At 65.9% G+C, this 55378-nt stretch carries 58 protein-coding genes and 1 pseudogene (2 of these 59 running past the window's edge); 26 read left to right on the plus strand and 33 right to left on the minus strand.

The features are described 5' to 3' along the window. A protein-coding gene (locus AB4Z42_RS25810) for a YidH family protein (protein WP_442012084.1) crosses the window boundary here: on the plus strand, positions 1-72 show its 3' portion. 276 nt of this gene lie to the left of the window's left edge; 72 of the gene's 348 nt are visible here — the last part of the coding sequence; its start codon lies off the left edge, out of view; it ends in the stop codon at positions 70-72. A 13-nt stretch (positions 73-85) separates the two neighbouring features. Next, entirely contained in the window at positions 86-379 is a 294-nt protein-coding gene (locus AB4Z42_RS25815; protein ID WP_442012085.1) for a DUF202 domain-containing protein, read from the plus strand. On the opposite strand, the gene AB4Z42_RS25820 is transcribed toward AB4Z42_RS25815, so the two are convergent. Both AB4Z42_RS25820 and AB4Z42_RS25825 read right to left on the minus strand, forming a co-directional pair. Continuing rightward, a complete protein-coding gene (locus AB4Z42_RS25820) occupies positions 376-1281 on the minus strand; it encodes an SDR family NAD(P)-dependent oxidoreductase (RefSeq protein ID WP_442012086.1) in 906 nt (301 codons plus the stop codon). The genes AB4Z42_RS25815 and AB4Z42_RS25820 overlap by 4 nt on opposite strands. After that, complete coding sequence (locus AB4Z42_RS25825; RefSeq protein WP_442012087.1) at positions 1278-1895, minus strand: TetR/AcrR family transcriptional regulator; 618 nt, start codon at positions 1893-1895, stop codon at positions 1278-1280. The genes AB4Z42_RS25820 and AB4Z42_RS25825 overlap by 4 nt, the downstream gene beginning before the upstream one ends. 105 nt (positions 1896-2000) lie before the next feature. On the opposite strand from AB4Z42_RS25825, the gene lysA reads away from it, so the two are divergent. The 3 genes from lysA to AB4Z42_RS25840 all read left to right on the plus strand — a co-directional run bounded on the left by lysA (position 2001) and on the right by AB4Z42_RS25840 (position 5919). After that, complete coding sequence (gene lysA, locus AB4Z42_RS25830; RefSeq protein WP_442012088.1) at positions 2001-3272, plus strand: diaminopimelate decarboxylase; 1272 nt, start codon at positions 2001-2003, stop codon at positions 3270-3272. A 19-nt stretch (positions 3273-3291) separates the two neighbouring features. Continuing rightward, positions 3292-5424 carry a 4-alpha-glucanotransferase gene (gene malQ / locus AB4Z42_RS25835; RefSeq protein WP_442012089.1) on the plus strand — a complete coding sequence of 711 codons (2133 nt, stop codon included), beginning with the start codon at positions 3292-3294 and terminating at the stop codon, positions 5422-5424. A gap of 78 nt (positions 5425-5502) precedes the next feature. Beyond that, on the plus strand, positions 5503-5919 hold the full coding sequence (locus tag AB4Z42_RS25840) for a hypothetical protein (RefSeq protein ID WP_442012090.1): 417 nt from the start codon (positions 5503-5505) through the stop codon (positions 5917-5919). 7 nt (positions 5920-5926) lie between these two features. Here AB4Z42_RS25840 and AB4Z42_RS25845 read toward each other — a convergent pair whose 3' ends face one another. Then, positions 5927-6361 (minus strand): SRPBCC family protein, encoded by a 435-nt coding sequence (locus tag AB4Z42_RS25845; protein ID WP_442012091.1) that lies wholly within the window; start codon positions 6359-6361, stop codon positions 5927-5929. Positions 6362-6416: 55 nt separating this feature from the next. Continuing rightward, a complete protein-coding gene (locus tag AB4Z42_RS25850; protein ID WP_442012092.1) occupies positions 6417-7262 on the minus strand; it encodes a lysophospholipid acyltransferase family protein in 846 nt (281 codons plus the stop codon). A gap of 96 nt (positions 7263-7358) precedes the next feature. Between AB4Z42_RS25850 and AB4Z42_RS25855 the strand changes: the two genes are divergently transcribed. The 4 genes and pseudogenes from AB4Z42_RS25855 to AB4Z42_RS25870 all read left to right on the plus strand — a co-directional run. Next, positions 7359-8285 (plus strand): metal-dependent hydrolase, encoded by a 927-nt coding sequence (locus AB4Z42_RS25855; protein WP_442012093.1) that lies wholly within the window; start codon positions 7359-7361, stop codon positions 8283-8285. A gap of 107 nt (positions 8286-8392) precedes the next feature. Then, positions 8393-9400, plus strand: a complete 1008-nt coding sequence (locus AB4Z42_RS25860) for a PDR/VanB family oxidoreductase (RefSeq protein ID WP_442012157.1) — start codon at positions 8393-8395, stop codon at positions 9398-9400. A gap of 22 nt (positions 9401-9422) precedes the next feature. Then, entirely contained in the window at positions 9423-10862 is a 1440-nt protein-coding gene (locus AB4Z42_RS25865; protein ID WP_442012094.1) for a serine/threonine-protein kinase, read from the plus strand. Then, a pseudogene (locus AB4Z42_RS25870) lies at positions 10859-11203 on the plus strand (nuclear transport factor 2 family protein); the annotation flags it as partial. The gene AB4Z42_RS25865 and the pseudogene AB4Z42_RS25870, both read left to right, overlap by 4 nt. Positions 11204-11279: 76 nt before the next feature. Here the strand turns inward: AB4Z42_RS25870 and AB4Z42_RS25875 are convergent. The 3 genes from AB4Z42_RS25875 to AB4Z42_RS25885 are packed head-to-tail and all read right to left on the minus strand — an operon-like array spanning position 11280 to position 13335. Continuing rightward, entirely contained in the window at positions 11280-11765 is a 486-nt protein-coding gene (locus AB4Z42_RS25875) for an NUDIX domain-containing protein (protein ID WP_442012095.1), read from the minus strand. A gap of 26 nt (positions 11766-11791) precedes the next feature. Continuing rightward, entirely contained in the window at positions 11792-11983 is a 192-nt protein-coding gene (locus AB4Z42_RS25880; RefSeq protein ID WP_442012096.1) for a hypothetical protein, read from the minus strand. A gap of 32 nt (positions 11984-12015) precedes the next feature. After that, positions 12016-13335: an NAD(P)/FAD-dependent oxidoreductase gene (locus tag AB4Z42_RS25885; RefSeq protein WP_442012097.1), complete on the minus strand. Its 1320-nt coding sequence runs from the start codon at positions 13333-13335 to the stop codon at positions 12016-12018. Positions 13336-13467: 132 nt separating this feature from the next. Between AB4Z42_RS25885 and AB4Z42_RS25890 the strand changes: the two genes are divergently transcribed. The 3 genes from AB4Z42_RS25890 to AB4Z42_RS25900 are packed head-to-tail and all read left to right on the plus strand — an operon-like array spanning position 13468 to position 16036. Beyond that, on the plus strand, positions 13468-14274 hold the full coding sequence (locus tag AB4Z42_RS25890; RefSeq protein ID WP_442012098.1) for a hypothetical protein: 807 nt from the start codon (positions 13468-13470) through the stop codon (positions 14272-14274). Between the two features lie 34 nt (positions 14275-14308). Further along, the gene (locus AB4Z42_RS25895) at positions 14309-15256 is read left to right on the plus strand and encodes an ankyrin repeat domain-containing protein (RefSeq protein ID WP_442012099.1); all 948 of its coding nucleotides are present in this window, start codon (positions 14309-14311) and stop codon (positions 15254-15256) included. 9 nt (positions 15257-15265) lie between these two features. Beyond that, positions 15266-16036, plus strand: coding sequence for an SGNH/GDSL hydrolase family protein (locus AB4Z42_RS25900; RefSeq protein ID WP_442012100.1), 771 nt, complete (start codon positions 15266-15268; stop codon positions 16034-16036). On the opposite strand, the gene AB4Z42_RS25905 is transcribed toward AB4Z42_RS25900, so the two are convergent. The 3 genes from AB4Z42_RS25905 to AB4Z42_RS25915 form a co-directional block, all read right to left on the minus strand. Continuing rightward, positions 16037-16609, minus strand: a complete 573-nt coding sequence (locus tag AB4Z42_RS25905; RefSeq protein WP_442012101.1) for a hypothetical protein — start codon at positions 16607-16609, stop codon at positions 16037-16039. Between the two features lie 61 nt (positions 16610-16670). Continuing rightward, positions 16671-16844: a hypothetical protein gene (locus AB4Z42_RS25910; protein WP_442012102.1), complete on the minus strand. Its 174-nt coding sequence runs from the start codon at positions 16842-16844 to the stop codon at positions 16671-16673. Between the two features lie 43 nt (positions 16845-16887). Then, the gene (locus AB4Z42_RS25915) at positions 16888-17703 is read right to left on the minus strand and encodes a nuclear transport factor 2 family protein (RefSeq protein WP_442012103.1); all 816 of its coding nucleotides are present in this window, start codon (positions 17701-17703) and stop codon (positions 16888-16890) included. A gap of 105 nt (positions 17704-17808) precedes the next feature. On the opposite strand from AB4Z42_RS25915, the gene AB4Z42_RS25920 reads away from it, so the two are divergent. Beyond that, positions 17809-18207 (plus strand): hypothetical protein, encoded by a 399-nt coding sequence (locus tag AB4Z42_RS25920; RefSeq protein ID WP_442012104.1) that lies wholly within the window; start codon positions 17809-17811, stop codon positions 18205-18207. Here AB4Z42_RS25920 and AB4Z42_RS25925 read toward each other — a convergent pair. Then, the gene (locus tag AB4Z42_RS25925; protein ID WP_442012105.1) at positions 18204-18647 is read right to left on the minus strand and encodes an SRPBCC family protein; all 444 of its coding nucleotides are present in this window, start codon (positions 18645-18647) and stop codon (positions 18204-18206) included. The two genes, AB4Z42_RS25920 and AB4Z42_RS25925, sit on opposite strands and share 4 nt — an antisense overlap. Before the next feature lie 139 nt (positions 18648-18786). Here AB4Z42_RS25925 and AB4Z42_RS25930 point away from each other — a divergent pair, with 139 nt between their 5' ends. Then, a complete protein-coding gene (locus AB4Z42_RS25930) occupies positions 18787-19929 on the plus strand; it encodes an aromatic ring-hydroxylating oxygenase subunit alpha (RefSeq protein WP_442012106.1) in 1143 nt (380 codons plus the stop codon). A 223-nt stretch (positions 19930-20152) separates the two neighbouring features. Here AB4Z42_RS25930 and AB4Z42_RS25935 read toward each other — a convergent pair whose 3' ends face one another. Beyond that, the gene (locus tag AB4Z42_RS25935) at positions 20153-21481 is read right to left on the minus strand and encodes a lipocalin-like domain-containing protein (protein ID WP_442012107.1); all 1329 of its coding nucleotides are present in this window, start codon (positions 21479-21481) and stop codon (positions 20153-20155) included. A gap of 74 nt (positions 21482-21555) precedes the next feature. Between AB4Z42_RS25935 and AB4Z42_RS25940 the strand changes: the two genes are divergently transcribed. Beyond that, positions 21556-23013, plus strand: coding sequence for an aldehyde dehydrogenase (locus AB4Z42_RS25940; protein ID WP_442012108.1), 1458 nt, complete (start codon positions 21556-21558; stop codon positions 23011-23013). 86 nt (positions 23014-23099) lie between these two features. Here the strand turns inward: AB4Z42_RS25940 and AB4Z42_RS25945 are convergent, their stop codons facing one another. Beyond that, the gene (locus AB4Z42_RS25945; RefSeq protein WP_442012109.1) at positions 23100-23591 is read right to left on the minus strand and encodes a MarR family winged helix-turn-helix transcriptional regulator; all 492 of its coding nucleotides are present in this window, start codon (positions 23589-23591) and stop codon (positions 23100-23102) included. A gap of 135 nt (positions 23592-23726) precedes the next feature. On the opposite strand from AB4Z42_RS25945, the gene AB4Z42_RS25950 reads away from it, so the two are divergent. After that, positions 23727-24671: an NADP-dependent oxidoreductase gene (locus tag AB4Z42_RS25950; protein WP_442012110.1), complete on the plus strand. Its 945-nt coding sequence runs from the start codon at positions 23727-23729 to the stop codon at positions 24669-24671. Positions 24672-24679: 8 nt separating this feature from the next. Here the strand turns inward: AB4Z42_RS25950 and AB4Z42_RS25955 are convergent, their stop codons facing one another. Genes AB4Z42_RS25955 through AB4Z42_RS25975 form a run of 5 tightly spaced genes read right to left on the minus strand, consistent with a single transcriptional unit; the run spans position 24680 to position 28815 of the window. Beyond that, on the minus strand, positions 24680-25123 hold the full coding sequence (locus tag AB4Z42_RS25955; RefSeq protein WP_442012111.1) for a MaoC/PaaZ C-terminal domain-containing protein: 444 nt from the start codon (positions 25121-25123) through the stop codon (positions 24680-24682). Beyond that, positions 25120-25650 (minus strand): FAS1-like dehydratase domain-containing protein, encoded by a 531-nt coding sequence (locus AB4Z42_RS25960; protein WP_442012112.1) that lies wholly within the window; start codon positions 25648-25650, stop codon positions 25120-25122. Before AB4Z42_RS25960 ends, AB4Z42_RS25955 begins: the two co-directional genes overlap by 4 nt. Then, a complete protein-coding gene (locus AB4Z42_RS25965) occupies positions 25647-26060 on the minus strand; it encodes a nuclear transport factor 2 family protein (protein ID WP_442012113.1) in 414 nt (137 codons plus the stop codon). Before AB4Z42_RS25965 ends, AB4Z42_RS25960 begins: the two co-directional genes overlap by 4 nt. Before the next feature lie 8 nt (positions 26061-26068). Then, positions 26069-27682: an AMP-binding protein gene (locus AB4Z42_RS25970; protein ID WP_442012114.1), complete on the minus strand. Its 1614-nt coding sequence runs from the start codon at positions 27680-27682 to the stop codon at positions 26069-26071. Further along, on the minus strand, positions 27682-28815 hold the full coding sequence (locus tag AB4Z42_RS25975) for an aromatic ring-hydroxylating oxygenase subunit alpha (protein ID WP_442012115.1): 1134 nt from the start codon (positions 28813-28815) through the stop codon (positions 27682-27684). The genes AB4Z42_RS25970 and AB4Z42_RS25975 overlap by 1 nt, the downstream gene beginning before the upstream one ends. A gap of 107 nt (positions 28816-28922) precedes the next feature. Between AB4Z42_RS25975 and AB4Z42_RS25980 the strand changes: the two genes are divergently transcribed. Next, entirely contained in the window at positions 28923-30161 is a 1239-nt protein-coding gene (locus AB4Z42_RS25980; RefSeq protein ID WP_442012116.1) for a cytochrome P450, read from the plus strand. A 1-nt stretch (position 30162) separates the two neighbouring features. Here AB4Z42_RS25980 and AB4Z42_RS25985 read toward each other — a convergent pair whose 3' ends face one another. Continuing rightward, positions 30163-32451: a CaiB/BaiF CoA transferase family protein gene (locus AB4Z42_RS25985; RefSeq protein WP_442012117.1), complete on the minus strand. Its 2289-nt coding sequence runs from the start codon at positions 32449-32451 to the stop codon at positions 30163-30165. Positions 32452-32567: 116 nt separating this feature from the next. On the opposite strand from AB4Z42_RS25985, the gene AB4Z42_RS25990 reads away from it, so the two are divergent. Both AB4Z42_RS25990 and AB4Z42_RS25995 read left to right on the plus strand, forming a co-directional pair. Continuing rightward, positions 32568-33377, plus strand: coding sequence for a FadR/GntR family transcriptional regulator (locus tag AB4Z42_RS25990; protein ID WP_442012118.1), 810 nt, complete (start codon positions 32568-32570; stop codon positions 33375-33377). A 10-nt stretch (positions 33378-33387) separates the two neighbouring features. Beyond that, complete coding sequence (locus AB4Z42_RS25995) at positions 33388-34101, plus strand: SDR family oxidoreductase (protein WP_442012119.1); 714 nt, start codon at positions 33388-33390, stop codon at positions 34099-34101. Between the two features lies 1 nt (position 34102). Here AB4Z42_RS25995 and AB4Z42_RS26000 read toward each other — a convergent pair whose 3' ends face one another. Genes AB4Z42_RS26000 through AB4Z42_RS26015 form a run of 4 tightly spaced genes read right to left on the minus strand, consistent with a single transcriptional unit; the run spans position 34103 to position 37086 of the window. Then, positions 34103-34531 (minus strand): hypothetical protein, encoded by a 429-nt coding sequence (locus AB4Z42_RS26000; RefSeq protein ID WP_442012120.1) that lies wholly within the window; start codon positions 34529-34531, stop codon positions 34103-34105. Then, the gene (locus AB4Z42_RS26005) at positions 34515-35684 is read right to left on the minus strand and encodes an amidohydrolase family protein (RefSeq protein ID WP_442012121.1); all 1170 of its coding nucleotides are present in this window, start codon (positions 35682-35684) and stop codon (positions 34515-34517) included. Before AB4Z42_RS26005 ends, AB4Z42_RS26000 begins: the two co-directional genes overlap by 17 nt. Then, positions 35681-36733, minus strand: coding sequence for an amidohydrolase family protein (locus AB4Z42_RS26010; protein ID WP_442012122.1), 1053 nt, complete (start codon positions 36731-36733; stop codon positions 35681-35683). Before AB4Z42_RS26010 ends, AB4Z42_RS26005 begins: the two co-directional genes overlap by 4 nt. Then, a complete protein-coding gene (locus AB4Z42_RS26015) occupies positions 36730-37086 on the minus strand; it encodes a Rieske (2Fe-2S) protein (protein WP_442012123.1) in 357 nt (118 codons plus the stop codon). Before AB4Z42_RS26015 ends, AB4Z42_RS26010 begins: the two co-directional genes overlap by 4 nt. Positions 37087-37172: 86 nt before the next feature. Here AB4Z42_RS26015 and AB4Z42_RS26020 point away from each other — a divergent pair, with 86 nt between their 5' ends. Continuing rightward, positions 37173-38381, plus strand: a complete 1209-nt coding sequence (locus tag AB4Z42_RS26020) for a cytochrome P450 (protein WP_442012124.1) — start codon at positions 37173-37175, stop codon at positions 38379-38381. Beyond that, on the plus strand, positions 38378-39535 hold the full coding sequence (locus tag AB4Z42_RS26025) for a Zn-dependent alcohol dehydrogenase (protein ID WP_442012125.1): 1158 nt from the start codon (positions 38378-38380) through the stop codon (positions 39533-39535). The genes AB4Z42_RS26020 and AB4Z42_RS26025 overlap by 4 nt, the downstream gene beginning before the upstream one ends. A 4-nt stretch (positions 39536-39539) precedes the next feature. Here the strand turns inward: AB4Z42_RS26025 and AB4Z42_RS26030 are convergent, their stop codons facing one another. From AB4Z42_RS26030 to AB4Z42_RS26060, 7 genes are read right to left on the minus strand one after another with little or no spacing between them, the layout of a single operon-like run. Next, positions 39540-41075, minus strand: coding sequence for an acyl-CoA synthetase (locus tag AB4Z42_RS26030; RefSeq protein WP_442012126.1), 1536 nt, complete (start codon positions 41073-41075; stop codon positions 39540-39542). Positions 41076-41084: 9 nt separating this feature from the next. Further along, entirely contained in the window at positions 41085-41948 is an 864-nt protein-coding gene (locus AB4Z42_RS26035; RefSeq protein ID WP_442012127.1) for an enoyl-CoA hydratase-related protein, read from the minus strand. 13 nt (positions 41949-41961) lie between these two features. Continuing rightward, positions 41962-42198 (minus strand): biotin/lipoyl-containing protein, encoded by a 237-nt coding sequence (locus tag AB4Z42_RS26040; RefSeq protein WP_442012128.1) that lies wholly within the window; start codon positions 42196-42198, stop codon positions 41962-41964. Further along, positions 42191-43189 carry an alpha-ketoacid dehydrogenase subunit beta gene (locus AB4Z42_RS26045; protein ID WP_442012129.1) on the minus strand — a complete coding sequence of 333 codons (999 nt, stop codon included), beginning with the start codon at positions 43187-43189 and terminating at the stop codon, positions 42191-42193. Before AB4Z42_RS26045 ends, AB4Z42_RS26040 begins: the two co-directional genes overlap by 8 nt. An 11-nt stretch (positions 43190-43200) precedes the next feature. Continuing rightward, on the minus strand, positions 43201-44139 hold the full coding sequence (locus tag AB4Z42_RS26050) for a thiamine pyrophosphate-dependent dehydrogenase E1 component subunit alpha (protein ID WP_442012158.1): 939 nt from the start codon (positions 44137-44139) through the stop codon (positions 43201-43203). A 38-nt stretch (positions 44140-44177) separates the two neighbouring features. Beyond that, on the minus strand, positions 44178-44498 hold the full coding sequence (locus AB4Z42_RS26055) for a hypothetical protein (protein ID WP_442012130.1): 321 nt from the start codon (positions 44496-44498) through the stop codon (positions 44178-44180). A 13-nt stretch (positions 44499-44511) separates the two neighbouring features. Further along, the gene (locus tag AB4Z42_RS26060) at positions 44512-45378 is read right to left on the minus strand and encodes a mycofactocin-coupled SDR family oxidoreductase (RefSeq protein ID WP_442012131.1); all 867 of its coding nucleotides are present in this window, start codon (positions 45376-45378) and stop codon (positions 44512-44514) included. 158 nt (positions 45379-45536) lie between these two features. Here AB4Z42_RS26060 and AB4Z42_RS26065 point away from each other — a divergent pair, with 158 nt between their 5' ends. From AB4Z42_RS26065 to AB4Z42_RS26080, 4 genes are read left to right on the plus strand one after another with little or no spacing between them, the layout of a single operon-like run. After that, entirely contained in the window at positions 45537-46694 is a 1158-nt protein-coding gene (locus tag AB4Z42_RS26065) for an acyl-CoA dehydrogenase family protein (protein ID WP_442012132.1), read from the plus strand. Next, entirely contained in the window at positions 46691-47764 is a 1074-nt protein-coding gene (locus AB4Z42_RS26070; RefSeq protein WP_442012133.1) for an acyl-CoA dehydrogenase family protein, read from the plus strand. The genes AB4Z42_RS26065 and AB4Z42_RS26070 overlap by 4 nt, the downstream gene beginning before the upstream one ends. Next, positions 47761-48981: a CaiB/BaiF CoA transferase family protein gene (locus tag AB4Z42_RS26075; protein ID WP_442012134.1), complete on the plus strand. Its 1221-nt coding sequence runs from the start codon at positions 47761-47763 to the stop codon at positions 48979-48981. The genes AB4Z42_RS26070 and AB4Z42_RS26075 overlap by 4 nt, the downstream gene beginning before the upstream one ends. Positions 48982-48990: 9 nt before the next feature. Continuing rightward, positions 48991-49827 carry an enoyl-CoA hydratase-related protein gene (locus tag AB4Z42_RS26080; protein WP_442012135.1) on the plus strand — a complete coding sequence of 279 codons (837 nt, stop codon included), beginning with the start codon at positions 48991-48993 and terminating at the stop codon, positions 49825-49827. On the opposite strand, the gene AB4Z42_RS26085 is transcribed toward AB4Z42_RS26080, so the two are convergent. From AB4Z42_RS26085 to AB4Z42_RS26095, 3 genes are all read right to left on the minus strand, one after another. Further along, on the minus strand, positions 49828-51489 hold the full coding sequence (locus tag AB4Z42_RS26085) for an FAD-binding protein (RefSeq protein WP_442012136.1): 1662 nt from the start codon (positions 51487-51489) through the stop codon (positions 49828-49830). Beyond that, positions 51483-52844 carry an aromatic ring-hydroxylating oxygenase subunit alpha gene (locus AB4Z42_RS26090; protein WP_442012137.1) on the minus strand — a complete coding sequence of 454 codons (1362 nt, stop codon included), beginning with the start codon at positions 52842-52844 and terminating at the stop codon, positions 51483-51485. The genes AB4Z42_RS26085 and AB4Z42_RS26090 overlap by 7 nt, the downstream gene beginning before the upstream one ends. A gap of 93 nt (positions 52845-52937) precedes the next feature. Next, the gene (locus AB4Z42_RS26095; RefSeq protein WP_442012138.1) at positions 52938-54002 is read right to left on the minus strand and encodes an amidohydrolase family protein; all 1065 of its coding nucleotides are present in this window, start codon (positions 54000-54002) and stop codon (positions 52938-52940) included. Between the two features lie 23 nt (positions 54003-54025). Here AB4Z42_RS26095 and fadD1 point away from each other — a divergent pair, with 23 nt between their 5' ends. Further along, positions 54026-55378 carry the 5' portion of a fatty-acid--CoA ligase FadD1 gene (gene fadD1, locus AB4Z42_RS26100; protein WP_442012139.1) on the plus strand. The gene runs 225 nt beyond the window's last position, so only the first 1353 of its 1578 coding nucleotides appear in the window; its start codon is at positions 54026-54028; its stop codon lies off the right edge, out of view.

Raw genomic sequence — 55378 nt, forward strand, 5'->3', positions numbered from 1 at the left:
CCGGTTCTGCTGGGTGGCGCCATCGTCGTACTGACCGTCGCGTTGATCGTCGTGATCTCGGTCCAGCCGTAGCCGGGCCACCACCATGACTCAACGACCGGAAAAGCCGGGACTGCAGGCGGAGCGGACCCAACTGTCTTGGGAACGAAGCGCTTTCAGCTTTCTGGTGGCGGGAGCGCTCCCGCTGCTGGGCCGGGGACCACTGAGCGAAGGCCGCATGGTGTTGCCGGTCGTCGGGGCTGTGCTGGCGATGCTGGTCGTCTGGCTCGGGCGGCGGCGGGCACGCCGCATCACGTCCGAACCCGGAGTCGAAGTCGCCTTGATCGGCTGGGCCACCGCGGGTTTCGCGGTACTCATCGTGGTGATCGTGCTGCTCTAGGTGGCCTGCATCGCGAGGTATTCGCTCGTGTCCCACAGATCGAGCGCCATCTCACGGTCATAGGAGTCGGCCGACGATCGGATCGGCCGCTGACCTTCGAAGTACTCGCCGGTGACGCCGTCGAACTCGGGATCGCCCGCCAGCGCCGCGAGGCGCGCACCGGATGCCTTGGTGCTGTTGACGTTCGGAAGAACGCGTAGCAGCGGAAACACGTACCGCCATGCGAACCGCCCGATCGGCGAGTAGTCGCGGGCGAGCCCGGAACCCGGCATCAGCCCGGGGTCGAAGGCGTTGACGGTGACGCCGCCGCTCCCCTGGCCCAACCGGCGGTCGAGCTCGTAGACGAAGAGCACATTGCACAGCTTCGACGTGGTGTACCGGCGGCGACCCTCGGCGGAATCGGCCGCGGACGCGAGATCGGCGGCGCGCGTGTACTGCGGTGACGGCATGCCCGTGAACTTCGCCGGGTCGTGGGTGCCGCTGCTGACCACGACGATGCGTGCCGGATGGGCGAGGTCGGCGAGCAGGTCCTGCACCAACGCGAAGTGCCCGAGGTGGTTGACGCCGAACGTCATCTCCACGCCGTCGGCCGTCCGCTCGGTGCCCGACACCACCTGAACGCCGGCATTGCAGACGATCGTGCGCAGCGGCGGAAGTCCGCGGCCGCGGAAGTTCTCGGCGAAGCGCCGGACCGACCTCAGTGATGCGAGGTCCATCTCGATAACCGTGCACCGGTCGGGATACCCGATCTGCTGCACCGCCTCGGCGCCGCGGCCCGTATCGCGAACGGCGAGAACGCTATGCCAGGACGGGTCGCTCGCCAGCAGCGCGCGGGCGCACTCCAGTCCGAGTCCGGCGCTGGCACCGGTGATGATCGCTGTCTTCTTCGGTGCCGCGGTCATTTCTCCTCCAAGAGAATCGGGATCAGTGCGGTGATCGTCTGGTACAGGCGCCGGTACATGCGTGCGACGTCGGTGGTGTCGGGTTCGAGATGTTCGGCCAGGAAGATGCCGTCCGACAGCGCGACAGCGACCGCAGCGAGTTCGGCGACGACGCGCTGGGCCGTCGGCGCTGCGACGCCGGCGGGCAACAGCTGGCCGATCGCGTCGCGGAAATCGGCGATCGCCCTGTCGCGGACTCGGCGCACCACCTCGGCGACCCCGGGATCGTCGCTGCGCTCCAACGACAGGAGCAGGAACAGCCGCAGGAAGTCGGGGTGCTGCGCCTGCTGTTTCGCGACTTCGGCCAGTCGGGCCTCGACGCCGGCCTGAGCCGCGATCGCCGCGAAGAAGCGCTGCGCGCCCCGTTCCATGACCGCCGCGAGCACGCCGTCCTTCGAGCCGAAATGCCAGTAGATCGAACTCGCAGGCAGGCCACATGCCTTACGGATGTCGCTGATCGACGTCGCCGCATACCCGCGGGTGCCCATCAGCTTCTCCGTTGCGTCCAGGATCAGCTCGCGGGATTGTTCGCCCTGCTGCTGCTTCTTCGTCGGGATTCGTTCTGTATCGATCATTACAGACAGATAGTATCACTGCCACAACCGTGCCGCCACTGCGAGATTTCGCGGACTTTGACGCAGTGTGTTCGCACTCGCGCGTGCGGTGGCAGGCTGAGGATCGTGCTGGACACCGCGCAGGCGGAAGAACTGATCGGCCTCTTCCCGCCGGGCACCCGAACCGACAGTGACGGAACGCTCACGGTCGGCGGTTGCCGGCTCGACGATGTGGCCGAGCAGTTCGGCACCCCCGCGATCGTCGTCTCCGAAGAGGCACTGCGGCAACGCGCCCGCGACTACCTGGCGGCTTTCCGCAGTCGCTGGCCGCGCTGCGATGTGGCATTCGCATCGAAGTCGTTCCCCTGCACCGCCGTTCAGCGGGTCATGGTCGAAGAAGGACTCCACCTCGACGTCGCGGGCGGCGGCGAGATCCTGACGGCCATCAAGGCGGGCGCGGATCCTGCGCGTCTTGTGTTGCACGGAAACGCCAAGTCCGACGAGGAACTCGAACTCGCCGTCGACCGTGGTGTCGGCCTTGTCGTCGTCGACAACTTCGACGACATCGACCGGCTCGAGCGCATCGTTCCCGCGGGCCGTCAGCAGCCGTGCCTGGTCCGGGTCATCCCCGGCGTAAAAGCCGCCACCCACGCGTCGCAGGCGACGGGGCACACGGGGTCGAAGTTCGGCCTGATGCCCGACGACGCCCGGACCGCGATCACGCGGATCGACCGCAGCGCCAAGATGCGGCTCGACGGCGTGCACACCCACGTCGGGTCGCAGCTGCTCAACGTCGAACAACTTGCGCAGGCGGTCGAGCCCATCGCCAAGCTCGGCACCTTCGAGGTCTACGACCTCGGCGGGGGTCTCGGCGTGCGCTACACCTATGACGAGCACCCACCGACCCTCGACGAGTACGCCGACGTGATGGTGGCTCAGGCCAGGGCGCTGCTGCCCGACGGTAGCCGCATCATCGTCGAGCCCGGCCGCAGCATGGTCGCCGCCAGCGCGTGCACGTTGTACCGCGTCATGACCCTCAAACGCGGTGTCGTCACCCATGTCGCGGTCGACGGCGGAATGGGCGACAACCTCGAGGTGTCACTCACCGGCCAGCGGTTCGAGGCGACGATCGTCGACCGGGTGGGCGGCGGCGAAACCGTCAGCGTCGTGGGTCGGCACTGCGAATCCGGCGACCAGCTCGTCGACGGTGTCGCGCTGCGCGATCCGGCTGTCGGCGATCTGCTCGCGGTGCCCGTCACCGGGGCCTATTGCTACACGATGTCCAACCAGTACAACGGCGCGCGCCGCGTTCCGGTGGTGTTCGCCCGCGACGGCACCGCTCGCCTGGTGGTCCGCCGAGACACATGGGATGACCTTCTGATGCGTGATATCGACTGACGACGGGCACTATGGTGCCATGACCGATCTCCCAGAGTCGCTCGTCGAGTTGGCGCGACGCTATGGCGTCGCAACGGAATACGACGATTGGACCGGACGACGCATCACCGTCGGTGAATCCACCCTGACCGGCGTGCTCGATGCGCTCGGTGTGTCGGCGATCACCGAAGACGGGCGCAGCGCGGCATTGACAGCGCACGATCGAGACTACTGGTCCCGGTCACTGCCGCCGTTGATCGTGGGACGCTCCGGGGCGACGTCGCCGTTCTGGGTGCACGTCACACACGGCGACTCGGTGCGGTTGTGGATCCGACTGGAGGACGGGTCGGTCCGGACCGGTCTACGTCAGCTCGAAAACAACCGGGGCCCTTATGATCTCGACGGCCGACTGATCGGCGAAGCCAGCTTCGAATTGCCCGCCGATGTACCACTGGGATATCACGAACTACATCTCCAGCTGGGGTCGTCCGACATCAGCTCGCCCATCGTCGTCTCCCCCGCGTCGCTGGAGCCGCCGAAAGGCCGCTCGTGGGGTCTGGCCACGCAGTTGTACAGTGTCCGCTCGGAAAAGTCCTGGGGCATCGGCGATTTGACGGATCTGACCGATCTGGCCGTGTGGTCGGCGGCTCAGCACGACGCGGGCTTCATCCTGGTCAATCCGCTGCATGCGGCCGCGCCCACCGCACCGATGGAGCCGTCGCCGTACCTGCCCACCTCACGACGATTCGTCAACCCGATGTACCTGCGGGTGGAAGCGATTCCCGAATTCGCCTACGTCGGCAACCGTGGGCGCATCCGCAAGTCCCGCGAGATCGCGCAGTCGCGCGCCAAGAAGTCGCGCCTCATCGACCGGGACGCCGTCTGGAAGTACAAACGATCCGCGCTGGAGGTGGTGTACCGCGTCGAGCGATCGGCGGGCCGAACGCTGGCCTATGACGCCTACCGCGAACGGCAGGGCCGCAGCCTGGACGACTTCGCGATCTGGTGTGCGCTGGCCGAGAAGCACGGTTCGGACTGGCATGACTGGCCGGAAGATCTACGTCATCCCGAAAGCGCGGCTGTCGCCGAATTCGCGGCCGACCACAGCGACGCGGTCGACTTTCACCGATGGCTTCAGTGGCAGCTCGACGATCAGCTCACCGCGGCACAGGCGAGTGCGCTCGCCGCGGGCATGGGGCTGGGAATCATGCATGACCTCGCCGTCGGGGTCGACCCGAACGGTGCCGACGCGTGGGCGTTGCAGGATGTGCTGGCACTCGGCGTCACCGCGGGCGCACCGCCTGACGAGTTCAATCAGCTGGGCCAGGACTGGTCGCAGCCACCGTGGCGGCCCGACGAACTCGCCAACCAGGCGTACGAACCGTTTCGCGCACTCGTCCACACGCTGCTCCGCCATGCGGGCGGGGTTCGCATCGACCACATCATCGGGCTGTTCCGGTTCTGGTGGATTCCGAAGGGATCCCCGCCGACCGACGGCACCTATGTGCGCTACGACCACGAAGCGATGCTCGGGATCGTGGCGCTCGAGGCGCACCGCGCAGGGGCCGTCGTCGTCGGCGAGGATCTGGGCACCGTCGAACCCTGGGTGCGCGACTACCTGCGCGAACGCGGCCTGTTCGGCACGTCGATCCTGTGGTTCGAATTCGATCGGGACGGTGACGGCGGACCGCTGCCCGCCGAGCGCTGGCGTGAGTACTGTCTGTCGTCGGTGACGACCCATGATCTTCCGCCGACTCCCGGCTATCTGGCGGGCGAGCACGTCCGCCTGCGCGACGAGCTCGGGCTGCTGACCCGGTCGGCTGAGGAGGAACTGGCCGCCGATCGTCGCCAGCAGACGGCCTGGCTCGACGAATTGCGTCGCGTCGGGTTGTTGCGCGGCGACCTGGACGAAACCGGTGTCGACGACGTCGTGAGGGCGCTGTATCAATATCTGGGCCGCACGCGGTCGCGGCTGCTGGCACTGTCGCTGGCCGACGCCGTCGGTGACCTCCGGACTCAAAATCAGCCGGGCACCACAGACGAATATCCGAACTGGCGAGTGCCGCTCGCGAGTCCGGACGGAAAGAAAATGCTGCTCGAAGCGGTTTTCACCGATCCGCGCGCCGCCGCATTGGCCAAGGTCATGCGGGTCGCGGTGAACGCGCCGGTGTAACGCTTCGGCGCTTTCCTCCGGTTTCACAATCGGCACGTCTGCGATATGTTCGCAACCGCATCGATCTAGGGAGATCACGTGAAGAAGCTCGTTGTGCTGAGCGGGGGGCTCGTGGCTGTCGGTTCCTTCGCGCTCGTGGGCGCGGGGATCGCCATATCCCAGCCGGGCGGCGGCGCCAACTACGCGAACGTCGTCGGCGAGCCGTACAACAAGGCCCTGTCGATCCTGAAGTCCCAGGGCTACAAAGGATACTTCGGCGGCTCGTTCGGCAGCGTTCTGAGCCAGAACAATTGCCTGGTCAACAGCCAGAAGCAGACGTCGGAGGGCAAAATCCTGCTGATGCTGGACTGCACCCAGGCCGCCGCCGATGCGCTCCAGGAAATGGGCCCGTCGGCAGGCCCGAGGGTCGGCGGTAACGGTGTGACGACCGTGACCCCGACGCCTGTGGTGCCCATCCAGGGCGCGCCCGGCGCCGGCACCCCGCCTCCGGGGTAAGCCGGGTCTAGCTCTCGACCATTCGGCGCAGGTTCTTCAGCGTCTCGCCCATAGTCCTGCCCACCTGCCCCGCGGCCACCCGGTCCGCGATCAATCCGAGCAGGTTGCCAGCAGATTCGTAGGAAAGCCGGAAGGTGACCTTGGTGCGGCCGTCATCGGTCTCGCGCAATCGGAAACGTCCGCGCTGCGAGACGCCGGTGAGGCCGACCCACGATAGTTCGCGCGGCGGATCGAACTCGACGATCTCGATGTCGCCGCCGATGGGCACCGACCCGACCTTCCAGTGCACGGTATAGCGGGCGCCGAGGCCGGCCGGGCCGTCGTCGGCCGTCTCCCACCGCTCGAGGCTCGCCATGAACTCGGGGTAGCAATCGGGACTGCTGACCACCTTCCACACCGCTTCGCGGTCGGCGTCGACGACGCACTGCCGTTGGACCCGCATCAGTACCGTCTCCTCTTCCCGCGGGCGTCCCCGGCCCTTCGGGCGTGGGCCCCCATCAGCCGAGCACCGGGAATCGACGTTCCGCCGCAAGCCGGTCGACGCCGGCCTGCAGGCTGGCCTCCACTTTCTCGTGCACGACGTCGTCGTCGCTGACGGCGATGTCCTCGGCGTCGATCGGATCCTGCACTTCGATCGCGATCTTCGTCGGCAGCGGCAGTCGCGGCACCATGTCGCTGACGGTCAGACCCCACGGTGGCGCCAGCAGAATGGGCACGCTCTTCAGCCGCGCCATCTTGTCGACCATCAGCAGCTTGGCCAGCCACTGGCCGCGGTCCAGGAAGAGCGCCGCCTCCTGCCCACCGACGCTGGCGATCGGCACGATGGGCACACCGGCTTCGCGCGCCAGCTTGACGTAGCCTTTGCGGCCGCCGAAGTCGACCTTGTTGCCTTCCCAGGACGGCCGGAACACTTCGTAGTCACCGCCCGGGTACACCAGCAGCGCTGCACCGGATTCCAGTGCGAGCCTGGCGTTGTCGGGGTTGGCGGCGACGGTGCCGAACTTGCGCAGCGAGCCGAGTCCGGGCATCGACACGACGAGGTTGTGCGCGAGTTGGTAGAACGGCCGCTCGACACCGAAGTAGGAACTGAACGCCAGGGTGAAGACGAACGTGTCCGGCGGAAGGTTGCCGCCGCTGTGATTGCCGACGAGCAGCACGGGCCCGTCTTTGGGAATCCGGTCGAGGCCGCGCACGTCGGCGCGGAAGTACAGCGACGCCAACAGCCACAGACCGGGCAACTGCTCCCGGATGTAGTCGGCGTCGCGCTGATCCAGGTCAGCTTTTGGCACACGGGAGGCGACCTGATGACGGGTCCAATTCACAATGTCGCCAAACCCCGCCATGCCGGACGTATTGACGTAGCCCCGCTACCTGAAACCTCCGTTCCCACCTACTGGCCGTAAACTTCGAAAATCGGCTAATTCAACAGAAGGACCGCAATGACTGGACTGCCGGCTCGGCCGGCGGCGCTGCGACCACGCCGTTTCGACCACGAGATCGACCCGGGCCCGGTACAGATCCAGGCCCGCAAGGTGCACTTCGACGTCTCCGACGTGCCGCTGCACTGGATTCCGGACCACCCGGTGGCCTCCAATGTGATCAGCTTTCTCAATTTGATCCTGCCCGCGGCCGAGCGGTGGTTCGTCGCCACGTACAACGAGGCGCTGCCGTTGGTGAAGGACCCGAAGCTGGCCGAGGACATGCGGGGCTTCATCGGGCAGGAAGGTGCGCACGCCGAGGTACATGAGCGGCTGCTACACGAATTCCTGGAGCAACGGAGCGTCGATCCAACACCGATGCTGGAGCAGATGGATTACGTCTTCACCAAGGTGCTGGCGCCGTCGACCTCGGATGACCCAAAGAAGCGGATGAATCACCTATGTGACCGGCTCTGGTTCATCGCGGCAATCGAGCATTACACCGCCGTAATGGGGGATTTCGCCCTGAACTGCACCTGGGACGACTACGCCGCCGATCCGACGATGGCCGACGTGTTCCGCTGGCACGGCAGCGAGGAGGTAGAACACCGCAGCGTCGCCCACGACGTCGCCGTCTATTTCCACAACAGCTACGTCGATCGGATCGGCGCCATGGTGATGGCGATGATAGGCATCTATTCGTTCTTCACTCGCGGGGCGGCGTTCCTCATGAAAGTCGATCCGAACGTTGACATCGGCTGGTGGAAGATGCAGCGTCTGCGCGCCCGAGACTCCAAGCTCGGCCTGTTGCCCAAGTACCGCAAGCTCTTCGGCTCCAACACGCTGGCGTACTTCAAGCCCGGCTTCACTCCCGACCAGATGGGGTCGACGGCCCAGGCGGTCGCCTATCTCGCCCGGTCCCCCGCCGCTCGCGCGGCGCATCTTTGATGGCGCGTCGCGACCGATTCCGGGACGTGCCTCCGAGCCTGTCGGGTCGGTCCCGCCACGACGTCTTCGTGAGCCTGATCGACGGAGTCGTCACCGGGGTGTGGCGGATGACCGGGAACATCCGGAACCTGTCGCCCCCATCCGAACCGGACAACACCATCGCGTTGACCGTGACGGACCGCGACGTCGTCGCCCACGATCAGGACGTCATCGCGCTGACGTTGGTCGCGACCGACGGCGGGCGTCTCCCCCGCTGGCATCCCGGCGCCCACATCGATGTGCTTCTGCCGAGTGGACGGCTCCGCCAGTACTCCCTGTGCGGAGATCCCGCTTTGTCCGACGTCTATCGCATTGCGGTGCGCAGGATTCCCGACGGCGGTGGCGGCTCCATCGAGGTGCACGACGTTCTCGATGTCGGTGCGACCGCGACGACACAGGGTCCGCGCAACGCGTTCCCGCTGACCGTCCCCGGCTACGGTTCGCCGACGCGTCGGTTCCGTTTCATCGCGGGCGGCATCGGGATCACCCCGATCCTGCCCATGCTCGCCCTGGCCACACGTCTGGGCGTCGACTGGTCGATGGTCAATGCCGGACGCACCCGAGACAGCCTGCCATTCCTCGACGAGGTCGCACGGTTCGGCCGGCGGGTGCGCATTCACACCGACGACGAGGACGGCCTGCCGACCGCGCGCGATCTGCTCGGCGACTGTCCGGACGGCACCGCGGTCTACGCGTGCGGACCCGCACCCATGCTCACGGCGATCCGGTCGGAACTGGCCGGCCGTGACGAGGTCGAACTGCACTTCGAACGGTTCGCCGCGCCGCCCGTCGTGGACGGTGAGGAGTTCACCGTCACGGTCGCGTCAACCGGGCAACAGATCCACGTCGGCGCCGACGAGACCCTGCTCGCGGCGCTGAACCGCAATGGGGTCGCTGCGCCGTACTCGTGCAGGCAGGGCTTCTGCGGGACGTGCAGAACGCGGGTGCTCGGTGTTGTTGGAGGGGACGTCGACCACCGAGACACGCTGCTCACCGACCCCGAGCACGAGAACTCGATGATGCTGATCTGCATATCTCGTGCCGCCGAGGGATCGCGTCTCACTCTCGACCTATAGCGCCATCTCGTACTATTCGCCCATGCCGTTGGCCGATGGTGCGACATTCGCGGGGTACACCATCGTGCGAAAACTAGGCGCAGGCGGCATGGGTGAGGTGTACCTCGCTCAGCACCCACGGCTTCCCCGCCGCGACGCACTCAAGGTGCTGCCCGCCTCGGTGTCCTCGGACGCCGAGTACCGCGAACGTTTCGAACGCGAGGCCGACATCGCCGCGACGCTGTGGCATCCGCACATCGTGGGCGTGCACGACCGCGGCGACTTCGACGGCCAGCTGTGGATCTCGATGGACTACGTCGAGGGCACCGACGCGTCTCAACTGCTGCGCGACAGCTACCCCGACGGCATGCCAAAAAACGAGGTCGCCGAGATCATCTCCGCGGTAGCCGATGCGTTGGACTACGCGCACCAGCGCAACCTCTTGCACCGCGACGTGAAACCCGCGAACATCCTGCTCGCCTTTCCCGAGTCCGGCGATCAACGGATTCTTTTGGCGGACTTCGGAATCGCCCGCTGGGTGAATGACATCAGCGGCCTGACGGCCACCAACATGACGGTCGGCACGGTGTCCTACGCCGCACCCGAACAGCTGATGGGCGAGCGCCTCGACGGTCGCGCCGATCAATATGCATTGGCGGCCACGGCTTTTCATCTACTGACCGGCAGACCACCGTTCATGCATTCGAACCCGGCCGTGGTGATCAGCCAGCACCTTTCGGCCGCGCCGCCTGCGATCGGCGAGCAGCGCCCGGAGCTGGCGGCGCTCGATCCGGTTCTCGCCAAAGCCTTGGCGAAGGCCCCGACAGACCGGTTCGAGCGGTGTGCAGATTTCGCGCGAGCCCTCTCGCACCAGCTCGGATCGGAGCCTTCCGGCGATGACCGCACCACCCTCGCCACGGCGGCGCGCAAGAAGCCGCAACAGTCGTTGATGCGCGCAGGCGTCATCGTCCCCGCGATCCTGGCGGTGCTGCTTGTGGCCGCGATCGCGGTGGCCCTGTTCGAGACGCGGCGCGCCGACGACGACCGCCCCGCCGCCGCCCCGACCACGACATCGTCCCCGGCCACCCGGCCGACGTTCACGCCGCTGCCCCCACCGCCCGAACCGCCGCCCTCCCCGCCACCGGCGACGACGACGGCAGCCCCCACGACCACCGCCACGACGACATCGGCGGCGCCCGCGACCGTCGTGATCGGCGCGAACTGCTCGCCGGTCGGCAGCACGGGCACGACATCCGACGGCTCCACCGCGTACTGCTCCACCCTGCAGACCACCGGCAACTCGATCTGGTCGCTGAACGAGGGCGACATCCCCAGCCCCACGGTCACCACCGAGGCGACCGAGGAACCACTGCCTGCGGCCGAGGAGCCCCCAGTGCTGGTGTGCATGCAACAAACGGGGCAGAGCCGCCGCGAATGCCGCAGGGACATCCGGGAAAGCAACGGCTTACCTGTGCTGCCATGAGCCTGCGTACCTCCGATCGGCTGGCGCTCACCGATCTGGTGCATCTCTACGCGTCGGCCGTCGACGACCGGCGGTTCGACAATGTGATCGAATTGTTCACGCAGACAGCCGAACTGCGACTGCCGGATCCGCCCCGGTCACTGGAGCCGGTGCTCACGCACCATGGCCACGACGGTGTCCGGTCCGCGATGGCGGCCGTGGCCGCGGTGACCCGAACAGAGCACGCCATCGTCGGCGAGGTGTATGCCCCCGGCGAGCGCGCCGACTACGCGCTGGGCAGGATCACCTGTATCGCGCATCACTGGACGCTCGCCGACGGTCAAATCACCGACCTGGTATGGCATCTGCGCTACGACGACGAGTACATGCGGACGCCTGCCGGCTGGCGAATCCACGGTCGCGCACTGACCATCAACGCTATCGAGACCCACCCGGTGCGTCGTCTGCGAGCGCCGACGTCAGACGGTCGAGAAGCGGCCGCTGGCCTTTCAGCAGCTTCGACCGAGCAGCAGCCACGGAAAACCAACCCACGCGGTCGATTTCGGGAAACTCCCTGAACTTCCCCGATCCCCTGGGCCACTCCAGCTCGAAGGTGTTGGAGAACGTGCCGTCGAGATCTAGGTCGCCACGAACGGCGAACGCGGTGATCACTTTGCCGCTGGGTTGTTTCACCGGGTCGAAGTCGATGCGGGCACCCTCGGGCGCCTTCTTGCCGAGTTCCTCCTCGAACTCGCGCTGTGCGACCGCCCACGGATCCTCGCCCTCGGTGTACTCCCCCTTGGGTATCGACCACGCGCCGTCGTCCTTGCGCGCCCAGAACGGCCCGCCGGGATGGCCGATCAGCACTTCGAGTTCACCGTCGACGACGCGGTACAGCAGCAGACCCGCACTGAGTTTGGGCACCGCGTCAGCCTATTCGGGGGAGAACGTCAATACTTGCGGTCGCCCTCGCTGCTGTCGAAGAACGCCCAGTCGCCGTCATCGGACTTGACCTCCATTCGCCATCCGAGTTCCGGGTCGGCCTTCTGGTCGACGAACCACGCATGCGCGTCGCCAGCGCTCTCGATGTCCTTGGTGTCGACAACGTCACCTTCGGGGTTCAGCACACGGTATGTAGCCATACCGTCTACGTTCCCGCTGCCGGCGATTCCAATCAGTCCGCTTTGGGCATGGGGATGCCTTCGGCGGTGGAGAACCGCGCGTCCTCCTGCGTCGACAACCCGAACGAGACGACCGACCGGTCGAAGAACACGTCGGTCAGGTATGCCAGGGACACCGCCCACCTGTTCACGAATCGGGGGATCGCATAGATGTGGTAGGCACGCGTGACGACCTTGGCCGGGAAACCGGACAACTGAACGTTGAGCGGGTTGGCGACCGCGTTTCGCGGCCCCAGGTCGACCACCAGACCCATGTTGCGGTGCTTGTATGCCTTCGCCTTGCCGTAGCCAAGGCTCGCTGCGACGTTGCGGGCCAACATCTTTCCCTGCCGGGTGGCGTGCTGCGCAGTGGGTGGGGTGATCTTGCCCGGCTGCGTCACATCCGGCACCGCCGCCGCATCCCCCGCACCGAACACGTCGGGGTATCCGGGAACCTGGAGCTCGGTGGTCACCTTGAGGCGACCCCGCTCGGTGGGCAGACCGAGCTTCTCGATGAGCGGCGCGCCGGTGACTCCGGTAACCCATGCGACGGTGTGCGTGCGGATCAGCGAGTCATCGCTGAGCACAACGTGTTCGGGGTGGACCTCGGCCAGCGTGACGCCGAGCCGCACGTCTACGCCACGCGCTTTGAGCACGCGCTGCGCCGCGGCGCCCAGCTTCTCGCCCACTTCGGGCATCACCTGCTCGGCCAGGTCCAGGAGCACGAACGTGACCTCGGAGGGGTCGAAGCCGATCTGCTTGGCCGCGGAATCGGCGAGCGCCCGAAGCTGCACCGCCAACTCGGTGCCCGAGTACGACGCGCCGACCACCACGATCGTGCGCCGCGCGGCGGCCCGGCCGGCATCGTCGTCGACGTCGGCCAGTTCGAGTTGTTCGAGCACATGGTCACGTAGGTACAGCGCCTCGGCGGTCGACTTGAGGCCCCTGGCGTGCTCTGCGAGTCCCGGGATGTCGAACAGCCGGGTGACCGAACCCGGGGTCAACACCAGCCGGTCCCACGGCACGCTACGGACGCGCGCTTCGGGGTCGGTGTACGTCACCGTCTTGCCGTCGAAGTCGACTTCGTCCACTCTGCCGCGGATGGCCTGCACACCACGCAGGGCATTGGCGAGCGGAATCGCGACGAACCGCGCGTCCACCAGGCCGCCGGCGACGTCGGGCAGCAGCGGCGTGTACAGCATGTAGTCGACCGGCGAGATGATCGAGATATCGACCGACTCCCCGGCTTTCGAGTGCTTGCGCATTTTCCGCGCCAGCTGACGGGCACATTCGAAGCCGGTGAACCCGCTGCCGACGACCACCACAGACGTCATCGATTCCACCTTACGGAAGGCCGGCCCGCGGCCCGGTCGGCGGGCCGAGCGCGGTGGGGCACCCCAGACGCTGATCATGATTCGCCCGATGTGCGTTTCATTCCGTGGCGCCGATGGCGGATGCTGGAACCCATGACGGGTCCGCTGCGCCGGTTCGATCCGCTCCGGCCGATCGACATGCTGACGTCGCTGTGGACGTCTGCGGCGGTCGGCCCGGTGAGCAGCGGCGCTGCGATGGCCTACCGCACCCTGTTCACGACCGTGCGCAGGCTGGTGGTCGGCCGTCGGCTTGCTATCCGGCTCGACGACGGCACCTTGAACCTGACGATCACGGAGTTCGACTCGACGCTCGACGTACGCGGCCTGTCGGTGGGTCAACTCAACGACGTCCGCATCGCGGCCCGCGATATCCAGTGGGAGGACAAGGCGTTCGATCGTGCGACGGCGGTGCTGCACAACGTGTATATGCGTCCGACCGCGCCGCCCGTGCTGGTGGCCGCTCCGGTGGAACTGACGGTCGAGGTGCCCGCAGCCGCCCTCAGCGAGCTGTTCCGCTGGGCGGCGCCGAGGTTGTCCGGCGAGGTCGGCAGCGACGGGATCGCCCGGCTGCGGATGGCCAGGCGTCCGATGCTCGGACACATCGAGGTCGACGCCCGGCTCGATGGTTCGACGCTGTGGCTGCATCCGCGCGTCCTCGTCGCCCGCCGATCCCGGTGGGCGCTGCCCGTCAAGACGCCGGCATACCGCGTGCGCCTTCCCGACCTGCCCCACGGTCTGCGCCTGACCCGCGTCAGCTTCGCGCCCGATGTCGTGTGCCTGTCGGCATCGGTGTCGGAATGGCAGATGGACATGCCGCGCAAGCGGCTGGAGGACATCCTCGGTCAGCTGAGCGTGGCCGGGGTGCCGCTGAACCTGACGCGGTTGACGCGGCTCCTCTAGCGAGGCTTTGGTCGTTTGGGAGAATGCGTTCCTTGTGACCGAAATCGCTCGATACGAAGAGGGGCCCGTCGAGGTCACCGTTGTGCGCGACGGCGAGGAACTGACGTTCTCATCGGCCTACGAGGATTTCGGCAGAACGGTCACCGAAGAATTCCGGATCCCGGCCGCCGACTTCGTCCTGAAGGGTCCGGGTCCATGGCCGTGGTTCGACCTCGGGAAAAGACGCGACGGGACGCTTCGGGTGCTGGATGCGCTCGGGGCCGGCCGCCCGGACTGGACCGAACCGCTCGCGCCGAACGTGTTGGATCTCTTCGAGCGCGCTCATCGCGGCGACACCCGGGTCATCGAACTGCTGGCGATGGGCGCAGATCCCGACCCCGTCGATCCATGCGGTGCCACACCGTTGTGGTACGCGGTGCGCTCGCTCGCGGCCGGCATCACCGTCGCCCTGATCGAAGAGGATGCCGACGCGGGACGCCGGATCGAATTGTCCGCCCGCGGTGAGAGATTCACCACGATCCTGCATGAGATCGTGCGGCAGGGGCGCACAGTGGCGCTCAACCATGCTCTGGCGCACGGCGTCGATCCCGGCCTCGTCGATTCCGACGGCGCAGGCCCGATCCACGTGATCGAGCACTCCACCGACAACGTCAACCCCGAGATGGTGCGCGCTCTGGTTCGCGCGGGCGCGTCCATCAACGCGCCCCTTCCGAGTGGGACCCAACCGATCGAACTCGCGGCGCGGATGGTCCTGCCCGCCACCGTTGCCGCGATGGTCGAGCTCGGCGCCGACGCCGGTCGCGGTTTGGACTCGCTGATGGCGTGGTGGGCCGTCGGCGCGACGTTCAACGGGTACCGCGCCGGTGAGGTCGCGGGGATGGTCGACGTCCTGCGCGCCGGCGGCGCCGTGGTGTCCGAGCTGCACCGTGAACTCGCGGCGGACGCCGGGGCATCGGAGGTCGAGGCGGCCCTTCGCCGTTAGAGTTCCGGTGTGCCTCGGTACTCCCGTTATGTCGCGATCGGCGATAGCCAAACAGAAGGGCTGTGGGACGGCGACGACTCAACAGGTCTCGTCGGCTTCGCCGATCGCTTCGCCACGATGATCGACTCCCACTATCCGGGCGTGACGTACGCCAATCTGGCCGTGCGCGGCCGGCGGATCAAAGACCTGCTCGACGAGCAGCTGCCCGCAGCGCTGGCGTTGCAGCCGGACCTGATCTCGGTGTGCATCGGGATGAACGATGTGACGCGCCCCGGCCCGTACTTCGGTAGTGCCCTTGCCGAACTCGACGACTTGCACACCCGACTGGCGGCCTCCGGCGCAACCGTGGTGACGACCACCTTCCCGGACATCGCGAAGATCCTCCCCATCGGACGGGTGATCGCCGCGCGCGTCGTGCAGATCAACCACGAAATCAGAAGAGCCGCAGTACGCCACGGCTTTCGCCTCGTCGACCTCTACGACGCGCCGTCGATGACGGCACCGGATACGTGGAGCGCCGACCGGGTGCACGGATCGGCCAAGGGACACCGGTTGTTCGCGGCCGCGGCCGCCGAGGCACTCGGGCTGCCGGGCAGTAACCACGACTGGGCCAAGGTCGACGGCCCCGTGCGGCGTCCTTCGCTGCGGTCGCAGGCGTATTCGCAGGTGCTGTGGACGCAGAACATGCTGATGCCCTGGCTCTGGTATCACGTCCGCGGTAAGTCCAGCGGCGACAACCGCGGCCCTAAACGACCCCGGCTCGAGGGTGTGGCGGCCTAGCTAGTCGACCGACCAGGCCCCGTCGATGCTCTCGGCGACGTCGATGATCTTCGCCTTCTGCGAGGCCGGGCTGTCGATCTCCCCCGCGACGTGAGCCGCGATGAACCGCCTGATCTCGGCGTCGATGCCGCCGAGGATCCGGACCAGCTCGCCCCGCAGCGACCTCGACGTGACGTGGATGGAGATGTCGGACGAGCGCGGTTTCTCGACATCGAGGATCAGCAGCAGCGGTCCGGCGGCACGCGCGGTCGCCCGCAATGTGATCTCACCGAAAACCATGAACTTCGGCTTGTCGATGCGCAGATCGACGACCAGGTCGATCTCCAACGGGATCTTGATGTCGAAGGTGATCATGTCGCCGACGTGGCGGGTGAGTCGGGGGTCCTGAATCCTGACCTTGGCCGTCACCTTGGCGACTTTGCCCGGGCCCTGCGCCATCGGGCCCATCTCGAACTCGTCGCCTGCGATGGCGGCGATCGCGCCGCCGACCCGATCTTCGGTCACGGCGATCTCGAAGAACTGGCGACCGAATTGCTCGTAGGTCATTTCATCGTCGACGGGCATGGTGCTCATACCGTCTCACGTCTGGCCGTCGCAGAGTGTCCAACGCGACCGAATCGAGACAACACCGCTGTTAGCGGCCCTCTTGGCTGCGAGCTTCCGCTCCCGACTCCCCTACGTCGAGCGCATCGTCGGAGGCTGTCTGACCGACGTAGCTGCCGTCGTCGTCCTTTCCCGCACGCGACGCGGCAACGTGATCGTCGTCGTCGACATCGGATTCGGATTTGTTGTCATCGCGCGGGCTCATGGGCTGCCGTTTACCCGCCGACGACGTGCTCAAACAGCCCGGATCACCCCTCTGCCGTGTCCTCTGCGCTTTCCTCGAAGTACCGGATTCTGCGGATGGCGAACGGTTTGGCGCTCACCTCGGCGATGAGCACGTCACGTCGCCCGTCCCGGTCCAATCCCACGACCACGTTGTACCCCGACGCGATCATCTTGCGGGGACGGGCGGTTGCGATGCGCGACAACAACTCTGCGGTACTCAACGCGACGTCGTCGCCGCTCGTCACCCGGGCACCCTTGCCGAGCCAGCGGCGGACTGCGACCTCGTCGCCTGCGTGTGCGTCATCGAGGAACTGGCCGAACTTCCGCTTCCCCTGAGCACCGGTCCCGCGCACACCACCGAGATAGCCGAGCACCCCGACGAAGCCCTGGTTGACGAGCAGGCTCCTCGACAGAGCCAGGCCGGCAGGCAGGCCCCCGACCCCGCCGCGGAGGAATTGCCCGGCCATGGCCGGTAGCTCCCAAAATGCCGACAGCGCAGCGATTTTCAGGGCGCCGTCGCGCTCCTGCATGTCGTAGCGGATGTATACGGGCACGGAGAGGTCGATCGGCCCCATCGTGATGTCGAGTTCGCCGTCGCGGACCACCGTGCAACCGGTGACGACGTCGGCGTCTGGCCGGTAGGTGATGTGGCGCGGTGCGATGAACGTGTCGTAGAACCGCCCGATCGCGCCCACTCCCCGGTGGGGCTGCGAGCCGACCGGATCCTCGACCCGCCCGTCCTCGGTGAACAGACCGACCCACCCGGCCTTGTCGCGTGCGCCTGCCGCCGCCGGTGACCGTTCGGCGGTCGCCAGCACGTCCGAGCGTGTGAAGGCCATAACGATCCCTACCATCCGCATCGCCCCCAGTCGACTACTTCGCCACCTGCAGGCACACTGGGATTACCGCCGTGCACAAGGGCATGTGCGTGAGGAGGAACCGCTATGAGCAGCAACCGGCCTTTCGGGTTCGACCCCGAGGAGTTCGACCGCGTCGTCCGCGAGGCGGGTGAAGGGCTGCGCGACGCGCTGGACGGTGTGGGCAAATTCCTCAACACGTCCGGTGAACGCGCAGGTTGGGTCAATCTCGTCGACGAGTTCACCCGCTATTCGCGGCCGAAACGGGAGCCGGAGACCACCGGCGAGACAGGTGACGGCGTCTGGGCGATCTACACCGTGGACACCGACGGCGGTGCCCACATCGAGCAGGTATATCCGTCGGAACTGGACGCGCTTCGGGCCAACAAGAACAACACCGACGCCACCCGCAAGGTGCGGTTCCTGCCGTATGGCATCGCGGTCAGTGTGCTCGACGCATCCGATTCACCGTCCGAGGACGCCTAGCCACCGAAATGGCGGCGGATGCCCGCCAGCATCGCGATGTGGGCCTTGACCGCCTCGCGCGTGGTGATCGCGTGGAGCAGCCGTGGCGCGTGGATCGTCAGGCGTTCGACGAGCCTGGTTCCGCCGCCGACGGAATCGAATGACACCACGCCGTACAGGCGGACCCGCGGAAACTGACGCGCCTCGGTGGTCACCGGGCCGACTGTCGCGACCCTCAGGTGTGCCGAATAGCTCGTCGGCAGGGTGAACGGACCGAACGGAATTCGGTCTTTCACGCGGTAGCTCTGGCAGTAGCCGTCGGCCAGTTCGGTCCGTTCGTCGGCGCGTACCGAGACCACCAGTGGGTGGACTGTCTTGATGTTGTCGAGGTCGACGTAGAACGCCCGGACATCGTCCGGCGACGCAGGCACGTCTTCGGCCAGCACCCGTTCTGCACGCATGTTCACCTACCGCGCATCTCAGCCCACCCCGCTGCGGACGATACGCGGAGCACCCCGCTCACCAGCGGTTTTTGACATACCGGGGCTATCATCATAAAAATAGGCAAATGGTCACCCCGCTCACGACCCAGGAACAGTGATGGACCGCGACCTCCTCATCGATCTGACGCGCCGCGCGGTGAAGCTCGCGCGGGACAAGACCACCGACCTCATGCCTGCGGAATGCACCGTCGCCGCGGACACGTATACGTCGGCCGAGCGCCACGTCCAGGACACCGCGATGCTGCTGGCGAGCCCGCAATTGGTCGGCTACGTCTCAGAGCTGCCCCGGCCGGGCACGTACTGCACCAAAACCGTGATGGGCCGGTCCATCCTGCTGACCCGTGCCGCCGACGGGGTGGTGCGCGCGTTCGAGAACGTCTGCCTGCACCGCCAGTCGCGCATCACCGACGGCTGCGGCGCCGCGCGCAGGATCGCGTGTCCCTATCACTCCTGGAGCTATGACCTCAGCGGCAACCTGGCCGGGGTCCCCGGCAAGGAGGGCTTCCCTGAAACATTCTCGGGTACACCGCGTTTGACGGAGCTACCGGCTGCCGAGTGTGCGGGGTTTCTGTGGATCTCGCTCGAGCAGGGCGCGACGCTGGACATCCCGACCTTCCTCGGGCCGCTTGCCGACGAACTGGACTCCTGGGGCATCGGACGGTGGGCGCCGCTCGGCGAGAAGGTGCTGGACTGCCCCATCAACTGGAAGCTGGCGATCGACACCTTCGCGGAGAACTACCACTTCGCGACCGTGCACAAGACGACCTTCGCGACGATCGCGCGCAGCAACTGCACGGTTTTCGACTCCTTCGGCCCACACCATCGACTCGTGTTCCCGCTCAACGGAATTCTCGACCTCGAGGATGCTCCCGAGGAACAGTGGGAGCCGCTGCAGGCGATGGTCGTCATCTACGCGTTGTTCCCCAACATCGTCATTTCATGCACCGTCGCCAACGGCGAGTTGTTCCGCGTCTACCCGTCCGATGTGCCGGGCCGCTCGATCACGGTGCACCAGAATTCCACGCCGCTCGACCTGTCCGAGGAGTCCACGGCCGCAGGCGCGGCGGCGGTATTCGACTATGCGCACTCGACGGTGCGGGACGAGGATTACGCGCTCGTCGCCGGTCTACAGGCCAACCTGGAGTCCGGGGTACGCGAGCATCTGGTGTTCGGCCGCAATGAACCCGGCCTTCACCACCGTCACTCGACGTGGACCGAGGCGGTCGAGGCCCGAACCTGACGTCACACGCCAGGCGGGCCAGCTGTGCGGGGTGTTCCTCCTCGTTGCGGTGCCGGTGGGTCGGTACTGCGGTACCCGGCTCCGCGACCGATTCGATCACCGCATACGCACCGTCAGTCATTCGGCTGTCGACGCGGATGGCCTGTCGCGCCCCGTGCGCGGCGGGCAACCATGCGTTGTCGTCCACACACAAGGCGCACAGGCCGCGTCGATGAGCCTGCATTCACTCCTCGGACAACGACAGCACGAGATCGTCGACAAGCTGCGCGGTCCGGGGGTCGGAGGTAGGCATGTCGGTTCTGAGGTGAGCCACTGCCTCATCACGGCGTCCGGAATCGATCAGCTCCCGCAGCGTCGCCACGCGCGTATCACCGACGACGCTCGCGAGGACGTCGACCAACTCCCAGTCCTTGTACAGCGCCAGTGAACGTTCGTAGAACGCGAAGCCGCTGACCGGCTCTCCGTGCAGGGTGCCGCGATAGTGATACGGGCCTTCCATGTACTCCAGCGGCAGGCCGTGAGCCGGCGCGGGCACCAGCGGCTCGCCGGTCAAGTCCAGGTCGAGCGCGCGCGACGTCAGCCGGTGCCGATCGGGTAGGTACCGCGCCGCTGCCGGTGGTCGCGTCAGGGTGCGCACCGATTCGGGCCAGCGCACGTACGTTTCGATGGACACCTCGACATCGTCGGCGAACTCCGGATCGGCGCCGCCCTCCGGCGAGCAGGTCGTTGCGCCCGAGAATGGTTGCAGCGCATTGTGATCGGTTCGGTCGAACTGCCGCCACACGCTCAGATCGACGCCGTTGTCCAGATTGATCGTGCGCCACTCGTGTGCACGCCAGCGGACGTCGCCGCCCGCGCCGCCGCTGTTGGCGATCAGTGGAAACCACTGCCGGTCCACGTGTCCCGCACTGCCGCTGACCGATTCGGACATCGATCCCCACGTGATGGTCCCGGTCATCGTCATCCCGGTCTGCAGGTAGGAATACGTGTCCTTCTGGCCGAAGCACTCGATCTTCCCGTTGTGCGCGTCGGCTCCCAGTGGCACCGGGGCGCGCGACGGTGTGACATGAAGGTCCAGTCGCATCGATTCACCGGCGTGATCGGTGCCCACGAACGTGACGTCGTAGGTATAGGGCACCAGCTCCCCCTGCTCGTCGCGGCAGGTGTGCCACACCGACCTGCCCGCATCGCATGCGTACGTGAGGTCCAGGCAGTCGCCGGCGACCGACATTTTCACCACGGCACCGGGCTGCATGTTTGCGGGCGGCATGTCGTAGTCGGTGTAGGTCCCGTAGGTGCCGGCGTCGAGGTCGAACAGGGCGAACGTGTAGAAGTCGGCGACGATATCGCCGAGTCCCGGCCTGTTCTTGTTGAAGATCGACAGGAACGCGTAGCCGCGCCCGCTCTCCCCGGTCAGCTCGCCGGCCAGAAACCAGGTGTCGGACTCACAGTCCGGGTGGTCGGCCTCGGCTGCCGGGAAATCAAGCGCCGGATCCCCCGGCACCAGCCGGAACGGGTATCGGCGCCAATCGTCTGATTGCGGGTGGTTCACGGGCCCTGCCTTTTTGTCTATGTTTATATTAATAGCAACTTTAGGCTGTGACACGGGGCAGTGGAGGCGACAGCATGAGATCGCTCAATTACGACGAGCTGTACATCGGCGGTCGCTGGCAGGCACCGGCGACGAGCCAACGACTCTCCGTGATTTCCCCGCATACCGAAGAGGCGATCGGCGAGACACCCGAGGCCGCTCCCGAGGACGTCGACAAGGCGGTGGTGGCCGCGAGGAAGGCCTTCGACGAGGGCCCGTGGCCGCGGCTGAGTGTGGGCGAGCGGATGGAGAAGATCGAGAAGCTCGCCGCCATCTACCTCGCCGAGACCGACGCGATCGCCGACCTCATCACGGCGGAGATGGGCTCACCCAAGAGCTTCAGCCGGCTGGGACAGGGCGCAGGCGCCCTCGCCCAGATGCACCTCAACATGGCGACGGCCAAGGACTTTCCATGGGTGGAGCGACGGCCCGGCCTGTTCGGCGATGTTCATCTGCGGCGCGCCCCGGTCGGTGTGGTCGGCGCGATCGTTCCGTGGAACGTGCCGCAGTTCCTGATCATGCCCAAGATGATTCCCGCGCTCATCGCGGGCTGCGCGGTCGTGGTCAAGCCCGCGCCCGAAACCCCCTTGGACGCCATGTGGTTGGCCGAAATGCTGGATGAGATCGACCTGCCGGAAGGCGTCGTGTCGATCGTTCCCGGCGGCAGGGAGACCGGCGAGGCCCTCGTGCGCCATCCCGGCGTCGACAAGATCTCGTTCACCGGATCATCGGCGACGGGCAGGCACATCGCCGCGCTGTGCGGTGAACAGCTCAAGCGGGTCAGCCTCGAGCTCGGCGGCAAGTCGGCCGCGATCATCCTCGACGACGCCGACATCGCGAACACCGTCAAGCATCTGAAGATGGCCAGCCTGATGAACAACGGGCAGGCGTGCGTCGCACAGACCCGCATCCTGGTGAGCGAGCGCAAACACGACGAGGTCGTCGACGCGCTTGCAGAGATGATGACCGGTCTGCAGGTCGGCGACCCGGCCGAAGACGCCACCGATATCGGGCCACTCGTGGCGCAACGCCAGCAGCACCGTGTGCAGGGCTACATCAAGGCAGGTGTCGACGAGGGGGCGCGAATCGTCCTGGGCGGCAATGACAAACCGCGTGACCGCGGCTGGTACGTCCAGCCCACGCTGTTCACCGACGCCACCAACGACATGTCCATCGCCCGCGACGAGATCTTCGGCCCGGTCCTGACCGTGCTGAAGTACACCGACGAAGCCGACGCCGTGCGCATCGCCAACGACACCGACTACGGGCTCGCAGGCTCGGTCTGGACCGCGGACGTCGCGCGCGGCCTCGAGATCGCGGCCGAGGTTCGGACGGGCACCTACGGCATCAACATGTACACCCTCGACACCACCGCACCCTTCGGCGGATTCAAGCAGTCCGGAATCGGGCGTGAGTTCGGTGCCGAGGGGCTCTCGGAGTATGTCGAACTGCAATCCACGGTGAGTGCAAGCAAGCTGCCCGACCTCACCTGACCTTTCGCCCGAGTGTCGGGTCTTGTCACGCTTGGGTCCCGAAAGCCGTGACAAAAGCCAACACTCGACCGTGCGCCTGGGGGTGACTACGTGCCGGGGTGTCGCACGCTCCGCTTGGCAGATCGCGGCGGCAGGGTGCGCATGTGATCGCGAGCGCGGCTCATGATGTCACCGAGAATGCGCACGTCCGCAGCCGAGAGCGTGTCGAAGAGAAGGTCACGCACCACCTGGATGTGGCCGGGCAGAACCTTAGCGAGAAGGGCCCGGCCCGCCGCGGTGATGTCGACGATGATGGCCCGTTGATCGTGCGAACTTGCCGTGCGGGTGATGAGCCCAGCTTTCTCCAGCACACCTGCCTGATGCGTTAAACCGCTGCGGCTGTAGACCACCCCATCAGCGAGGTCGGTCATGGTGAGCCGGCCGTCGGCATCGGCGAGTCGGGCCAAGACTTCGAACTGTACGTAGCTGAGACCACCCTCGGTCTGAAGCTGTTGGCGCACGGCGTATTGCAGCAGACTGACCGCCTCGGTGAGCACGAGGTAGGTGCGCATCTGCTCGGGTTTGAGAGCTTTGGCCACACGTCAGCTTACTGCTTCGATGTCGAAGCAGTGGGGCAGATCACACACCTCCGCCGGGAATTGATTCGAGGTCGAAGCAAGTTGGACCGAGGGTAAATGCTTCGATATCGAAGTACATACCCGAGGAGGAAGACGATGAAGGCTGTGCGATACCACCGGTATGGCGGTAGCGAAGTTCTGCAATACGAGGACGCCCCCCGCCCGGTGCCGGGTCTGTCGCAAGTCCTGGTGAAGGTGGCCGCCACCTCGTTCAATCCCGTGGACGCCGGAATCCGCGGCGGCTACCTGGCGCAGGTGTACCACGTCAGCTTCCCGCACGTCCCCGGCGTCGACGTCGCGGGCACCATCGCCGAAATCGGGGAGGGCGTGACGGGCTGGAATGTCGGAGACGCCGTGGTGGCGTTTCTGCCACTGAACACCGACGGCGCTGCAGCAGAGTTCGCCCTCGTGCCCGCAGAATCGCTGGCCGTTGCACCGACTTCAGTGCCGCTGCCCGATGCCGCGGCCCTGCCGGAGCCCGCGCTGACGGCTTGGCAGGCGCTGTTCGAAATCGCCGGGCTCACGCGTGGGCAGTCGGTTCTGATCAACGGCGCCGCAGGCGCTGTCGGAGGTTACGCCGTCCAATTGGCCAAGCAGGCAGGCGCTGTCGTCACCGCCACCGCCAAGGCGCACGACGCCGAGCGGCTTCGCGGCCTCGGGGCTGAACGCATCGTCGATTACATCGACTACACGCGGTCACCGATCGAGATCGACGGCGCCCCATTCGACGTGGTGCTCAACCTGGTCAGCACCACCGACGATCAGACAGAAGCCCTCATCGGTGTGATCGCCGACGGCGGCTTCCACGTCGGCACCATGGTCTTCGGGCCGCAGAATCCGGACCGCGAAATCCGCACGCAGCGGATCTTCGTGCGCAGCGACGCTGCGCAACTCGCCGAGCTGGTCAGCCTCGTCGACGCCGGACAACTGCGCATTGAGATAGCCGAGCGCCGCCCGCTCGATCAGGCCGCGATTGTGCACGACGACTCCGATGCCGGCCGGCTCCGCGGCAAGACGATCCTCGTTCCCGCCGAGCGGTGACTGCGGACCTAGCTCAGTATTTCGAGGGTGACCTCTGCGGGACAACACAATTCGTCGCGCTGGTTGTAGACGGCGATCTCGAGATCCACGAGCTGCCGCAGCACATCACCCGCCGCGTCGACCCGCTTGCCGACCACGCGGCCGCGGCCGACCATCGAATCCCCGGCATAGAACGAGCCGAGCAGCGAGACCTTACGTCGCACCACCCTGCTGTAGGGCCCGGCCCAGCCGGTCGCGATCCGATCCACGAACCCCGCAGTGTGCATCGTGTTCACGAAAATCGTCGGATGGCCGTGCCGCTGCGCGTAATCGGGATCGAAGTGACCGGGAAAGTAGTCCCACGTCGCCCCCGGGTTCATGATGACGCGTTGGTAGTCGATCGTGTCGATGACTTCGGCGAGCTCGGTGGGTATGGCGATGTCGTCCCACGACAGTCGGCGATAGGACGTCACGATTGCACCCCGGGGGTGAACCGGAACAACGTGTTTCGGTTGATGGCGACCAATGCCCCGTCGGAGCGGTGGAAGTGGTCACGTGTCTCGACGAAGTGTCCGGTTCCCACGCGGGTCGTCTTCTCCGGCGAGACGGAGACGACTTCCTCGACTATGTGCAGATGGTCGCCTTCGAGGATGGTCGCGGGGAACTCGACGTCGTTGGAGGCGTTGATGAACGTCGTTCCCGGCAGCGGCACCCGGATCGCGATAGAAGGGACCGGCGGCTCGGGGGCGGGTAGCCACGGCGGCGGGATCAGCCAGCCCATCAGCAGTGCAGGCGGCGCGAGCAGAGCGCCCCACACCTCGCGGCCGAAGTCAGCGTCCCAGTAGGCGGGGTTGGGATCGCGAACCATCGACGCGAAGTGCTGGATGCGCGCACCGCTCACCGCCGTCCCAGCGTATCTCGGCGCCGTACGGACACCGACCATGCGCAGGGCGTCCTCGTAGGTGCCGAAGGCGAACTCGTACCGGATGCCCTCGCTCACACGGACAGCGCGCTCTCGTGCGGCACATGATCCCACTCGAGTTCGCGGGACGTGAAGTACCAGCCGCCGCGTTCGTAGATGAGCCGGTCGCTGAACGTGCCGGAGGCCTGAAGTTGGTTGTCGCGCAGCAGCAATGCCACACACTTCTGAGTAGCGTCGACCCCGTCGACATTGATCTCGTGGTCGACGGTCACGAGCCGTGTCCCATCACCGCCGTCGAACGCCTTGCGCAGGTCGGTGAAAGACTCCCCTGCCCGCACGTAGGTCGCACCCGCATGCCGGAACGTGGTGATCCAGCCGACGAGGTCACCGGCGGAGTACAGCCGGTTGTGTCTCGCGTCCAGATTGAGGATGGCCGCCCGCCCTGCCAGTCCGTCGAGCACGAACTGCTGTTGGTACGTCAATGACATTTGATCTCCTACCGGCTGAGCACGTAGCCGTGCGCTTCGCGGTCCCAGGCGTCGGCGCCCAGTCCCCTGCTGCGGAGCACGTCCTTGCGGACGCGTCCGATGACGTTCTTCGGAATCTCGTCGAGCGTCTCGAGGTATCTCGGCACACAGAAGTACGGCATGCGGGCCGAGCAGAAATCCAGGAGTTCGGCGAAATCGACTGTCGCACCCTCGTGCAACGTCACCACGACGAGGATGTCGTCCTCGCCGAGGTCACTGGGCAGGCCGACGGCCGCCGCCTCCGACACGGCCGGGTGGCCCATCACGGTCTGTTCGACTTCCACCGAGGACACGTTCTCGCCGCGGCGGCGCAGCGAGTCCTTCGAGCGGTCCACGAAGGTGAGATTCCCGTCGCCGTCCAGCGAGCCGAGGTCCCCGGTTCCGAACCATTCCGGGTGCGGCTCGACATGTAGGCCAGGCGCGCCGTCCGCCCCGGCGGGCACGGCCGTCACATACCCCTCGCTCATTGCATGTGCTGTCCGCGCCCGGCAGGCAATCTCACCGACCATTCCGGTGGGCAGCGGACTGCCCAGTCCGTCAACGATCTGCACATCGAACGCCGGATTGACCTGACCTGAGGTACCCGGCCTACCTTCGTCGGAAACCGCCTTGTAGGCGATCGGGAACGCCTCGGTGAGGCCGTACATCGTCACGATCCGGCACCGGTAGCGCTGCTCGATCTCGCGGTACATGTCCGCGGCGATGGGGGCGGCCGAGATGAAGCGCATACCGAGTTCGGCATCCCGCGAATCAGGCGGCAGGCCCGCGAGCATCGACACCATGGCGCCCGCGCCGGCGAAACCCACTGCACGGCAGTTCCTTATCTCATCCCATACCTCGCCGGGGTGGAATGCGGAGGCCAGCACGCTGGTGCCGCCGAGCAACATCGGCGCCAGCACGGTGGGTGCGGCGCTCAGATGGAACAGCGGCATGGCGGTCCACAGCGTGTCGCCTTGTTCGAGTTCCCAGGAAGCCGCGACGGTCGCCGCGGCGGTGAACAGGTAGTGCCAGGTGGTCGCGACGGCTTTGGACGGCCCCGTCGTGCCGGAGGTGAAGAACAGCGCACCGACCTCATCCGGCCCGACGGGCTCGACGTCGGGCGCGGTGACGGATGCGCTCGTCAGCGCGTCGGTGAGCGAGCTGTCCACAGCGAGTGTGGATCTCAGCGTCGGCACCTCGCGGCCGACCTGGGCCAGTCGGTCCCGCCGTTCGTCGTCGGCGATCACCACCGAAGCCCGGGACAGGTTCAGCGCATGCGCGAGGAACTCACCCTTGCTGGCCCCGTTGACCGCGGCCGACACCGCCCCGATCCGTGCCGCGCCCAGCCAGAAGTACACCCACTCCGGACAGGTTCCGGTGAACAGCGCCACCGTCTCGCCGCGTTTCATCCCGAGATCGGAGAGGATGTGCGCGGCAGCGCACGAGCGGTCTCGCATTTGTGCGAAGGTGACCGGCGTTCCGGCGATCGACATCATCACCTGGTCGCCGTACTGCTCGGCGCGTCGGTCGAGTACCGCAGGGACGCTGAAGCGTTCGACCCCGAACGCCGCCGGGTCTAGCGCCGCAACCCGGCCAGGGGGCATCACGCCCCCGCTGCAGCCGGGTCGGGCTCACCGTCGGCGGTGTAGCCGAAGTCGATCGGAGACGGCTCTTCACCCGGATAGAACCTGTGTGCCCATCTCCGCAAAGCCGCGTAGTCGCGCGCCTCTTCCGGCGCAAGGTTGGGCTTCTCGAGGTACTTCATGTTCTCCCAGGTGAAGAAGTCCTGTTTGATGACTTCCTGCTGCAGCGCAAGGAACTTCGCGGCGCGCCCACCCGGCTTGTCGCCGGTGTCGCCCGGCTCGCGCACCGACGCCTGGGTGTAGAAGTAGTCGGTGTAGTCCTCGTCCACCGGCGTCTGCCCGGTCACCTCGATGGTCGCGACGAGCTCCTTGGGGAACCGCACGATGCCGAGCCCCAGCGAGTAGTTGTCATAGATGATGTTGGCGTCGACCGGACCCTCGGGTGTGAGCCACGTGGCGGGACGGCCGCCGCCGAAGTTCGCCGTCACGGTCGCGTGAAGGTGGTAGCCGTTGGCATCGAACGACGTTGTGTTGGCGGCGCTGTCGGCCTTGTGGACGAATTGCACGTGGTACGGATCGGCCGCGTTCTCGATGATCATCTGCGCGTGCACCTTGACCCGGTTGAGCATCCGCGAGTGCGGATGCAGCGGGTAGTAGTCGTCGGTTTCGAGTTCGGGCAGTACCGGCGGCTCCCAGTACGGGGCGCGGCCATGGCGCTCGTGCCACACGATGATGAAGCCGTACCACTCCTGCGCGGGGTAGGACTTGATCCGCACGTTCTGCTTGCAGCCGATCTTGCTGTACGGGATCAGCGCGTTGGTGCCGTCCCCGCGCCACTCCCAGCCGTGCCAGGGGCAAACGATGTGCTCACCCTCGACGGTGCCGCCGACGGCCATGTTCGCGCCGAGGTGCTGACAGTAGGCGTCGAGCACGTTCACCTTGCCGGACTTGGTGCGGAAGATGACCAGGTCCTCGCCGAAGTAGTGCGCCCGCTTGACCTGACCCGACGCCAGCTCGGAGGCGAACCCGACGATGAACCAGCCCGTCGGAAAGCGGTACGTCGACAGGCTGATCCCGCTCGGGCCGAACTCCCGCTCGGACGGATCGATCTTCGGGTCGTGAACCTCTTCTTGTTGAAAAGACCCTGCCGTCATGCTTTCTCCGTCCGCGCGCGCCATAACCGCAGGTCGTCAAACCTGCCCGTTGCCTATTTTTACTATTTTAGGCATTCTAGGTCAAGACGGCGACGCGAGGAGACCGCATGCCCACGACCACTCCGGTCGATCTGTCGGATTCTGCGTTGTGGCAGAACGGTTTTCCCGACGATCTGTTCGCCCAATGGCGCCGTGAGCTGCCGATCTTCCACCACGAGCTGACCGAAGGTGTCGCCCAGACGGTCAAACGCGACTTCTGGATGACGACCAAGCATCATCACGCGCAGCGCATCCACCGCGACACCGACTCGTTCACCGCGGCGGACGGTCCCCTGATTCAGGGCATCGGGCCCATCGGTGCGTTTCCGAACGTCATCACCATGGATCCGCCCGTGCTCACCAAGCGTCGGCGGGTGATGTCGCACGCGTTCACCCCGAAGGCGATCGGGAAACTCGAGGACGGCATCCGGCGGCGGGCCGCCGCGATGATCGACGGGCTGCTCCAGGCCGGGGGCGGTGACTGGATCGACGACGTCGCCGACGTGCTGCCGATGTCGGTGATCGGCGACATCGTCGGCATCCCCGACGAGGACCGGCCCCACATCTTCGACACCCTCGATCGCATCCTCAAGACCAATGAGGCTGACGACCAGACGAATCCGCAGGAGCACTTCGAGCTGTTCGGGCAGATCTTCACGTATGCGACGGAACTCACCGCCGAGAAGCGGCGCAATCCGACCGACGACATCTGGAGCACGTTGACCACCGCGGTGGTCACCGACGAGACCGGACAGGAGCTGTCCATCCCCGCCAACGAGCTCGAGATCTTCTTCTTCGTGCTCACCCTGGCCGGCAGCGATACGACGAAGAACGCGCTGGCGGGCGGACTTCAGGCGTTCGTCGCCAACCCCGACGAGATCGAGCGCTACCGCAGCGACGAGTCGGTTCGGTCGCGTGCGGTCGAGGAGGTGCTGCGTTGGTCCTCTCCGGTGGCGTTCTGGACCCGCACCGCCAAGGTGGACGTCGAGATGGATGGCATCACCATTCCCGCAGGCGACCGGGTGGTGTCGATGCTGCGCTCGGCCAACCGCGACGAGGACGTCTTCGAAGAGCCGTTCCGGTTCGACATCGGCCGCACCGACAATCCGCACGTGACCTTCGGAGGCGGCGGGCCCCACCACTGCCTCGGCGCCATGCTCGCCAGGGCCGAGATTCGTGCGGCGCTCGACGAACTGCTGTTGCGTGCCGACGACATCCATCTCGGCCCACCGAAAGTCACCCACCCCAACCTGGCGAACAACATGTCGATCTACGACGGGATGTCGATTTCCCTGACTCCCCGCTGAGTCAGAGCCCTTTCGGCCTGGTGCCGATGACACCGTCGGCGGTCAGCCGTTCGAGATCTGCTTCCGCGAGCCCGCACAGCTCGGTCAGCACCTCGCGGTTGTGCTGCCCCAGCGTGGGCGGCGGCCGGCGCAGCCAGGCGTCCACGCCGGCGGGCTTGGCGAACGGCGGACACGGATACAGGCCGGGCCCGGTGCTCGGGTGTGTCAGCGGCTCGAAGAAGCCCCGGTGCACCAGCTGCGGGTTCTCGATCACCACCGACGGCGAAATCACCACGGCCGCGGGCACACCGGCCGCAACCAGCCGCTCGACCACCGCGACGGCATCCTGGGTGGCGAACCATTCTGCGGGGTCACCGTCCTCGCCGCCCATCACCGCCGCCAGAGCGGCCCGTTCGTCGTCGTTACGCGCGGCGACCGCGATCCAGTTGTCGTCGCCCGCACACCGGTAGATGTCCTGCGTGACGCCCGGGTGCCCCTGATTGCCGCGCCGCTCGAGGATCGACCCGAAAACCTCGAATTCCATTGTCTGAACCGCGGTGACGTTCAGCACGCTCTCGATCATCGGCACCTCGACGAGCTGACCGCGACCGGTGCGTTCGGTGAATTCGAGTGCCGCCATGAGTGCGAACGCCGCGTGCGTACCCGCGAGTGGATCGCAGGCGCCGCGCGGAGCCACCGGCAGGCCGTCGGGTAGGCCCGTCACCCAGGCCAGCCCGGCGATCTGTTCCATCGTCGGCGCGAAGCCCACCCGGTCCCGCCACGGACCGGTCAGCCCGAATGCCGGCATGCGGACCATCACGAGGCGTGGGTTGAGTTCGAGCAGTTCGTCGGCTCCGAGCCCGAACTGATCCATCACCCGCGGCGAGAAGTTCTCGATCACCACATCGGCCTGTTCGATCAACTTCTTGACCAGGCCCCTGCCGACATCGGTCTGCAGGTCGAGCGTGACCGAGCGCTTGTTGGTGTTCATGGCGTGGAAGACCCAGCCGTACTCCCACCAGTCGTCGACGTCCTTGCGCATTCCGCCCGAGTAGCGGATTCCGTCCGGCCGCTGGATCGACTCGACCTTGATCACTTCGGCGCCGAACGCCGCCAGCGAGTGCGTCGCCGACGGACCCGCCCAGAAGGCGGTGAAATCGACGACTCGCAGGCCGCTCAGGGGTCGACCGGAGGCCGCCGAATCCGAGGGGGGCCGCCTTGGCTCCCAGAGGGATTCGAGGCCGGCATCGCCGATCCCTGGTGCGGTTCGTATCGGTGACGGCGTGGCAGCCGACATCAGCCACGGTGGGCGCGGTTGACGGAACCCGGCCGGGTTGTTCACGTAGACGCCGCGCTGCTGCAGGTGGTCCATATCGGGGATCGTGGAGCCGTTTCCCAACTGGGCCAACGGCAGCCTGAAGAGCTGACCCAGTTCGACGATCTCCTCGACGGTGCGCTCGCGCATCCACGGGTCGATACGCTCCCGGATCCAGTCGCGGTAATCCCATCGCCCGATCTGGAATTGCAACTGAGGCACTTCGGTGAATTCCGGACAGTCGACCATCGCGGCGAAGTCGAGCCACTGCTGCCCGGTCACCATGCTGATACCGACGAAGCCGTCCTTGGCCGGTTCGATAGATGGCACTTCGACAGAGCGCCGGACATGCGGCGCCTTCAGCAACTGCGAATGCAGCCATTCACCGCTCTGCATCAGCGTGATCGCCTCGAGCATGGACAAATCGAGGTGCGCGCCGTGACCCCCGCGGTGGGCGGCCATCGCGCCGAACGCCGCCCACACGCCGCCCTGGTACTCCCCCAGGTCGCCGCCGATCGAGATCGGCGGCCCCGCGGGATCGCCGCGGAACCCCGTGAGCCCGGATGCCGCCTGCAACGTGAACTCCGTGGCGGGTCGCTCCGCCCACGGACCCGTCCAGCCGAAATCGGAGATGGTGACGACGATCAGGCCGGGCGCCAGTTCCAGCAGACGCGCCGGATCGATACCCCGCTCGATCGCCGCGGATCTGGTCGCCGTGACGAGCACGATGTCCGCAGCGGTCAACAGGTCGTCGGAAACGCTTGTCACACTGCGCTTTCCGGCGTTCAAGTAGGTGAACAGCGGTGCGTCCGCGCAGTCGGGCGGCACGGTGCCCGACGCGGTGAACCGGCGCAGCGGATCCCCGGCAGCTGGCTCGACCTTGACGACGTCGGCACCGGCGTCGGCCAACAGTTTCCCGCAGTAGGCGCCGGCGATACGATCGCTGATCTCGACGACACGCAACCCCTGCAGCGGCGTAGGTGCTGCATCATTCACGGCCACTCACCCGCCAGAACCTCCTGTGGTTTCTTTGTCATCTTAGTAACTTTTGTCAGATAGCGATCACGTAGACCCCAGGTAGCGGGCCTTTCACTGTTAGCATTGTTGGCAATATGACCACGTTGGGAATTGGCCCGGAGGCTCGGCGCCGGCTCGGCTCGCGCCGGACGGCCGAGATCGTGGCGGACGAACTCCGCAGACAGATCATCGACGGCGAGCTGGCCGACGGCGATCTGCTGCCCCGCCAGGAAGTGCTCGTCGAGCAGTTCCGGGTCAGCCTGGTGTCGTTGCGGGAAGCCCTGCGAATCCTCGAGACCGAGGGTCTCGTTTCGGTGCGCCGAGGCAACCGCGGAGGTGCCGTCGTGCACGCGCCCGCGAAAGCCAGCGCGGCCTACATGCTCGGACTCCTGCTGCAGAGCGACACCGTGCCACTGGCCGATCTGGGCGCCGCGCTACAGGAACTCGAGCCCATGTGCGCGGCGCTGGCGGCGCGGCGTGCCAACCGCGGCGATGAGCTCGTTCCGAAGCTCAAAGAGATCAACGCGTCGATGGCTGAGCACATCGAGGACGGCGCCAAGTTCACCGAGATCGGTGGACAGTTCCACGACGAGGTCGTCCGCGGCTGCGGCAATCACACGATGATCGCGGTGGTGGGCAGCCTCGAGACGCTCTGGACCGGTCACCTCAACTGGTGGGCCCAGGAGACCACGGCGCGCGGCGAATACCCGTCGATGAGCCAGCGCCGCATCGCCATGTCGATTCACAACAAGATCTCCGACGCCATCGAAGCCGGGGACGGCGAGCGTGCCCGCAAGCTTTCGGCCCGTCACATCGCCGACACCCAGACCTACTTCAGTGCAGTCGATCCCGAACAGCGGATCGTGGCACTGTCGCCGCAGGCACTGGCCCGACGCGGGTACTAACCGGTGGCCTGTGCGTAACGCCCTGGTCACCGGCGGAAGCGGTGGAATCGGAAACGCATGCGGGCGCAAGCTCGTCGAACTCGGCTACGACGTCGTCCTGACCGCACGTCGCGAGGCACCGCTGCGCGCCGCGGCCGCCGACATGGGTGCGCGCTACGCCGTCGCCGACGCGGCGCAACCCGAGACGTTCGCTCCCGCGGTCGAGGCGTTCGACGAGATCGACCTCGTCGTGCATGCCGCGGGCATTCTTGGCGGAACCTATGCCCGCAAGCAGACTTTCGCTCAGTGGCGCGCGACGATGTCGGCGAATCTGGACTCGTGTTTCGTGGTGACCTCAGCGGCGTTGCCCAAGATGAAGGCAGGCTCGCGCTTCGTGTTCATATCGTCGTCGGCGGCGCATGAACCCATGCTCGCGCGCACGGCCTACTCGGCGTCGAAGGCCGGCATGAATGCGTTCGCGGGCGCACTTGCCCGTGAGGTCGACCGGGACGGCATCAATGTGCACATCGTCACGCCGGGGCCTGTCGAGACCGAGATGCTGCAGGACGTGCCGTTCGAGATGTATGCGATCCGTGCCGGCGATGTCGCCGACGCCGTCGCATGGCTGGACACCCTCGACCCGTCCGTCGACCTGCCCGAGATCCGCTTGAACGCAATCACTCGCGGCCCCCACGCCCGCGACCCCGTGGTTCCGCTGGAGGCCGAGCGCCGCACCACGCGCTGAGTCACTCGGCGAGGTGCACCTGCGACTCCATCTGGTGGAAGATGCGCAGCCGGTCGCCGCGGCGGACAAGCAGCCACGTGATCCAGCTGGCTCCCGTCCGTTCGCCGCCCGCCTCGGTGCTCCGCAACCGCCACCGGCTCAGCACGATGGCGCGGACGACGGTGTCGTCCACCACGTCGAACTCGTGCAATGTCGATGAGACGGTCGCCGACGTGAGCCTGGCCGCCACCCTCGCCCAGTGTCGTTCGAGTTCGTCGTTGCCTATCAACGGTGCTGGGTACTCGTCGCCAACGTAGATCGGCGCGGGATCGGCACGCTCCCAAAGGTCGCCCAGCGCAACGAGATCCAGGCTTGACCACCGCTTGTCGTAATCGCGGACCAGGTCGGTCAGTGCCGATGCGACGGCGTGCCCGTCAGACGGCGACGTCACCCGCGCCCGGCAGTTCCGAAGGAAGCGCCTTGACCGTCGACGGCAGGCCGTACAGCGCCGTGGCGTTGCCGCGCATGATCCGCTCACGCTGGTCGGCCGGGAACCGCCTGATCGCCCAGTCCGGAGAGTCGTAACTCCAGTGCGGGTAGTCCGTCGAGAACATGATGTTGTCGCCCATATCCATCAACTCGAGGTATTGGCGGTACTCGCCGAGGTCGACTTCCTCGAGTGGTTGCGTGGTGAACCGCACATGCTCACGGACGTAGTCGGACGGCTTGCGGCGCACATGCGGTAGATCTGCCTTGCGCTGCTCCCAGATTCGGTCCATCCGCCACATCGCGGGCAGTGCCCACGTGAAACCGCCCTCGACGAACACCACCCGCAGGTCGGGATGGCGGTCGAAGGCTCCGTCGAACACCAGGCTCATCAGATGCGACACGTACAGCAGCGGCCACGACGCGAAGAAGTCGTGCCAGTGCGCCGGGTTGCCGACCGGGTAGATCGGGATCAACTCAAACGGTGTCTGCCCCATCAGGTGTGTGGCGACGGGAAGACCATTTCGGGCCGCCGCGGCGTACATCGGGTCGAAATGCGGGCTGCCGAACGGGATCCCACGAGTCTGTGGTGTCATCAGGACTTCGGCCATGTACGGATGCCCGGCCCAGCGCTCGATCTCCCGCGCCGCCGCGTCGGCGTCCTGGGCGGTGACACTGATCGCACCCCGCCACCGGCCGTGCCAGTTGTTCTCGCCGAGCCAGACGTCGGCGAGCCAGTCATTGTGGGTGGCCTTCAGGATGTGTTCGGCCTGCGGCAGCTGCGCGTCGCACATCGGTTCCAGGACAGCGATACTCACACCGGCATCGACCAGCAACTGCTTGGCGGCGAAGTCCGGATCGCTGCCCGCGACACCGCCTCCCGGCGGGCCGGCGTCGACCCGCAGCGAGTTGGTCTTGTAGGAGTCCGGCGTGTCGTAGAAATGTGGCACCGGCGACACCGCATTGCCGGTCGGCCACAGCTTGTCCTTCCACTCCGGGGGTGCGTAGGACTTGAGCACTTCGCCCGACACCGGCAGCGGGTGGACGTCGGTGTCGACGATCGTCACGGCGATGTCCCGTGCGGCGGTGGTCTCCTGAACATCCTCGACAGTTGTCATGTCAGGCTCCCTTCCACTTCGGAAACTCCGAAGAGCTCGCTTGCGTTGCGCCACAGCACTTTCTCCCGCTGCGCACTGCTGAGACCGGCGACGGCGGCGTCGGGCCTGGTTGTCGACCAGTGCGGGTAACTCGACCCGTACATGAGCAGGTCGGCCTTATCGGTGAAGTCCATCCACCGTTCGGCCTGGTCTTCCTGCGTCGGCCCGTCCAGCGCGGATGTACAGAACCGCACGTGGTCGCGCAGATATTCACTGGGAAACCTGTCCACCCAAGGGGTTTGGTCCCGCATCGACATCCAGAACGTGTCCAGCCGCCACATCAGTGGCGTGAGGATGTCGTAGCCGCCGTCGGCGAAAATGAACCGCAGGTCGGGGTGCCTGCCGAACATCCCGTCGATGATCAGCGTCGCCAGGTGGACGAACGAGTTCAACGGCATGAACGCGCCGTACCCCGGATAGGTGTAGGCGTGACCGGCGAATGTCGGCGCATGGTCGACGCCGTTGCCGCCGTTGATGTGCACGGCAACCGGCAGGCCATGCCCGGCGGCTGCCTCCCAGATCGGCTCGAACATCGGCTTGCCGTACGGCTCGCGCGATTGCATCGGGACACCGACCTGCACCATCTTCGGATGGTCGGCCAATCGCTCGATCTCGGCGACCGCACCCCTGACGTCCTCCGGGTTGACGCGGATGGTGCCGCGGAAGCGGTCCGATGTGTCCGGCTCAAGCCAACGGTCCAGCAGCCAGTCGTTGACCGCGGCGCAGATCCGGCTGTTCAACAGGTAGTCGGCGATGTTGCCGCGCGTCAGCGGGTTCAGGATCGCGTAGTCGGCACCGTTGTCGTCGAAGAGATGACGGGCCACGGTTTCGGGGTCCGACCCCGGATAGCCGTCGCCGTACAGATCCTTGCGGTAATCCCCGCCCGGCGCCTGATACCACTGCTGTTCGACGTCGGGGATCGCGCGCAGCTTGTGCGGGGCCGACAGGTAGCGCCGGATCTCGGCGTTGTACCGGAAATGCGGCTGGACGTTCGCGTCGATGATCGTCATGCGGTCAGAAACACCTGTCCGTCGGTGATATCTACCTCGTAGGTGCGAACCCGCTTCTTCGGATCCGCGAGACTTTCCCCTGTGGTGATGTCGAATTCCCACTGATGCCATGGGCAGCGCGCGATCTGACCGTCACGCACGTGGCGAATCTGATCGGGCATCTCGGGGGCGTATTCCGTGGTGCCTCTGGTGTAGCCGAGACATAGCGGAGCGCCCTCGTGTGAGCAGTAATTCGCGATCGCATAGAGCGCGCCGCCGATGTTGTACACGCCCACGCCGAACTTGCCGGCCTGCACCAGTTTCATGGTTCCCGGCGGCAGGTCTTCGATCGCGCACACCGGTTGGCGCTGCATGTGACCTCCACTTCCCTTGACCTAGAATACTAAAATAGTAAAGATAGAGCGACCCACTCGCCAGATGCTGCCGCCGGGAGGCATGTGTGACCACCAGCACCGACGCGCACGACCAGCCGCAAACGCCGGACTTGGTGAACGATCCCTACCCTCACTTCGACCACATGCGCAGGACAGAGCCGGTATGGCGCGGCACGCTCATGGAGAGCGACCTGATGCCCGAGGAGCTCAAGAACCCTGAGAACTGGACGTTGTTCGACTTCGACAGCGTCTTCACGGCCTTCCGCGAGGACACGGTGTTCGCCTCGGAGATGTACAACCAGACGATCGGACTGGTCTTCGGACCGACGATCCTCGGCATGGCGGGCAAGCAGCACCACGACCATCGCAGCCTGGTGAGCAAGGCGTTCAAGCAGAGCGCGCTCACTCAGTGGGAACCCGAAGTGATCGATCCGATCTGCGATCGGCTGGTCGACGAGTTCAAGGACGACGGCGAGGTCGATCTGGTCAAGGCGGTCACGTTCGAGTTCCCGACGCGCGTCACCGCGGCACTCCTCGGCCTGCCGCAGGAAGACCTCGAGATGTTCCGGCGGCTATCGCTGGACTTGATCTCCATCACCGAAGACATCGAGGCGGGACTGAACGCGTCGGTCGAACTCGGCACCTACTTTCAGCAGCAGGTGGATCAACGACGAAGCAAGCCGACCGACGACGTCATCGGCGACCTCGTCGCCGCCGAGATCGACGGGGAGAGGCTCACCGACGAGGCGATCATCTCGTTTCTGCGCCTGCTGCTGCCCGCGGGACTGGAGACCACCTACCGCTCATCGGGAAACCTGCTGCAGCTGTTGCTGACTCATCCGGACCAACTCGAGGCAGTCCAGCGCGATCGCGACCTCATCCCTGCCGCGATCGAGGAAGGGATCCGTTTTGAGACCCCGCTGGTCCTGGTGGCGCGCAACACCACCCGCGATGTGGAGATGCACGGTAAGACAATCCCCAAGGACGCGTCGATCACCTTGTGTATGGGCGCGGCCAATCGCGATGAGAAGCGGTGGGACAACCCCGACAAGTTCGACATTCACCGACCGCGGCGGGCGCACATCTCCTTCGCGGGCGGCATCCACAGCTGCCTTGGGATGCATCTGGCGAGAGTCGAAACGCGGGCGATGCTGACCAGCCTCTTCGATCGTTTGACGGATTTCCAACTTATCGAGGGCGAGGATACGAAGATTGTCGGTATGCCGTTCCGCTCACCGACGCGCCTACCCGTGACCTTCCGCACCATCGCATGAAAAGCCGCGCCGCGATCCTGCACGACATGGGTCAGTCCTGGTCGGTCGAAGAGTTCGAGCTCGACCCGCCCCGCGCGGGCGAAGTGCTCGTCGAGATGGCCGCCGCCGGGCTGTGCCACTCCGACGAGCACATCCGCAATGGCGACATGTCGGCGTCCAATGAGGTGATGGAGGCATACGGCCTGCCCTCGATGTTCCCGTTGATCGGCGGCCACGAGGGCGCGGGTGTGGTGGCCGAAGTCGGCGAGGGCGTCACTGCGTTCGCGCCCGGTGATCACGTAGTTTCGTCCTTCGTCGCCGTCTGCGGCAGCTGTCACTGGTGCAACTCCGGCCAGGAGTACATCTGCGATATGGGTGCGCAGGTCATGATTCCCGGTATGCCGACGGACGGAACCTTCCGCCATCACACCGCGGACGGCCGGCAGCTCGGCCACCTGTCGAAGGTCGGCGCGTTCTCCAAACACACAGTGGTGTCGATGGATTCGATCGTGAAGATCCCCTCGCATCTGCCACTGCTTCCGATGGCGTTGTTGTCCTGCGGGATTCCGACGGGCTACGGCTCGGCGGAGAACCGTGCCAACATCAAGACCGGCGACACCGTGGTCGTCATCGGTGTCGGCGGCATCGGCACCGGCGCCATCCAGGGTGCGCGCATCAACGGTGCGGCGCAGATCATCGCCGTCGACCCTGTCGAGTTCAAACAGAAATCCGCACTGGGATTCGGTGCCACGCACAGCGTCGCGACCGCCGAGGAAGCCGCCGACCTGGTTCGCGACCTGACCGCCGGTGTGATGGCCGACAGCGTCGTCGTCTCACCGTCGCTGATCTCCGGCGAGGACGTACAGGCGGCGCTGACGCTGACCCGCAAGGGCGGGACGTGCGTCCTGACGGGCATGACCAAGCAGCTCACCAGCTCCGTGTCGATCAACCTGCAGGAGTTCATCCTGTGGAACAAGAACCTCGTCGGCACGGTGTTCGGCTCGTGCAACCCCAGAGTCGACATTCCCCGCTTCGCGCGGCTGTACGAGTCCGGGTTGCTGCAACTCGACGAGATGATCACGCGGCGCTACCGACTCGACGACATCAACGAGGGCTACCAGGACCAGTTGAACGGCGAGATCATCCGCGGCGTCATCGATTTCAGCCTGGACTGAAGCGTCACAGGATGCGCGACGTGCGGCCCTGCCAGTAGCGGTCGCGGATACGACGCTTGTACAGCTTGCCGTTGGGATCGCGCGGTAACTCGGGATCGAATTCGATTGTGCGCGGGCACTTGTACGTGGCGAGGTGCGCCCGGCAGTAGTCGATCAGTTCGGCCTCGAATGCGGGTCCCGCCTCGACTCCCCCGACGGGCTGTACGACGGCCTTGACCTCCTCGCCGAATTCGTCGTTCGGCACCCCGAACACCGCCGCATCCACGAGCTTCGGGTGCATCACCAGAAGGTTCTCCACCTCCTGCGGGTAGATGTTCACCCCGCCCGAGACGATCATGAACGTCGACCGGTCGGTCAGGTACAGGTAGCCGTCCTCGTCGACATAACCCATGTCCCCCAGTGATCTCCAGCCACGGTCGTTGGACACCGACGCGGTCTTGTCCGGATCCTTGAAGTATTCGAACTCCGGCCCACCCTCGAAGAAAAGTTCTCCGGATGCGCCGATTGCAACCTCGACGCCCTGTTCGTCCAGAACGTGGACGGGAGTGATCGACTTGCCCACCGACCCCGGATGAGCGAGCCATTCCTGCGGCCCAATGCCGGTGCCCGCGAACCCCTCTGTCCCCCCGTAGTACTCGTGGATGACGGGACCGAACCAGTCCATCATCTTGTGCTTGACGTCGACGGGGCACGGGGCGGCGGCATGGATCACGCACTGCAGGCTCGACAGATCGTAGGCACCGCGCAAGGCATCGGGTAGTTTCAGCATCCGCACGAACATGGTCGGCACGAACTGCGCGTGGGTGACGCGGTGGGTCTCGATCAGCCGCAGCACCGTCTCGGCGTCGAACTTGCGCATCAGAATCGAGGCCGCACCCACCCTGTGCACAGCCATCGTGTAATTGATGCCCGCCGCGTGGTAGAGCGGCGCAGGCGACAGGTACACGCTCGACGCGGTCATGTCATAGCGCTGCCCCAGCGAGTATTCGAGCACCTTCTGCGCCCACGATCCCCCGCCATCGGTCGGCAGCGGCCGGCGAACCGCCTTGGGGCGTCCCGTGGTCCCCGACGAGTAGAGCATCTCGGACCCGTCGGAGATCGGCGGCGCCTCGCCCGTGGAAGACAACGCGTCGCGGTACGCGCGCCAACCGGGTAGCGCGGCGCCGACGCTGATATGCACCTCGACACCCGGGTTGGATCGAAGAAGATGCTCTGCCAGTTCGGCCATCGACTCGTCGATGAACACCGCCTTGGCTTCGGAGTCGGTGACGACATAGGCGACTTCGTCGGCCGTGAAGTGCGTGTTGACCGCGCTGTAGTACAGCCCCGAAAGCTGGCAGCCCCAGGTGATCTCGAAGAACTCCGGACGGTTGGGCAGTATCAGCGCGATACCGTCGCCCGGCCGTAACCCGGCCTCGTGGAGCACGGCCGCCACCCGCTGGCTGTTCGCGTACAGCTCGCCGTAGGTGATCACCCCGCCTTCCGCAATGACCAGGGCTGCAGAGTCCGCGGCGCTGGTCGCGTGGTCGGAGATGTTCACAGGGGGCGGCTACGTAGCGGCGCCGTCCGTGGACGCGGCCGCTTGCCGTTTGGCCATTTCGGACGGCAGCACCTTGTCCTTGAACACACGCTGAATCAGTTCCTGCACATCCTTGCTGATCGATGCGAGCGCGACGAGGTCGTTGGAGCTCTGCCAGTGCACCCGCATACCCATCAGCTCCCACGCCCGCTTGAGATTGGCCTTGGTGAGCATGAGCGTCGTCAGCGGAGCCTGGGCGATATGGCGCGCAATCGCATCGACCCGGTCGTCGAGGTCCTCGCGCTTGACCACCTCATTGACCAGTCCGACCTCCAGCGCCTTCTTGGCGTCGATCACCTCGGCGGTGAACAGGTAGTACGCCGCCCTGCGCCAGTTCATGAAAACCCATGGCTCGATCGAGCATTCGCCCGACGGCATGCCGAAGCCCTGCAGCGGCGGGTACGAGAAGTAGGCGTCCTCGGAGGCGATCACGATGTCGGTGGTCAGTCCCATGTGTGTGCCGCCGCCCACGCAGTAGCCGTGCACCTGCGCGATGGTCGGCTTCGAGAACTCCCACAGGTTCAGGGTCGGTTTGACGAACAGATCCGACTGCGCCTTCCACGGGTGACCCGTCACCATGGCGTTCTCCACGAACATCGGGTAGTCGGTGGCGTTGTCGCCGATGGCATGACCCGAGCAGAAGCCCTTACCGTTCGCCTTCAACACCAGGACCTTGATGTCGTAGTCACGATCGGCGTCCAGCAGAGCGGCGTCGACCTCCTCGGCAAGTTTCTGATCCTGGGCATTGGCCTTCTCCGGCCAGTTGAGCGTGATCTTCGCGATCGCGCCGTCCTTCTGATAGATGATCCGTTCGCGGGTCTCGTTGAGATCCATTGGCTACCTTTCGTTATGACGTGATGACGCCGATTTCGGCGCCGATGTCGTAGGTCGTTCCGATCTGTCCGGTCCATTGCACGGTGCCCGATGCACCCGCCTCGATCTCCTGTTCCACCTTCTCCGTCGCGATCACGTAGATGGGTGTCCCCTCCTCGACATGCTCTCCGGCGCTGACCAGAAACTCGGTGAGCTCGGCTTCCGATACGGCCACCGAGACCCGCGGGATGCGAATGACGAAGTCAGCCATGCGCGCCCGCGGTCGAGAGTGTCCGCTGCGCGGCGTCGACGATCCGTGCCGGCGACGGATAGAGCTGCGCCTCCAGCGCGGCGGCCGCCGGCGTGGGGACGAACCGTGCGGCCACCCGCTCGATCGGCGCGGTGAGCTCATTGAAGCATTCCGCCTGCAGCGTGGCGACGATCTCGGCACCCGGGCCCGCGAACTGGACGGCATCGTGGACGACGACCGCTCGTCGGGTGCGACGCACCGACTCGACGATGGTCTCGATGTCCAGCGGCACGAGGGTCCGCAGGTCCACGACCTCGGCGTTGACGCCCTGTTCCTGCAGTTGCTGGGCGGCCTTCAGACATTCGAGCACGCTGCGGCCGTAACTGATGAGGGTGACGTCAGACCCGGGACGCTTGACGTCTGCCTGTCCGAGCGGAATGGCGAAGCCGGGATCGGTTGGCACTGAGCCCTTTTGACCCTGCAGACGGATGGTCTCGACGAACAGGCATGGGTCTTCGTCGAAGATCGCCGACGTCAGCAGCCCCTTACCGTCGCGGGGCGTCGAGGGGATGATGACCTTCATACCCGGGATGTGCATGAACCAGGCTTCCAGCGTCTGCGAATGCGTTGCGCCGGTGGCCAGCCCGCCGTATACCTGGGTGCGTACGGTGATCGGCGCCGTCGTGCGGCCGGCCGTCATGAACCTCAGTTTGGCGGCGTTGTTGATCAGCTGATCAGCCGCGATGCCGATGAAATCCATGATCATGATCTCGGCCACCGGCAGCAGTCCGTCGATCGCCGCGCCGATCGCAGCGCCGACGATGGCGGCTTCGGAGATCGGTGTATCCAGCACACGGTCGTGCCCGTATTTCGTCGACAGCCCGGCGGTCGGGCCTGAGGCGCCGGGGTCGGCGATGTCCTCACCGAGCAGGAACACTCTGTCGTCGGCTGCCAGCGCCTGATCGAGTGCGAGGTTCAGCGCCTCGCGCATCGTCATTTCCTTCTCGTCCATGGGCGTCTCCCTCAAACCGGGTAGTGGATCGGGGACGCGTACACGTCGCGGTCGAGTTCGTCGATCGACGGCGCCTCGGCGCTGATGACCGTCCTGAGTGCCGACTCGACTTCGGTCAGGGCGCCCTCGTCGATGCTGCTGAGTTCATCATCAGTGCATATTCCGTTGTCTATCAGGTATTTCCGGAATCGTGGCACCGGATCAGCCTCCATCGCCGCTGCGAGTTGGTCCTTGGGGATGTAGGGCATGCGGTCGCCGAAGTAGTGGCCGCGGAACCGGAAGGTGACGCATTCGACGAAGGTCGGACCATCGCCGTTGCGTGCCTTGCCGATCGCTTCGGCAAGGACCTCGATCACGGCGAGTGGATCGTTGCCGTCGACCTGGACACCGGGCATGCCGTATCCGGCCGCCCGGTCGGCGACGCGCTCGAGCTTCATGGTGTCGCGAGTGGGCGTCATCTCCGCATAAAGGTTGTTCTGGCAGACGAACACCATCGGCAGGTCCCACAGTGCGGCCATGTTCGCGGCCTCGTGGAACGACCCGGTGTTCGTGGCGCCGTCACCGAAGCTCACGACCGTGACGCGGTCCAGGCCTTTGCGTTTGGCGGCCATGGCAAGGCCCGCCGCGACCGGCGGTCCGGCGCCGACGATTCCTGTCGACAGCATCACGCCCTTATCGGGATTCGCGATGTGCATCGTGCCGCCCTTGCCGCGGCTCGCCCCGACGGTGCGTCCCATCATCTCGCCGTAGATCTCTTCCAGCGGTACACCCTTGCCGATCAGGTCGTGCAACCCGCGGTAGGTGGTCACCAGCTGGTCATCGTCGCGCAGCGTCACTCCCATGGCGGCGGCGATCGCCTCCTGACCGCGCGACGGCCAGTACACGCACATGAACTCGCCCGTACCGATGCCCTTGGAGAGCCGGTCGTCGGCGGACTTCATCAACACCATCAGCGCATAGACGCGCCGCTGCAGATCTGCGGAGAATGTCACTGGCCCAGCGACCCGATCTCGCGGTACACCTTGGGAATCGGTTTCGGATCCATGGCGAGGTTCTCCATTCCGGTCATTTTGCCGCTGGCGCCGAGTTCGCCGAGGCGCGCCACGGCCGCATCGAGGTCGTCGCAGTCGAGCTCGTAAATCGCGATGAAGGGGCCGTCTCCGTCGTTCGGCGCGAACCTGCGCGCGGACACAATGCCCTCGACAGAGAGGATCTGCGCCAGATGCGTGTCGTTGTACCACTTGTGGTACTCGGCTTCACGATCCGACGAGGCAGGCATCGTCTCGACGTACATGATTCCCTTTGGCATATCTACACCTCCACTACACGCCCGACCACGGCTTGATCTTCAGGAAGCCGCCCGCATCCACGCGCAACTGCTGGCCGGTGACGTAGCGGGCGGCATCGCTGGCCAAGAACAGCACGGCTTCGCTGATGTCCTCGGGTTCGACGTAGGGAATCGGCATCCCCTGGATCATCGGGAACACGATTTCGGCATCCTCGCGGGTCGGATTCGGCAGGTCCGGCCGGAACGCCTTGTACATCGGCGGGCTGTGCAGCATATCGGTGTTGACGTTCGTCGGGTGGACGGCGTTAACGCGGATCTGCTCCGGCGACAGGGTGCGGGCCAGATCGTTGACATAGTGTGCGACAACCTGTTTGGCGAACGCATAACCGGCGCCGCCCGGTCCGCCTTCCATTCCGCTGGTGTTCATCGCCGTTGCCATGAACGCCGCAACCGAACCGGTGGCGATGATCGACGCGCCTGCACTCAGATGCTTGATGCTGGCATGGATGAGATTCATGACGCCGATGAGGTCGACGTCGACGGCGTCGACGAATGCCTGCGGCGGAAGGCCGGCGGTCATCGGGCAGATGCCGGCGTTGGCGACCACGATGTCGAGTTGCCCGAACTCCGCGACACCGCGGTCGATGGCTGCCGCCAGGCCGACGCGATCGCGGACGTCGGCTATCTCGGTGTAGGCGCGCTGACCTTCCTTCTCGACCAGCCTGGCGGTCTCATCGAGGTCCTCGGGCCGTGCCAGCGGGTAGTCGTTGGTCTCGATGTCGGCGCAGATGTCGACGGCGATGATGTCGGCGCCCTCTGCAGCCAGCGTTCGCGCATGTGAACGCCCTTGACCGCGGGCGGCTCCACTGATGAGCGCCACTTTGCCCGTCACTCTGCCCATGGCCGACCCCTTCTGCGCGTGACGGCCCGACGGCAAGCGGCCGCCCCGAAATATCCCCGATATCCGTGCCGCAACATCGCTGCAACTGTAACCGCAGCGGTAGCTATACTACCTAAAATTATAAAGAAACCAATCCGGCCGATCGCGAACAGGACACCGTGGACTTCTCATATCCGGCGGAGGTGGAACCGTTCCGCCAGGAGCTCCGTGCGTGGCTGTCGGCGAACCTGACGGATGAGATGAAGACGGCCGACCGGCGTCGCGGCCGCGATCCAGAGGCGTTCGAAACTCTGCGCCAGTGGGATGCGACGGTGGCCGACGCAGGTTGGGGCGCGGTGTCGTGGCCGACCGAGTACAGCGGGCGCGGGGCGACGGTGCTCGAGCAGTTGGTGTACGCCGAGGAGACCACGCGGGCGCGAGCTCCTATGCCGCTCAATGTGATCGGGATCAACAACATCGCACCCGCGATCATGCAGTACGGCACGGATGCTCAAAAGCAGCAGCTTCTCCCCCGGATGGTGCGTGCCGACGACATCTGGTGTCAGGGCATGTCCGAGCCGGAGGCGGGCAGCGATCTGGCATCGCTTCGAACCCGTGCAACACGCGACGGCGACGATTTCGTCGTCAACGGCCAGAAGATCTGGACGTCGCTGGGGCACCGAGCCGACTGGTGTCAGCTGTACGTACGCACCGATCCCGACGCCTCCAAGCACAAGGGCATCTCCTGCCTCATTGTTGACATGAAGTTGCCGGGCATCGAGGTCCGGCCGTTGGTGACGATCAACGGCGCCGCCGATTTTGCCGAAGTCTTCTTCACCGACGTCCGTGTCCCCGCCGACGCCCTGCTCGGTCCGCTGAACTCTGGCTGGCAGGTCGCCACCACGACGTTGAGCCACGAACGCGCGGGCGCCGCGCGACTGTACGCGCAAATGGAGCTGCAGCTCGCCGATCTGGTCGCCGACCTCGCGAAGCACGTCGTCGACGGTCGGCCCGCACTGGAGAACAGCGCGACGTTGTGCCGGCTCGGCGAGGTCGCCGTGCGTATCAAGTACCTCGAGTTGTTGTGTAAGCGCTCGATATCGGCGATGTTGCACGGTGGCGATGCGCTCGGATCGGCCAGCCTGGCGAAGAGTGTGTGGGCCGAGCTGGGGCAGGAGCTCGCCGAACTCGCGTACGACGTGTTCGGACCGCTCGGCAGCGGCGGCCGGTGGATGGACCGTCGGCTCGCGTCACGCTCGTTGACCATCGCCGGTGGGACGACGCAGATCAACAAGGGCATCACGGCGACCCGCGTGTTGGGATTACCAAGGCGATGAACCTCGAACTCGACGACGAGCAGGTCGCACTGCGCGACACAGTGCGCCGCTACCTGGCCGAAAAGGCAAGCCTGACAACTTATGTTCGCCCGCTGCTCGATGATGCGGCCGTCGGCGGCGATGACGTCTGGCGCGGACTTGCGGCGATGGGCGTCACCGGCTTGCTCATCCCCGAGGAGTGCGACGGCGCGGGCATGACGATGGTCGAAGCAGGGGTCGTCGCCGAGGAACTCGGGGCCGCGCTGTACCCGGGTCCGTGGTTGTCCTCCGCCGTCGCGGCGACGCGTGCACTGATACGCACGGGGGCCGACGAGAGTGCGGCCGGACTGCTGACCGCAATCGCGGCGGGTTCCACCATCGCCACCGTCGGTCCGCTGTCCGGACCGCGGCCGACGGCCGTCGACGGCGCGACACTGCGCGGAACCCTCACCGGACTTCCCGATGCCGCTGCCGCCGACGTCATCCTGGTGTTCGCCGACGACGGCGACGGCACCCACCTCTACGCCGTCGAGACGTCATCGCCCGGCGTGGCGGTGAATCCGAGCGCCCACATCGACCCGACGCGCAAACTGTCGGATGTCGAGTTCGACGGTGCGCCCGCACAACGGCTCGCGCCGGCGTCGGCCGAAACCATCAGCGCAGTCGTCGACGACGTCATCATTGCCAACGCCGCCGACGCACTGGGTGCGGCCACCGCCGTGATGACTCTCGCCATCGAATACGCCAAGGTCCGAAAACAGTTCGACCAGCCGATCGGAAGCTTCCAGGCCGTCCAGCATCTGTGCGTCGACATGTATGAAGCGGTGGAACTCGCGCGCAGCGGCGTGATCCACGCACTGTGGGCCGCCGACGCAGCCGAACCCGCAGAACGGCATCTGGCAGCGTTGCGCGCCAAGGCATTCGCCGGGCAACTGGCGGCAGTCGGCGATACGGCGATCCAGGTGTTCGGCGGAATCGGCTTCACGTGGGAGCACGACGCGCACCTGTATCTGAAACGACTGTTGGGCTGGAGTGGATTACTCGGAGCGCCCGACCGTTATCTCGAGGCAGTCGGGAAGGGGTTGCAATGACCGGAGTTCTCAGTGGTGTGCGCGTCGTCGAACTGGCGTCGTGGACATACGTGCCCTCAGCGGGTGCGGCGATGGCGGACTGGGGCGCCGATGTCATCAAGGTTGAAGACGTCAAGGCGGGTGATCCCGGCCGGGCGCTGGTCATCGGCGGCTTCACCAAGGAGAACGCCCGCGCACACATCGATTTCATTCTCGAGATCGGCAACCGGGGTAAGCGCAGCGTCGCCATCGACATCAAATCCGACACCGGCCGCGAGTATTTCGGGCGCCTGCTCGCCACCGCGGATGTGTTCCTGACCAACTGGTTGCCTGCGGTGTTGGAGCGCGCTCGGCTGACGGTGGAGGACATCCGCTCCTTCAATCCGAACATCATCATTGCACGCGGCACCGGCACGGGTGTCCGCGGACCCGACCGCGACAAGGGCGGATTCGATGCCGCCACCTACCTGTCGCGCGGCGGGGTGTCGTACACGATGACACCGTTCGGCACCGAGACTCCGGCCGTGCAGGGGCCCGGATTCGGTGACCTGCAAGGCGGCATCACCCTGGCGGGCGGTGTGTGTGCCGCGTTGTTCCACCGTGAACGCACCGGGGAGCCCAGCATCGTCGACTCATCGCTGCTGGCTCAGGCGATGTGGACCATCGCGCCGTCGATCTCGGTCGCCGACCTGTTCGACATGGACGGCATCCCCGGCGCACCACCGGGTCTGGCGATCAACCCGCTCGTCAACCGCTACAAGACGCGCGACGGCCGCTGGATCCAGATGGTCTTTCTGCAACCCGACCGCTTCTGGGCTGGCTTCTGTGAGCGGATCGGCCTGCCCGAACTCGCCACCGATGAGCGGTTCGTCCCGTCCAGCAACCTGATCGCCAACGCCACAGAAGCGTGTGGCCTCGTCGGGGACAGACTGGCCAGCGAGGACCTGGACCACTGGCGCACGGTGCTCGCGGACGAACCGGGCGTGTGGGCCGCGCTGGCGACGCCCAAGGAGACGCTCAACGATCCTCAGGTCAGGCCGAACGGATACGTCGTCCCCAATGTCGACGATCAGGGCAACGAATACCAAATTGTGGCCGCACCAGTGCAATTCAACGAAACACCACCTGTGGCGGCCCGCGCACCCGAACATGGACAGCACACCGAGGAGATCCTGCTGGAACTCGACCTGGACTGGGACGACATCTCGGCGGCCAAGGACAGCGGCGCGATCCTGTAGGAGAAGGCAATGACACTGGAGCGGCGCGAGCTGGAAGCAGTGATCTACGAGCGTGAGCCGCCGATCGCGCGGATCATTCTCAACCGGCCGGACAAGGCGAACACCAAGGACGCCCAACTCGTGCAGGAGGTCGACGCGTGCTTACACGAGGCCGATCGCGACAAGGAGATCAAGGTCGTCATCCTCAAGGCGAACGGCAAGGGCTTCTGCGGCGGGCACGTCGCACGGTGGGGTCCGGACGAGAACCCCTACCCCGACTTCGGGGACACGTTCGAGGACCTCTACAAGGGCACCGCGGACCTCTTCCTGTGGCCGACCCTGTACCTGTGGGAGTTCCCGAAGCCGACGATCTCGCAGATCCACGGCTACTGCATGGGCGGCGGGATCTATCTGGGGCTCCTCACTGACTTCTGCGTCGCCTCCGAGGACGCCTACTTCCAGATGCCGCTCGCGCAGAGCCTCGGCGAACCCGGCGGTCACACGATGATCGAGCCGTGGCTGTTGATGAATTGGCACCGCACCATGGACTGGCTTCTGCTGGCGCCGACGCTGTCCGCACAGGAAGCTCTCGAGTGGGGGTTGCTCAACAAGGTGGTGCCGCGCGATCAGCTCGAGGACACCGTCGAGGAGATGGCCCGCAAGATCGGCCAGATCCCGCTGACCACGTCGATGGCGGTGAAGAACAACGTCAAGCGGGCCTACGAGCTGATGGGTATGCGTGTGCATCTTCAGGTCAGCCACATCCTGACAAACATGGTCGGGGCGGCCACCGACGTTCAGGAGCGCAGACGAAAGCTCATCGACTCCGGTTTGAAGCCAAGGGATTTCATCGAAGACGACGGGTAGTCACTTGCCGGCTGCGTGCCGGGCCGCGACGTAGCCGAAGATCATCGTGTTGGCGATGCTGCCGCCCGCGCCCAGATAGTTGCGGCCCATCACCGTCGCGGTGATATTGCCTGTCGCATAGAGGCCCTCGATGACCTGGTCCTGTTCGTTCAGCACCTGGGCGTGCTCGTTGGTGATCACTCCCCCGCAGGTGCCGACGTCGGCCGGGAAGACCCGGGTCGCGTAGTACGGGGCCCTATCCAGTGGGCCGACCGACGCGTTCGGCTTGTATCCCGGATCGCCGAGGCAGACGTTGTACGCCGACTGGCCACGCCCGAAGTCGGGGTCGAGACCCTTGGCCGCGAACTCGTTGAAGCGGGCGACCGTGTGTTCCAAAGCATCTGCAGGCACGTCGATCTGACGTGCCAGCTCGGCGAGCGTGCCGGCGCGCTTGACCGCGCCCTGGTCGATCAGCGCATCGGAGATGGTGCGTTTCTTCAGCGGATTGGCACCCGACACGTAGCGCCGGACGTAGCCCTCGTCGAAAACCTGCCAACACGGCACCGCCTTGTTCGCGTACATCGCCTTGCCGACCTCGACATAGGAGTTCGACTCGTTGCAAAACCTCTTGCCGCTGCCGTCGACGTAGATCGCGCCGGGGCGCTGGCGCCCGGACCCCAGCGATGCCGCGCCCGGATCCTGAATGAACACCATCGGCAGCCACCAGGCCTCGTCCAGCAGGTCGGTCCGCGCGCCGAGCGCCATCGCGGTCTGCAACACCTCGCCGGTATCGCCGGCGTTGGCGATCGACCATTTGCCCTCGTTGGGCTGGTCACCGCTGTAGCGGCGGCGCATGTCGGCGTTGCGGCTGAATCCGCCTGCCGCCAGGAGAACTCCCCTGCGCGCCTCGACGTTCAGCGCCGCGCCGTCCCGGATCACTCGCGCGCCGACGACGCGCCCGTCGTCGACGATGAGGTCGTCCATCGTGGTGTTGATCCAGATGGGCGGGTCGGAGCGGATGTCCATCACGGCCCTCAGGATCTGCCCGATGAACGACGCGCCGTTGGTGAGGATCTCGCGGTTCCGGAGCCGGGCCGCCCTGGTGCGCAGGAACACCCGCATGGCCACCGCGAACGCCTTCGGCGATCGATTGAAGTACTGCACCGCGCGCAACTCGTTGGTCTTGATCACGAAGCCGTAGTTCTTGCCCATGGACGGCTGGACCTTATCGCTCCAGTCCCCCAGCGCCGAGGCGTCGTACGGCACGCCCTCGACCGAGCGGCCTGCGGAGTTGCCGCCCTTGTGGTTGGGGTAGTAGTCACTCCAGCCCGGGCACCGCACGAGCCGAACACCTTTGTGGACAAGCAGATTGATCATCTCGTTGCCCGCGGTGAGGAATGTCTCACGCCGTGCGGCCGATGACGCTTCGCCGATATCGCCGACCACGTCGTCGAAGTAGGCCAGGCCGTCCTCGTGTGTATCGGGTATCCCGTCGGCACGCATCAACGGATTGTTCGGTAACCACACCATGCCGCCGGACATCCCGGTCGACCCACCGACCAGGCCCTGCTTCTCAATAACCAGCGGTTCGATCCCCGAGTCGAGTGCCGCAAGCGCAGCGACCATCCCGCCGCCGCCGCTTCCCGCTATCAGAAGGTCGACCGACTCGTCCCACTTCACCATGTGGGGACCTCTTCGGAGAGCCCGAGGTCGGCAACGGGGACGTCGATGGTCGTGTTCGTCTTCTGCATCGCCGGGACGAGGCTCTCGTACGGCAGGCCTGCGAGGAAGCCGTCGATGACACGCTCGAAGTTGGAGATCAACCCCTCGATCTGATGTGACAACCGCATGTATTCGAATCCCTTGGCGTGTAACCCTTTCTGTTGCTCGGGAAGGTTGGAGAAGTCCTGCGCCGGGATCATGGGCCAACTCGGATCGTCGGGCGCAAGGGGCTCGGGTTTTGCCGGCTTGCCCTGCGAGCGATCGTTCGGATAGCGAGTGAGCGACCAAACCTCGAACAGCGTCTCCTCGGGACCGAGTGGACGAATCCGGTACGACGACGCGCTGCTGTACTGCGGCAGGATGAAGTAGTGCGGAAAGCAGAACCCGATTGCGTCGATCGCGCGCCGGCGGTCCAGGTCGTTGAGGTCGGGGAAGTCGCAGTCGCGGGCCCTGTGCCATTTCGTGACCGCGTCGTTGACCGCGCCGCGCCAGGTGGCCATCGCCGCGGCCGGATCGTCCGGCAGCGACATGTGTTGCAGCCCTTCGGCGATCCGGATGTCGTTCTCGTGGGTCATACCGCCCATGCCCGATCCGAGGGTCCGCATGAAATACAGGCTCGCCTGCACGGCAGGATGCACTGACGACCCATCGGGGCTGTACGCGGACGGCAGCAACTGCGGATGCGTCTGCGGTACGTGATAACCCTCCATGAACGCCTCGGTCGCCAGCTTCCAGTTCACCGGAAGCAGGCACGACTTCCACCATTCGGTGCGCAATGCCTCGACCTTGAATTCGTCGTGCCGGGAGGCGAACGGTTCGATGCAGTCGCGCAGCGGGGGTGCGTCGTCGTCGAGATTGATCCACGCGCAACCGCCCCACAGCTCGCACCGGACCGGGGCAAGTCCGAGATCGTCGGCGTCGAGATTGGCGTCGTCGAACATCTCCGAACGCAGCACGAAAGTGTTCTTGCCGTCCAGTCCCCAGCACCATCCGTGGAAGGGACAGACGAAGGTGCGCCGTGACCCGCTGCCTTCGACCAGCTTCATACCGCGATGGCGGCAGGAGTTGTAAAAGGCGCGCACGGTGCTGTCGTCGACGCGGACGACGATGATCGACTGGTCCAGGATCTCGTATTCGACGAAATCGCCGGCCTTCGGAATCTCCTCCAGCCGGCACGCCATCTGCCACACCCGCGGCCAGAACAGTTCGTTCTCCAGGGCGTAGAAGTCCTGGTCGTAGTAGCGCTGCTTGGCGATGCGGTCGACGCTGCGCACCGCCCACGGCACCGGGAGCGGTGCCCACTCCACGTCAGCCATGTGCTCACCCCATCACGCCGCGACGGCCGGTTTTCGTATCTTAGCAAAAATAGCAAGAAGGACCCCGGCGCCGGTGACGAATGGGGCGGCCGTTCAGTTCAGGGAGTAGAAGCGCTGGGCGTTCAGCCCGCCGATCTTGGCGCGGGAGTCCTCTGCGATATCCGGACGGTTCCTCAAATGCTCTGTGCTGTGCGGCCATTCGCCGTCCCAGTGGGGATAGTCGCTGGCGAACATGATGAAATCGTCACCGAGCACGTCGATGACGCCGGGCAGAATCGGCTCCTCGGGTTCGCAGGTCGTCCAGATATTGCCCGCCTGCAGATACTCCTGCGGCTCGCGCTGCCAGCCGGCCTCGATCCAGTCGCCGCGCTTTTCGAAATGCTCGTGGAGGCGGTCGATGAAGAACGGCACCCACCCGACGCCCGCCTCGAGGAACGCGACCCGCAGGCCGGGGTGCCTGTCGAAGACGCCGCCGGAGATCAGCGCGGTCATCGCTGTCATCTGGTCGAACGGGAAGCTCACGCAGTGCACCTGGATGTAGTTGGTGAACCGGTCGACGCCGACCTTGGGCAGGTGCATGCCGGGAGCGCCATGGATTCCCAGCGGCATGTCGAGTTCGACGGCGGCGGCGTAGAACGGGTCGAGGTCGGGATGGTCGAGATTCCGCGTCTTGAGCGCTGGCGGGACATGGGTCGCGACGAGCCCGAGCTCCTTGGCCTCCCGCATGACGTCGATCGCCACGGCACCGTGCTCGATCGGGGCCACCGCGATTCCGCGGAGCCGCCCGCCCGTCGGACGGCAGTAGTCCGCGATCCACCGGTTGTAGAGCCGCGCAAATCCCGCGGCGAACTCGGGATTCTCCAGCGTCGGCGCACACAGTCCCAGGCTCGGATACAGGACCATCGTGTCGATGTGGTCGCGGTCCGCGTCGCCGAGCACGCCGGCCGGGGACGAGTAGTCGATGCCGGGTGCCGTCGACAGCCCGTGTTCCCGGGGGCAGCCGGCGCCGGGGCCGTCGGCCTCGGGATAGTTGCGGCCCTCGATCACGAGAGCCCGCCCGTCTTTTCTGGGCACGATGAGTTCGGGCCAGCGCTGCATCGCTTCGGTCGCCAGCGATGCTCCCTCGGCGACGTGACCGTCGGCGTCGATGATCCGCATGGGTGGATGCTAGAACTACCTGCATGCCCTGCGAGACAATCCAGCAATTGCTGCGCGAGCGCGCATCATCAGACACCGTCGCTATCAAGTACGGCGACGGAAGCTGGACGTGGCGTGAACACCTGGGCGACGCGTCGGCACGGGCCGCGGCACTGCTTGCGCTAGCCGACCGCGACCGCCCACTGCACGTCGGCGTGCTGCTGGGCAACACCCCGGAATTCCTGAACCAGATGGCGGCCGCGGGCCTTGGCGGCTACGTGCTGTGCGGGATCAACTCAACGCGCAGGGGCGACGCGCTCGCCGCCGACATCCGGCGCGCAGATTGCCAGATCGTGGTGACCGATGCCGAGCATCGGCCGCTGCTGGACGGTCTCGACCTCGACGGGGTGCAGGTTCTGGACACCTCGAGCGACGAATGGGCCGCCATGCTCGCATCGGCAGGCGATCTGACGCCGTTCCGCGAGGTGGACCCGATGGACACCTACATGCTGATCTTCACGTCCGGAACAAGCGGCAACCCGAAGCCCGTGCGGGTTTCGCATTTCATGGTGTTGATGTCGGGCCAGGCACTCGTCGAGAAGTTCGAGGTCACCGAGGACGACACCTGCTACCTGTCGATGCCACTGTTCCATTCCAACGCGCTGGTCGCGGGCTGGGGTGTCGCGGTGGCCAGGGGCGCGGCGATGGCGCCCGCGAAGTTCTCGGCGTCGAACTTCGTCGAGGACATCCGCCGCTACGGCGCGACGTACATGAACTACGTCGGTAAGCCGCTGGCCTACATCCTGGCCACGCCCGAGGCGCCCGACGACGCAGCCACGCCGCTGCGCATCGCATTCGGCAACGAAGCCAGCGACCGGGATATCGAGGCGTTCCAGCGGCGGTTCGATTGCACGGTGTGGGACGGGTTCGGTTCCACCGAGAACGCGGTCATCATCACCCGGGAAGAGGGCACGCCGAAAGGCTCACTGGGCAAAGGGTTCCCGGGCGTGGCGATCTACAACGCCGAGACGGTCACCGAATGTCCGCGTGCACGCTTCGACGCCGACGGTGCACTGATCAACGCCGAGGAGGCGATCGGCGAACTCGTCAACACCGACGGACAGGGCTTTTTCACGGGCTATTACAACGCCGACGACGCGACCGCCGAGCGGATGCGGCACGGCATGTACTGGTCGGGCGATCTGGCGTACTGCGATGCCCACGGCTGGATCTATCTGGCCGGTCGCAGCGGTGATTGGCTGCGCGTCGACGGGGAGAACATGGCGGCCGCCCCCATCGAACGGATTCTCATCCGGTTGCCCGATATCAACCTGGTGGCCGTCTATGCGGTGCCCGACGAGAATGTCGGCGACCAGATCATGGCGGCGGTCGTGCTC

This window comes from Mycobacterium sp. 2YAF39, from assembly GCF_052114565.1.
GTDB lineage: Bacteria > Actinomycetota > Actinomycetes > Mycobacteriales > Mycobacteriaceae > Mycobacterium.

Excerpts from the sequence above, each read along its gene's own strand:
- AB4Z42_RS25850 (WP_442012092.1), bottom strand. The coding sequence starts at position 7,262 with ATGGCGGGGTTTGGCGACATTGTGAATTGGACCCGTCATCAGGTCGCC.
- AB4Z42_RS25965 (WP_442012113.1), bottom strand. The coding sequence starts at position 26,060 with ATGTCATTGACGTACCAACAGCAGTTCGTGCTCGACGGACTGGCAGGG.
- AB4Z42_RS26070 (WP_442012133.1), top strand. The coding sequence starts at position 46,691 with ATGAACCTCGAACTCGACGACGAGCAGGTCGCACTGCGCGACACAGTG.
- AB4Z42_RS26085 (WP_442012136.1), bottom strand. The coding sequence starts at position 51,489 with ATGGTGAAGTGGGACGAGTCGGTCGACCTTCTGATAGCGGGAAGCGGC.
- AB4Z42_RS25980 (WP_442012116.1), top strand. The coding sequence starts at position 28,923 with ATGCCCACGACCACTCCGGTCGATCTGTCGGATTCTGCGTTGTGGCAG.
- AB4Z42_RS25970 (WP_442012114.1), bottom strand. The coding sequence starts at position 27,682 with ATGCCCCCTGGCCGGGTTGCGGCGCTAGACCCGGCGGCGTTCGGGGTC.
- AB4Z42_RS26090 (WP_442012137.1), bottom strand. The coding sequence starts at position 52,844 with ATGGCTGACGTGGAGTGGGCACCGCTCCCGGTGCCGTGGGCGGTGCGC.
- AB4Z42_RS25915 (WP_442012103.1), bottom strand. The coding sequence starts at position 17,703 with ATGGCCTTCACACGCTCGGACGTGCTGGCGACCGCCGAACGGTCACCG.
- AB4Z42_RS26055 (WP_442012130.1), bottom strand. The coding sequence starts at position 44,498 with ATGCCAAAGGGAATCATGTACGTCGAGACGATGCCTGCCTCGTCGGAT.
- AB4Z42_RS25885 (WP_442012097.1), bottom strand. The coding sequence starts at position 13,335 with ATGACGTCTGTGGTGGTCGTCGGCAGCGGGTTCACCGGCTTCGAATGT.
- AB4Z42_RS25845 (WP_442012091.1), bottom strand. The coding sequence starts at position 6,361 with ATGCGGGTCCAACGGCAGTGCGTCGTCGACGCCGACCGCGAAGCGGTG.
- AB4Z42_RS25975 (WP_442012115.1), bottom strand. The coding sequence starts at position 28,815 with ATGACGGCAGGGTCTTTTCAACAAGAAGAGGTTCACGACCCGAAGATC.
- AB4Z42_RS26005 (WP_442012121.1), bottom strand. The coding sequence starts at position 35,684 with ATGACAACTGTCGAGGATGTTCAGGAGACCACCGCCGCACGGGACATC.
- AB4Z42_RS25860 (WP_442012157.1), top strand. The coding sequence starts at position 8,393 with ATGACCGGGAACATCCGGAACCTGTCGCCCCCATCCGAACCGGACAAC.
- AB4Z42_RS26060 (WP_442012131.1), bottom strand. The coding sequence starts at position 45,378 with ATGGGCAGAGTGACGGGCAAAGTGGCGCTCATCAGTGGAGCCGCCCGC.
- AB4Z42_RS26035 (WP_442012127.1), bottom strand. The coding sequence starts at position 41,948 with ATGGATCTCAACGAGACCCGCGAACGGATCATCTATCAGAAGGACGGC.
- AB4Z42_RS25925 (WP_442012105.1), bottom strand. The coding sequence starts at position 18,647 with ATGCGTGCAGAACGGGTGCTGGCCGAAGACGTGCCTGCGTCGCCGGAC.
- AB4Z42_RS25825 (WP_442012087.1), bottom strand. The coding sequence starts at position 1,895 with ATGATCGATACAGAACGAATCCCGACGAAGAAGCAGCAGCAGGGCGAA.
- AB4Z42_RS25910 (WP_442012102.1), bottom strand. The coding sequence starts at position 16,844 with ATGAGCCCGCGCGATGACAACAAATCCGAATCCGATGTCGACGACGAC.
- AB4Z42_RS26045 (WP_442012129.1), bottom strand. The coding sequence starts at position 43,189 with ATGGACGAGAAGGAAATGACGATGCGCGAGGCGCTGAACCTCGCACTC.
- AB4Z42_RS25820 (WP_442012086.1), bottom strand. The coding sequence starts at position 1,281 with ATGACCGCGGCACCGAAGAAGACAGCGATCATCACCGGTGCCAGCGCC.
- AB4Z42_RS26075 (WP_442012134.1), top strand. The coding sequence starts at position 47,761 with ATGACCGGAGTTCTCAGTGGTGTGCGCGTCGTCGAACTGGCGTCGTGG.
- AB4Z42_RS25815 (WP_442012085.1), top strand. The coding sequence starts at position 86 with ATGACTCAACGACCGGAAAAGCCGGGACTGCAGGCGGAGCGGACCCAA.
- AB4Z42_RS25920 (WP_442012104.1), top strand. The coding sequence starts at position 17,809 with ATGAGCAGCAACCGGCCTTTCGGGTTCGACCCCGAGGAGTTCGACCGC.
- malQ (WP_442012089.1), top strand. The coding sequence starts at position 3,292 with ATGACCGATCTCCCAGAGTCGCTCGTCGAGTTGGCGCGACGCTATGGC.
- AB4Z42_RS25930 (WP_442012106.1), top strand. The coding sequence starts at position 18,787 with ATGGACCGCGACCTCCTCATCGATCTGACGCGCCGCGCGGTGAAGCTC.
- AB4Z42_RS25855 (WP_442012093.1), top strand. The coding sequence starts at position 7,359 with ATGACTGGACTGCCGGCTCGGCCGGCGGCGCTGCGACCACGCCGTTTC.
- AB4Z42_RS26025 (WP_442012125.1), top strand. The coding sequence starts at position 38,378 with ATGAAAAGCCGCGCCGCGATCCTGCACGACATGGGTCAGTCCTGGTCG.
- AB4Z42_RS25940 (WP_442012108.1), top strand. The coding sequence starts at position 21,556 with ATGAGATCGCTCAATTACGACGAGCTGTACATCGGCGGTCGCTGGCAG.
- AB4Z42_RS26010 (WP_442012122.1), bottom strand. The coding sequence starts at position 36,733 with ATGACGATCATCGACGCGAACGTCCAGCCGCATTTCCGGTACAACGCC.
- AB4Z42_RS26080 (WP_442012135.1), top strand. The coding sequence starts at position 48,991 with ATGACACTGGAGCGGCGCGAGCTGGAAGCAGTGATCTACGAGCGTGAG.
- AB4Z42_RS25880 (WP_442012096.1), bottom strand. The coding sequence starts at position 11,983 with ATGGCTACATACCGTGTGCTGAACCCCGAAGGTGACGTTGTCGACACC.
- AB4Z42_RS25865 (WP_442012094.1), top strand. The coding sequence starts at position 9,423 with ATGCCGTTGGCCGATGGTGCGACATTCGCGGGGTACACCATCGTGCGA.
- AB4Z42_RS26040 (WP_442012128.1), bottom strand. The coding sequence starts at position 42,198 with ATGGCTGACTTCGTCATTCGCATCCCGCGGGTCTCGGTGGCCGTATCG.
- AB4Z42_RS26015 (WP_442012123.1), bottom strand. The coding sequence starts at position 37,086 with ATGCAGCGCCAACCGGTGTGCGCGATCGAAGACCTGCCGCCGGGAACC.
- AB4Z42_RS25950 (WP_442012110.1), top strand. The coding sequence starts at position 23,727 with ATGAAGGCTGTGCGATACCACCGGTATGGCGGTAGCGAAGTTCTGCAA.
- AB4Z42_RS25905 (WP_442012101.1), bottom strand. The coding sequence starts at position 16,609 with ATGAGCACCATGCCCGTCGACGATGAAATGACCTACGAGCAATTCGGT.
- AB4Z42_RS26095 (WP_442012138.1), bottom strand. The coding sequence starts at position 54,002 with ATGCGGATCATCGACGCCGACGGTCACGTCGCCGAGGGAGCATCGCTG.
- AB4Z42_RS25890 (WP_442012098.1), top strand. The coding sequence starts at position 13,468 with ATGACGGGTCCGCTGCGCCGGTTCGATCCGCTCCGGCCGATCGACATG.
- AB4Z42_RS25990 (WP_442012118.1), top strand. The coding sequence starts at position 32,568 with ATGACCACGTTGGGAATTGGCCCGGAGGCTCGGCGCCGGCTCGGCTCG.
- AB4Z42_RS26050 (WP_442012158.1), bottom strand. The coding sequence starts at position 44,139 with ATGGTGTTGATGAAGTCCGCCGACGACCGGCTCTCCAAGGGCATCGGT.